The following is a 56,975-nucleotide window of genomic DNA, read 5'->3' on the forward strand; positions in this document are numbered from 1 at the left end:
GATGGCTCCGGCTGGGCAGTCCTCGCCGACCCCGAAGACAACGAATTCTGCGTTCTTCGCAGCGACTCCGACCGGGCCGCGATGAATTCCTGAAGCTCTCGCGCCCTTCTGGCCGATATCGCCTGACAACTGGTCACTTCGACTCACTGATGGCCAAGATGCGAACGGTCGCCCGGCCTGCTCCACGTCGGCCGGGTCTGTGATGACGGTCAGCAGGCGGCAGGCAGCGGCCGGGGGCATCGCCCTTAAACACTTCGACATCGGTTGGGTGATCGGGGATGCTTCGCGCGATGACCAGAATCGATGACACACCTCCCGCGTGGGACGAGCGCACTCAGCTCACCACGTTCCTCGACTACACACGTGACACCGCCCGCGCCAAGTGCCAGGGGGTCTCCGCGGAGAACGCACGCAAGGCGCTCCTGCCGGGCTCACCGCTGATGACCATGAGCGGAGTGATCAACCACCTTCGCTGGGTCGAGTACTACTGGTTCCAGGTGGTCTTCCTCGGCGAGGAGGACCAAGGCCCCTGGACCGATGAGGACCCCGACCGCGAAATGCGTATCGCTGTCGACTTCCCACTCGCGCAGTTGCTCGACGAATACGCCGAACAGAGCGCCCGCTACCGCGAACTGGTCGCCGGGAGCGGCCTGAGCGATCAAGCCGAGGGCGCCGTCCGCGACAGCCTCCACGTAGACCTGCGCTGGATCCTCCTTCACCTCACCGAGGAGACGGCCCGCCACAACGGCCACCTGGACATTCTGCGCGAGATGCTCGACGGCACGACCGGCGACTAATGCTCTGACCACATGGGTCCACCGGGGTACTTGGGCCGGCGGGAACTGGCTCTGTGTAGCGATCTTCGGTGGGCAGTGGTTTCCGAATTCGGATGCATGGGGGCCCCTCCGTCTGCGATCGTCGCGGACTGTGAACAGTGATGACCTGGTCCTTCGGCGTGCGGACGACTCCGACGCGATCGAGATGGCCGGTGTGTGGTTGCGTTCCTTCACCGCCGCTCTGCCGACCGTGCGCCGCGCGCATGACGACGACACGGTGCGGGACTGGTTCTCCTTCGTGGTCGTGCGGCAGCACGAGACCTGGGTGGCGGTCGCCGAGGGCGCCGTGGTGGGGTTGTTGGTGCTCGATGGCGGCGATCTGGAGCAGCTCTACCTCGACCCGCCGTGGCGTGGCCGGGGGCTGGGTGACCGGTTCATGGACCTGGCCAAGCGGCAGCGGCCGAACGGGCTGGCATTGTGGACGTTCCAGGTCAACGGAGCAGCACAACGGTTCTACGAGCGGCACGGCTTCATTGCGGTTGAGCGAACTGACGGGCTGCGGAATGAGGAACATGAGCCGGACGTTCGCTACATCTGGCGGCCTCAGAAGTAACGCTGGATGAGGAGGAAGACAGTCAGCGACCTGGGAGCGGCTGTCCACCGCGATCTTGGCCGAGGCCGAGGCGGCCGGAGCGGTCGAGTGGATCGTGGTTCTGTCGCCCGGAACGCGGGGCTCGGCTGTGGCGTAGCGGAAGCCCGAGCGTGGGGGCTCGCCTGGGCCGGAGTTCCCCGCCGTACCGGCTGGGAAAACCGCTGTCGGGCAAATAGATCAAGATGATAGAACTACCGCCGTGCCCAAGACTCTGGAGTTTCCCGCTCTGCTGCGGCTGATCGACGAACGTGCAACCGCCTTCCGCGCCGCGATCGCCGCCGCGCCCCGGGTGGCCGCTGTCCGACCTGGTGCAGCACATCGGTGAGGGCCGCCGCCGCTGGGCGGCCACCGTCGCCGCCGGGCCGGACGCCACGTCCAGGACCCCGGCCCAGGGTGACGCGGTCGCGCCGCAGGAGCACGACGCCGTGCCGGCCTGGCTGGCCGCCTCAACCGAGCTGTTGCTGGCGGCCCTGCGGGAGGCCGGTCCGGACCAGGGCTGCTTCACCGGCTGGGGTAACACGCAGACGCCGCACACCGCCGGTGGCGTCGCCCGGCACCAGGTCCAGGAGATCGCGGTGCACACCTACGACGCCCAGCTCACCGTGGGCGAGTCGGCCTCACTGCCTGTCGAGGTGGCGCTCGACGGTGTCGAGGAGAACCTGTTCATCGCCAGCTTCACGACGAGCGCCTGGCCGCACAAGCCCACCGCCTTCGACCTTCACGCCGCCGAGGGCCGCTCCTGGCGCCTCACGGTCGACGGCGACGGTGCACGGACCACCCGGCTGCCCGCTACCGGCGAGGACCCGGACGCGGCAGGCCTCTCCATTCGCGGCACGGCCAGTGATCTGGTCCTCTGGCTGTACAACCGCATTTCGGTGGACTCCCTGCAACTCGACGGGGACCCGGAGCTGCTCGACCTGCTCCTCGCCTGGGAACCGGAGGACTGGGCGTGACGACACGCCCCCGCGTACACGCCGGCGGCTCGAATCGCGAACGGTCTCGTACCGAACGGTGGCGGTCTCGCTTCCAGCGGTGGCCGGCCCTCTCTGGCAAAGATCGTGCCGCCTGGGAAGGCGACGCCATCCACCACGAACTCGCGTCACGCGGAAGACGCGGATCCACGATCGTGCTGATCAACCGATCAACTGCGTGCGGCCACCGAGGACTGATCGCGTGCCTCTCAGCGGCGCTGCCGTGAGCCGCGGATGTTCCCGCGCCTCACGGCAGGGACGTTCGCCGGGCCCGTCCGGTTACCGGCGGGCGGCGCCGGTGGCGATGTGCAGCCGTGCGTCGGCCCAGTCGGCGTGGTCCGAGTCGTTGCCGTCGCCGCCGTCCGTCACTCGCAGGGTCAGCTGCTGCACGCCGGTGACGTCGATGTCGAAGGCATGGGCGGCGTCATTCGGGCCCATGACCTCGCTCTTGCCCAGTACCTTCCCGTCGCCGATGACTTCGAAGGCTACGGAACCCTTTTCCGGCTTCTCCTCGTCGATGCCGACGTCGGCGCTGAAACGGTCATAGGTACCGCCCAGGTCGACCGTCACCTCGGAGGGCGCGTGCGCGCCGAGCCCCTTGTCGTAGGTCCGGTCGCCGATGCGCAGCGGGCCCCCGTCGCCCTTGGCCGACTCGCCGTTGGACGTGTCCCGTTCGACCGGGCCCCAGCCGTTGCTCTCCGCCGAGAAGGGGAGATCGCTGACGTAGTCGATGCCGGGTGGTGACACGAAGACACGGACTTGCCGCTGCAGACTCAGCTTCGGGGCTGTCGCGCTCGCGGCCGGGTCCCGATAGGTGACGGTGACCGGAATTTCCGTCCAGCCGTAGTCGGGCTGCTCCGGCACAGTGATCCGCCAGTCCGCGGTCAGCGGCTGACCGGTGGCCAGCTCGGCTGCGGTCGCCCCCGGCCCCTCGACGCTCCAGCCCTCCGGGGCCTTCGCGTTGAGCGTGACATCGGTGACCGGACCGAACTCGTCGATCGCGAAGCTGCCGTCGAGGTCCACCTCCGTGCCCGGATCCGCCGCGGTCTGCCGCGGATCCACCGTCAGCGTGCCCGAGGGGACATGGCGTACGGGCTCGTCGCAACTGGTCCGGCCGGGCACAGCGCGGCAGACGATCGCGGCGAATCCGCCGTTCTCGACACCCGGCACCTGCAGGGTGTCGTGGCGCGTGAGGACTCGGCTCTCCCGGACCAGGCCGTCCGAACTGTCGCGGACCACATCGACTCGCCACTTCCCGCCGCTCAGGAAGTCCAGCGGCACCCGGTGGGTACGAGCCGCTCCTGCGGCCATCTCACCCAGGAACCATCGCGCGCCACTGCGTCGTGCGAAGCCGGCGCTCAGACCGGGCGCGCTGCCCTTCAGCAGCTTCGTCTCGTCCCAGACCGTCGGTACCTGTTCCAGGAAGCGAGCCAGTTCGGGACGGGCTCGATACTCCTCGATGCTGCCCGCGAAGTTCTGCAACCCCGACTCGAATATGACGGACAGAGCCAGTTCCGCAGCATCGGACGTGTTGCGCTGACCGAACTGGAAACCCATCGGGGTGAAGTCCATCGACCCGACGACGTTACGGGTGAATGGCAGCGTCGCGATGTTGTCGGCCCGGACGTCGCCCTGCTCGGCGCCGTGCACTGCCTCCATCGACATCACCTGCGGCCAGGTGCGCTGGATGCCGTTCGGGATCGTGGAGCCGTGGAAGTCGACGAGGAGTTTGCGCTCGGCAGTGGCCTTGAGTATCTCGTCGTACCACTGATAACGCTCACGGGTGTCGCTGTTCATGAAGTCGATCTTCAGGCCGGCGGCGCCCCACTTCTTGACCTTGTCCAGCTGCGCGTTCCGCTTGGCAGCGGTGTCGAGGTCCGTCCAGGCCATCCACAGCAGGATCTTCACTCCGCGCCGTTTCGCGTAGTCCATGAGCTGCGGCATCCAGTCCGTGGTCTTCCAGCCGTCGTCGACGAGGGCATACTGCCACCCGTGCGCCGCGGCGTAGTCCACGAACTTCTCCTGCGTCTCCAGGCTGCGCTGAGCCTCGTTGAACCCGGCCAGCCATGACCAGGCGACCTTCCCGGGTTTGATCCAGGAGGTGTCGCGGATCCGGGACGGCGGCGCCAGGTCGTCGATGAGGGTCGACTCGGCGACGGTCGCGAGATCACCGATGACGGCGGTGCGCCACGGGGTGGCGAGCGGCCCGTCCGAGTGGACCTCCTTGTCCGCCAGCGCCACCGTGTAGCGCCCGGTGCCCTTTTCGTGCACCAGACGGCTGCCGGAGTACCGGCCGTCGAGGTCGGACTCGGCGAGTACGACGTTCTGGTCGCCCACCTGGAAGAGCGCCGGGTAGCCGTACTCGCCGCTGCCCGCGGAGGCCGCGGTGGTCCGGTCGTAAGGCTGCTCGTGAGGGGTGGAGTAGGTGCTGAGCCAGGCCGGCGAGGAGGCCGGGGGCTGGAAGGCGGAGGCCTCGTGCTCGATGGTCACCCCGTCCTTGCCGGGTAGCACATAGCGGTACGCCACACCGTCGTCGGCGGCCCGGACCACCAGATCGAGGCGTGCGCCGCCCTTCCCCTCGAAGGCGAACCGCGACTCGGTCATGTGGACGGACCGCCGGAGCTCCTTGCCGACGGTCGTCGTGTACTTCTCGTTGACCGCCCGGCTGCCACGGTGCAGCAGGTGCAGCCCCGAGGTCAGGTCCGCCTGATCGGTGACCACACCGACGGGTGCAGGTTCGAGGACCGTGCTCCCGTTCCGCCGGACGGAGAAGTCGAGCGAGCCGTCGGTCCGGTCGAGGGTTACGACTGCGGTGGGCCCGCCGCGCTGCACGGTCCATGACGTGGCCGCGGGACCGGAATGTGGACTGACAACGTTGTCAGTCCGTGCGCTTGCCGGGCCGGCCGAACTCAGGGCCAGTGCGGTGCTGACTGCCGCAGCCATCAGCGCCATGGGGCCGGCACGTAGGTTTCGCAGTCTCATCCAGTCCTCCGTATCGGAACCAACCAACTACCAACAGCACCAGACGACTTCGAACAGTGCTGGTGCTTGCTTACCGGTCGGAACGAAGCCTGTAAACAGACTGCACCGGAATCGTTTCGCTGCACACGAGCCGTTATGACCACCTGGAAGGTCTCCGGGGCCGCAGCCTCCCGCCCGTGCCGATCCGCGCCCGTCCGCACCATCGGTGCGAAGGAAAGATTGAAACGTTCAACCACACCACACATGGCCGAGTGAGGTTGCATGATGAGGGACGGCGCGGGTGAGGCGCAGGTGACCTGGTTCCCTTTGTATTGCGTGAATCGAGACAACTGGTTTAGCCTGTCGCGCAGTTTGAATCGAATCAACGACATGTCTCCGTGAGCTGGCGAGTGTCCGTTGCCAGTGAAGGAGCACGACGAGCACTGGTCGGCTGACTGGCCGACCAGTCCCTTTGCCGAGCGCGTGAGGTGCGGGCCGGGACACTCCACCCGTCCATAGATGTCGCATCAGGCCCCGTGACGAGTACAGAGACAACCGCCGGCACCTCGCCCACATGGCCGAGACGGTGGCCATTCCATTTCTCAGTCAGGGAGCACCGTATGGTCACTCGTAGAACGTTCCTGTCCGGCTCGGCCGCCGCGGCGGTGGTCGGCGTCACTTCGGATCCCGCTGCCGCGGCTCAACCACCGGCCGATGCCGCATCGGTGCGTCCGTTCGACCGCCAGGCCGTCGTGGCCCGCCATCGCGTGGTGCGCGGGAAGCTCGACACGCAGAGCCCCTTGCAGGTCGGCAACGGCGGGTTCGCATTCGGTGTCGACGTCACCGGCCTGCAGACGTTCGTCCCCTTCAACACCATGTCCGACTGGGGATGGCACAGCTTCCCGCTGCCGCCCGGTCAGGAGCCGTCGGACTTCCGCGGCCAGACCTGGGACACTCACGGCCGACCCGTCGCCTACCCCATCCCGAATCCGGACCAGCCCGACCTCTCGTCGTGGCTCTACGCCAACCCTGCTCGTATCAACCTCGGACGTATCGGTCTGAAGTTGACCATGCCCGACGGCCGCGCCGCCGTCGCCGGTGACATCGCGGCAATCCACCAGGAACTGGACCTGTGGACCGGCATAGTCGACAGCCGGTTCGAGATCGCCGGCGAACCGGTACACGTCCGAACCTGCTGCCATCCCGACCACGACACGATCGCTGTGGAAATCGACTCGCCGCTCGTCGCTGCCGAGCGGTTGGCGGTCTTTCTCGACTTCCCGTATGCCGATGGGCAGGAGTTCGCCGCGTATGTCGGCACGTACGGCGCCCCCGGCGCCCACGAGACGACGGCGACGACCCGCGGGCACAACCGCGCCGACATCACGCACCGCCTGGACTCCACCGAGTACCACGCCAGCCTCGCCTGGCAAGGCCACGGGGTCTTCACCGGCCTGGCCTCCACCGCCGGAAAACTCGTCATCCGCAGTGCGCAGTACGGAACCGACGGCCATTGGGCCGACGTCACCGGCAAGCTCGCGCAACTGGTCGCGGACAACTCGCTCATCCTCCTCGTCAACTACCTGAACCTCGGCGACCCGGCGCCCGGCCTGGGGAAGCGTCTGGTGCTCAGCTACACGTACGCGGGCCAGGACCACGACATCGTCGTCCCCGACGACCAGACCCTGGCGATCGGAACAGCGGCCAACCGGCATCGCTACCGTCTCTCCGCCGATGGCCGCACCGATCAGCTGCGGTTCACCTGCACGTTCGCGCCCACGCCGGCCGGATCGGTGCCGACGTCGAGCGCGACCCTCGCGGCGAGCACCCGGGCCTGGCGGCAGTACTGGCTCTCCGGCGGAGCGATCGACCTCTCCGCGAGCACCGACCCGCGCTGGAGGGAACTGGAACGGCGTGTCGTGCTCTCCCAGTACCTGATGCGCGCGAACGAGGCGGGTTCGCTGCCGCCGCAGGAGTCCGGGCTCGTCAACAACGGCTGGAACGGCAAGTTCCACATGGAGATGTACTGGTGGCACGGTGCGCACTGGGCGCTGTGGAACCGATGGCCGATGCTCGATCGCAGCCTGGACGTCTATGAACGCTTCCACCAGTCGGCGCGCGAACGCGCGGAGTCCCAGGGCTTCCGCGGAGCACGCTGGCCGAAGTGCACGGCAGCTGACGGGCGCGAGTCACCGCACGCCATCCACGCCCTGCTGGTGTGGCAGCAGCCGCACCCGATCTTCCTCGCCGAGATGGACTACCGGGCGCATCCCGACGAGAGCACGTTGCGGAAATGGCGCGACATCGTCTTCGACACCGCCGACTTCCTCTCCTCCTGGGCCTTCTGGGACGAAGACACACGCCGCTACATCCTCGGCCCGCCCATGTACATCGTCTCGGAAAACACCGATCCGAAGACCACGCAGAACCCGACGTTCGAGCTGGCCTACTGGCGCTTCGGCCTGCGGGTCGCGCAGCAGTGGCGTGAACGCCTCGGCCTGCACAGCGATCCTGGGTGGCAGCGTGTCCACGACGGGCTCGCGCCGCTGCCGGTGCAGGACGGAACGTACGTCCTGCATGAAGACGTCCAGGACATGTGGACACGGATGAACTACGAGCACCCGGCCCTGATCGGCCCGTACGGCTGGCTGCCTGGTGACGGCGTCGACATACCCACGATGGCCCGCACCGCCGAGAAGGTCTTCACCGGCTGGCAGTTCGACCGAACGTGGGGATGGGACTTCCCGATGCTCGCCATGTGCGCCGCGCGGCTCGGACGCCCCGACGACGCCGTGGACTTCCTGCTGCACCCGGCCGCCGGCTTCCAGTTCGACGACGCCGGCCTGGCGACCGGCGGGCCGTTCCCCTACTTCCCGAGCAATGCCGGGCTGCTGTACGCCATCGCGTTCATGGCAGCCGGCTGGAACGGCGCACCCGACCGGCACGCGCCGGGCTTCCCGGCAGACCAGCGCTGGGTGGTGCGCTTCGAAGGGCTACAGCCGGCCCTATGAGCAGCTCAGGAGTCGCTTGCGGATGGCTTCTGCGCCGGTGAGGCCCCAGTGGACGCCGGCATGTCGAGCCGGTCTCCGGGCCACACTTCGGACGCCCCCACGACGGGAGCCGGTCCACCGATAGAGTCCCTGCGCCGGGACCACCACCCGGCTGACGTTCCAGAGGGAAGCAGGCAGCCGTGTCCGAATTCGATCAGGCCGAGCGGCAGATGTGGGCCGACCGAGCCGAGGCCTTCCGGGACAGCTTCGCCAAACTCTGCGCCCACACAGCTCCCGCCCTGCTCGACGCGGCCGGCGTCGCACCCGGCTGCTCGACGTCGGCACCGGCGGCGGCACCGTGGCCGCGGCCGCCTGCGCCCGCGGCGCCCAGGTGTCCGCTGTCGACGCCGAACCCGGGATGGTCGCCCTGGCCCGGCGCGCCGCACCTGAGGCGGAGGTGACCATCGGGGTGCTGCCCGACCTGCCCTTCGCCCCGGAGACCTTTGATTCGGCGGCCGCGAACTTCGTGATCAATCACGTCGGCGGCCCGGCCGAAGCCGTGGCCGCGCTGCGCGTCGTGACCCGGGCCGGCGGACGTGTCGCCGCGACGATCTGGTGCAGCCCGGCCGGTGCAGGACACGAACTGCTCGGCCGCGCAGTCGCCGAGGCCGGTGCCCCGACGCCCGCCGACCTGCCCCGACTTGCCCCGGCCGACGACTTCCCACGCACCGCCGAAGGCTTCGCCACGTTGTTCAAGGGCGCCGGGCTGACCGACGTGACCTGCACACCGGTCGACTGGGACCACCTCGCGGACCCCGAGGAATGGTGGGGCGGCGTGGAGGCGGGAGTCGGCACGATCGGTCAGACGGTCAGCCGCCAGGAACCCGGGACGATCCGTCGGATCAAGTCCGCCTACGACCGTCTGGTGCCGGAGTACCTCGGTGCGGACGGACGGCTGGTGCTGCGGTATCACGCACTGCTGGCCACCGGCCGCGCCTGACTCGGTACGGCCGGCACGGGCCAAGACGGAGGGGCCCCGGGTCCGGATCCGTGAGTCGCTCAGTGCTCGTTGCCCGCGCGCAGCCAGGCGATGTAGTCGGCGGCGGCGCGTTCGGTGTCGTAGTCGGGCTGGTACCCGGTGTCGTAGTCGGGCTGGTACCCGGTGTCCTGCTGGATACGGGTGATGTCGAGGTAGGTTCGCCGGCCGGCTCCGCCGGTCGGCAGGTCGATGCGGGCGTCGGGGACAACCTCTTGATCGCGGCGATGACCTCGACGTTGTCTGTCGCCCGGCCGGACGCGACGTTGTAGGTGCGGTGGTTGAGCCGGTCTGCGAGCTGGAGGAGCGCGATGGCTCGGCCCGTGTCCTTCACATAGCACAGGTTCCGTTTTGTCAACGCCCTCTGACGGCCGCCCCGATCGGCCCGCGTGCTGTCGGGGGAGCGGACCCACCGCCGGGCCGGCAGGTGGTGCGGCGCGTCGGCCCCCGGTTCGAGGAGGCCGGGCCAACCCCGCACCGCCGTCCTCCGGTGCAGTGGCAGCGCGCCGGGTGGGGGCCGGAGTTCCGCCTGCTGATCCGACGTTTCCGTCACCCGGTGCAGAAGGCACTTCGGCTCAATCGGACACAGGCGCTTCGATACGGAAGCAACTGCCGTTGCGCGAGCCGAGTTGGACATCGACAGAGACCCGCCGGCTGCCGTTCCCGACTGCGAAATCGCTACTGCTCTCAGCGAGTCGGGTGTTGTTCTGCCACCGGTACCGGAAGTACACGTTGAGACGATGACCACCCGACACAAGCGGGATTTCCGTGGTGCCCCACCTTGCTGCATGCTCGCTGCCATCGATTTCGACAACGGGCCTGGTGAAGAGGTGATGGAACCATGCCGCGATGGGCGATGCCGCGACGTTGACGACGAGATGTGCCGCTGGGCCAATCATATTTTCGATTTTAGGACGATGCCCAGCGGACGGTCCCGCCCGCTGCCCGGGTGGGCGAGACGGACATCAGGTTCGGCACCTGCAACGGCATGTGCTCCGTGCTAGTGCTCGTCGACGGGAAGCTCGACCATCTCACCTCCGTCGAAGTCCGCGACGAGGCCGTCCCCGCGGTTCCTGCGTCCGCAACCCGAAATGCTCACGGCCGTGAAAATCCAGCGGCGCTTCGCGCCTCGTCGGGGATGAGACTGGCCTCGGCCTCCCCGGTGCGGATCAGCTCGAGGACCGCACCGGCGACGTCTTCGGCGCTGTGGACGGGGAAGTCCGCTGCCGCGGGAACGATCTGTCCGGCTCCGAGCGTCTGGTGGAACTCGGTGGCGGTGATGAAGGGGTGGATGGTGGACACGACGATGCCATCGGCGGCCAGTTCTCGGCGGGCTACTGCGGAGAGCATGTTCAGGGCGGATTTGCTGGCGGCGTAGGCGCCGAGGCCGGGCAGGACCATGTGGGTGGTGGTGGAACTGACGTTGACGATGCTGCCGGATCCCTGTGCCCGCATGAGGGGGAGTACGGCTTGCATGGCTACCAGCGGGGCGACCACGTTGATCTCCAGGACGGTGCGAAAGTCTCCGGGGTCGACGTCTTCCAGGGGAAGGTGCAGGCCCCGGCCGGCGTTGTTGACCAGGATGTCGATGCGGCCGTAGTGGTCGATGCCTGCCTGAACCGCGGCGTTGACCTGGGCGGCGTCGGTCACGTCGCAGGTCACGGCGATGGCTTGGGGCAGGTCTCGGGCGAGGGCCTCGATCCGCTCGGTCCGGCGGGCGGCCAGTACCAGCCGGGCGCCGACGTCGGCGGCTGCGCGGGCTGTTGCCGCGCCGATGCCGGAGGAGGCGCCGGTGATCAGGATCACCTTGTCGGTGATGTTCATGTGGTGGCTCCTTGTTGTGTTCAGCGGTCGGTGTGTGTGCGCAGGAAGTCGCCTGCGCGGGTGAGGGCGGCGTCGCCTTCGTCGAGGATGGCGGCGAAGGCCTGGAAGACGTGCAGCACGCGGGGCGTGACGTCGAGGACGACCGGGACGTGGTCTGCGGCGGCGCGAGCAGCGAGCCGGACGGCGTCGTCGAGCAGATACTCGTGCGAGCCTGCCTGGATGAGCAGGGGCGGGAGGCCGCTCAGTTCCGCGTGGACGGGGCTGAGCAGCCCGTTGCGCGGGTCGGCACCCTGGAGGTAGTCCCGGGCGCGTGTCCGCAGCGCGGCGGCGTTGATCACCGGGTCGAGACCCGCCTCGGCGGGCAGGTCGGGCACGGTGAGGTCGGCCCAGGGCGAAAGCAGGACCGCGCAGGCGGGCTGCGGCAGGTCCGGGTCCTCACGGACGGCGAGCATGAGGGCGGTGGCCAGGTTGCCGCCTGCCGACTCGCCGAAGACAGCGATCCGTGCGGCGTCCGGCTCGCTTTCCACCAGGGCCCGGTAGGCGGCCAGGGCGTCGTCGAGCGCCGCGGGGTAGGGGTGTTCGGGGGCGAGACGGTAGTCGACCGTCAGGACACGCACGCCTGCCTTGCGGGCCAGGTTGGCCGCCAGGCCCGCCGAGGCTTCCGCCGATCCGACAACGAAGCAGCCGCCGTGGAAGTAGAGGACGACGCCGTTCGCTGTCGCGCCTGGCACCTCAATGGACAGCGCGGGGACACCGCCGAGCGAAGTGGGCTCGATGGTGACGTCGTCGGGGACGGGGTTCGCGGCGACCATCTGGCGGAACCGCTCGCGCTGCTCGGCGACTTCGCCGCCTAGGTCGACGGGGGAGTTGCGCAGGATCTGGGCAACGGTTTCACGCTGTTGCTGGCTCATGGTTGCTTGCCTTCCGACACGGCCGTCACGAGGGTCGTGTGTCTGTGGAACGAGAAGTGCATTAGTGCTAATCGAATTAGAGCTAATGGATATGGCAAGAGGAGACTCCGTGGACCTTCGGCAGGTGTTTGACGACCTGGTGCGTTTCGAGACGGACCTGTGGAACGAGATCGACGCCCGGTTGCGGCGCGATGGCAAGGTGCCGCTGGGCAGCCTGAACGTGATGCTCGTCGTGGAGCGCACGCCGAACTGCCGGGTCAACGACATCGCCGCGGCCCTGTCCATCACGATCGGCGGCGCGAGCCAGGCCGTCGACCGCCTGCAGACGCGGGGCCTGTGCGCGCGGCAGCCCAATCCGAGCGACCGCCGTTCCTCGATCGTGCAACTCACCAGTGCGGGCGCGGAACTGACGCAGTCGGCCGGCCGGCTCTTCGACCAGGAACTCGCCGCGCGACTGGCCGCCCCCTTGTCCCAGTCCGAGCTGGGCCACCTCGCCGCCGCGCTCACCACACTCCGCGCCGCCGGACCCCACCGGGCCGAATCCCAGGACACGCTCTGACGACCGACCACCCCCAGACGACCGACCGCACCCAAGGGAGAACTGGTATGCCTGCCCCGGAGCAACAAGCACGGGCCGTGCGCTTCGACCGCTACGGCGACCGCAGCGTCCTGTACGTCGCCGACGTCCCCACGCCCCGCCCCGCTGCCGGCGAAGTCCTCGTCGAAGTCCGGGCTGCGGGAATCAACCCCGGAGAAACCGCCATTCGCACCGGAGAGTTGCATGACCGGTTCCCCGCGATCTTCCCGTCCGGGCAGGGCAGCGACCTCGCCGGCATCGTGATCGCTGCCGGTGAGGGCGTCACCGATTTCGTGCCCGGAGAGGTGCTGGGCTACTCCTGGCGGCGCTCCAGCCACGCCACCCACGTCGCCGTCCCGGTGGCCCAGTTGATTCGCAAGCCGGAAGCGCTCGGCTGGGCCGCCGCCGGAAGCCTCTACGTCGCGGCCTGCACGGCCTGGGCCGCCGTCGACGCGGTAGCCCCGCAGCCCGGCGAGACCGTCGCCGTTTCAGCCGCGGCCGGGGGAGTGGGCAGCATCGTCGTCCAACTTCTCCGGGTGCGTGGCGCTCACGTCCTGGGCATCGCTTCCACGGCCAATGCGTCCTGGTTGACCGCGCACGGGGCCACCGCCGTCCCCTACGGCGACCGGCTCGCTGCCGACCTCACCGCGGCAGCGCCCCAGGGGATCGACGCCTTCATCGACCTGTTCGGACCCGAGTACTCCACCTCGCCATCGATCTGGGAATCCCGCCGGACCGGATCGAAACGATCATCTCCTTCGAGCAGGCGGCGCGGTTCGGTACCAAGAGCGCGGGCAGCGTGGACGGTTCCAGCCGCGAGGTTCTCACCGCGATGGCCGAACTCGTGGCGAGCGACCGTATCGAGATCCCGATCGCCGCCACCTACCCCCTAGACCGTGCCCGCGACGCCTTCGCCGCCCTCGAAGAGCGGCACACTCGCGGCAAGATCACTCTCATTCCCTGATGCGATCGTTTGGGCGTCACCCGCATCACTGCCGCAGTGCTACCGGACCAGCAGGGCCAGCGCTTCCTTCGCGTTGTGGTCGGCGATTTCCTGCATCAGTGTGCGGTTCGGGAAGTCGCCGTCGAGGAGACGCAGGGGGCCGGCCACCAGTGAGAGACGCATCGCGAGCATGAAGAGTTCGAGCCGCGCCGGATCGAGTCCGGGGCGGGACAAGGCCGAGTACTGCTCGCCGAAACGAAGCTGCAGGAAGACGTGCTCCCACTCGACATCGAAGAACAGCAGGCCCTCGATGTCGATGAGAACGGGGTGCCCGGAGGCATCGATCAGCACGTGGTCGGGTCCGAGTTCGCCGTGGATCAGTCCGTGTTCCGTGCGTGGAGGGACCCGTGCCGCCAGCTCCTGCAGGCGATCCTGCAGGGGGGCCGCGGCTGATCCGATTCCGGGGTCGCGTTCGGCCGCCTCCGCGAGATCCCTGATGGCGCGCTCAAGCACCAGTTGCTCGCACGAAACGCCACTGGCTCTGTCGCCCCGTTCAAGCACGTCCACCCTGCCGTACTGCTGGCTGTGCTGCTGGTGCATCACGTCGAGCATTGCTGCCAGCTCACCCAAGGCATCTGACGCGCGTGCAGGAGCCGCACTCAGGACGGCTTCCAGAGTGCCGCCGGCAACGTCCTCGACCACCGCCACGTCTGCCGGGTAGCGGCGCCGGCTGTCGTCAGCCAGGAGTACCCCCGGAACCCGGACCCCGAGACGGTCCAGTCTGCGCTGAGCAGCCAGAAAGGGGACCAGCCCGGAAGCGGGAGCGAACGGGTGAGCCGCGTCGATGACTTCCGCAGCCGGCCAGAAGTTCTCGGCCTCGGCCCAGCTGTAGACGATCACACTCGCTGATCGTGATCCGTCCATATGAACCCGGTAGACGCCCTTCTTGCTCCCGCCTCGCAACCGTTCCACTCCGACAACCGCGGCTCCCGCCGCCAGCGCCTCGTGCACGATCCCCGACAAGTTTTCGGTCTCCGTGGGCCTACGCATCCGCCGACCCTATCCGCGGCCCGTCAGCGCGCCGCCGGGCCGAGCCCCTTCCAGCGAACTACGGCGCTCTGTGACCACCGAGTGGGCATGGGCCTGCTGATCACGGGCCGCATCGACCCGCCCCGCGTCGGGGCTGCCACAGAAACTGGCCGGCGCGACGTCCCCTACGCTCTCGTCGATCAGGGCGGCGCGTCCATCGACGCCGTCGCGGCCGGGGTGTGCGACCTCGTACTCGGCGGTGTGGTGCAGTGCCGGGCGACGGCGACGGCGAAGTCCCGCGCCAGGGGTGAGAGGAAGTCCCAGCGGCGTACCGCCCAGCCGGCGGTGAGGACCGGCAGAGCGGGGATCGGGATGAGGCGCAGGTCCGGATGTCCGCTGCTGTGCCAGCCGGGTTCATCCTCAGCGTGCGCAGCCTGATCCGAGCCTGTTCCGACGGGCGTGGACCACCCACCGCTCAGGCGACTGACAGACCCGACGACCCTGATCGCAGGCCTGTCCGCGCGGCCTTCTACTATCGAATGCCGCGTTCTCCGACGGAAGCCGGCGCCCGCCTGGTCGTGCCCGCCGCCCAACGCCCGACACGACACCACGACGTCCACCGCATGGCGATGGAGTCGAGCACCGAGGAGAGGAACGTTCATGCGTGCCCGGAGCATCGCAGCGGCCACCGCGACAGCATTGGCGCTGGTGGCAGCCCGCGACCTCGTTCAGAAGAAGCACGCATTGCTCCGGAACTTCCCGGTGATCGGGCACGCACGGTACCTGTTGGAGACGATCGGGCCTGAGCTGCGGCAGTACATCGTGACCTCCAACGACGAGGAGCGCCCGTTCAGTCGCGACCAGCGCACCTGGATCTATGCGTCATCGAAGGAGGAGAACAACTACTTCGGGTTCGGTACCGACAATGACGTCGAGCACATACAGGGGCACGCGTACCTGAAGCAGCGCACCTTCGCCGGCACGCTGCCCGACACGCACGACCCGCAGGCCCCACTGCCGTCAGCCAAGGTGCTTGGCGGGCCACGCGGGCGCGCCAAGGCGTTCCGGCCGGCGAGCGTGGTGAACATCTCGGCGATGAGTTTCGGATCGCTCTCCGGCGCGGCGATCACGGCGCTCAACAAGGGGGCGGCGCTGGCGGGCACGATGCAGAACACGGGAGAGGGCGGCCTCTCGCCGTACCACCGCAACGGCGGGGACCTCATCCTTCAGCTCGGTACGGCGTACTTCGGCTGCCGCGACGCGGACGGCAGCTTCAGCATCGACAAGCTCAAGGATGTGGTCGCCGGCGCCCCGGTCAAGGCGATAGAGATAAAGCTCTCCCAGGGCGCCAAGCCTGGGCTGGGCGGGATGCTGCCGGGCGAGAAGGTGACCCCGGAGATCGCCGAGATCCGCGGCATCCCGGTCGGCAAGGACTGCGCCTCCCCGTCACGGCACACCGCGTTCAACGACGTCGACTCGATGCTCGACTTCGTCGAACTGCTCGCCACCGAGACCGGTCTGCCGGTCGGGGTCAAGAGCGCGGTGGGAGAGATGGGCTTCTGGCAGGAGCTGGCCACGCTGATGGCGCGTGGTGACCGTGGTGTCGACTTCGTGACCATCGACGGCGGCGAGGGCGGCACCGGGGCGGCGCCGCTGACCTTCGCCGACTCGGTATCCCTGCCGTTCCGGATGGGCTTCTCCCGGGTCTACGGCACCTTCGCCGAGCTTGGACTGACCGACGACCTGACCTTCATCTGCTCCGGCAAGCTCGGCCTGCCCGAGAACGCCGCGGTCGCCTTCGCACTGGGCGCAGACATGATCAACGTGGCTCGTGAGGCGATGCTGTCGATCGGCTGCATCCAGGCGCAGAAATGCCACACCGACAAGTGCCCCACCGGCATTGCCACCCAGAACCCGCGGCTGGCCCGCGGCATCGACCCGACCTCGAAGGCCGCCCGGGCCGCTGTCTACCTGCGCACCCTGCGCAAGGAGCTGCTGAGGATCTCGGGTGCCGTCGGCGTCGCCCACCCGGCACTCATCACAGCGTCCGACATCGAGATCATGAACGGCGACTACGACGCCCGCACCCTGCGCGGCGTCTACGGCTACAAGGACGGCTGGGGCGAGCTCGGCCCGCACCTCGCCGATGAGATCACCACCCTGCTCGCCACCAAGCCGGCCTCTGCGCAGGAGCCGGCCGCCTGACGCGCCGACAGAGATGAGCACGGCGCGCACTGTGGGCATGGCTGGTCTCTTTCGGTTCGGAACCCGCACCTCCTTGATGCGGATAGACCGTCATTCTTGCCAGCGTGGGCGGTCCAGGACGATTACTTCCCAGGTAAGCGTGCGGCCCGCTTATCGAGCAGGGGGCGAACGCCCCGGCGTGGTGTGCGGGAACTCACTCGCAATTGGTGTAGCCGGCGTTTTCGCACTGGCCGCGCCGCCAGTCGTCCAGGGTGGACTGCTCACTGCCCGGTGTGGACGTTCTCGTCCCTTCCCGGCCGGTCAGCGACGGCGCCGGACTGGTCGGCGTATCGGTCGGCGCCGGGCGGGTCGTGCGGCTCGGCGTCGGTGCGGCCGTCAGGGTCGGTGCCGGTGTCCGCTCGGTCTTCCGCTTCGCCTTGGAAGGTGTCTGCTCAGGACTGGACGGCTTCTGCTCCGTCGGGGCTGATGTGGTGCTGCCGGGCGGCGAACGCCGCGGCGTCCGGTGCTCGCCGCCGCCGCAGGCGGCCCCTCCCAGGACCAGCGCTGCGACCAGAACCGAGGCAGCGACTGCGTTTCGCATGACTCAGCTCCTCGCGTGTGACGCCGAACATTGTCCCCAGCGTCACACGCGAGGACTCGACATGCGACCGCAGCGTGCGCATACGGCGAGCCATCTGACTTCGCGATCTCGCCCCGGGCCTGGGCAGGGGACGACTGCGGTCGCCTGCCCGACGCGGCCGGCGTCGCCCCGGCACGGTCCACCTCGTAGGCCCCGAGGAAGGGTGGGGCGGCGTGACGGCGGGAGACGGCCTTGATCGGTCGGACCGTCAGCCCGCCGGAAACGGGGGACGATTCGTCGGATCAGTCTGCCTACGACCCCCTTGTGCCGGAGTACCTCTGCGCGGACGGCGGACGGCGGATGGCGCCGCGCTGCGCCGCCTGGGCGCCGACGACGCCCCTGAACCGGCGCGCCGCGCCTTTGCTGTCCTTCACCGGCGCCGACAATGGGCAGCGGGCCGCGCAACCGGCAGGCCCCGGACACGCGCGACCGGACCGGTGGGCCGGAGCCCGGCGCGAAACCATCGACGAAGGAGCCGTATGAAGTTCGGGATCTCCACCTTTATCACCGACCTGAGCATCAGGCCGGCTCCCCTCGGGCGAGCTATCGAGGAGCGCGGTTTCGACTCGCTGTTCATCGCTGAGCACAGCCACATCCCGGTCGACCGCCGCTCGCCCTACCCTGGCGGTGGTGACCTGCCGGACATTTACTACCGCACGCTCGACCCCTTCGTGGCGCTGAGCGCCGTCGCCACCGTCACCGAGCGTCTGCTGGTGGGCACCGGTATCGCCCTGATCCCGCAGCGCGACCCGATTCACACCGCCAAAGGGATCGCCTCGCTCGACCTTGTCTCCGAAGGCCGGGCCGTCTTCGGTGTGGGCGTCGGCTGGAACCGGGAGGAAATGGCCAACCACGGTACTGACGCCTCCACCCGGGGCCGGCTCGCCGACGAGCGGCTGCGCGCGATCGTCGAGCTGTGGACCAAGGAGAAGGCCGAGTTCCACGGCGAGTTCGTCGATTTCGACCCCGTCTACTCCTGGCCCAAGCCCGTACAGCAGCCGCACCCACCGATTTACGTCGGCGGCGGCAGGGGTTCCTTCCCCAGGGTCGCCGAACTCGGCGACGCCTGGCTGGCGAACAGCGTCCCGCCCGAGAAACTGCGACCGCAGATCGAAGAGGTACGTGCCGCAGCGGGCCGCGACGTCCCGGTGACCGTCTACGCGGTGCTCGACACTCCGGAAACGATCGAGGGGTACGCGAAACTCGACGTGGAACGGGTGCTGTTCTACCTGCCGTCCGATCCGGAGCCCGCCGCCCTGGCACAGCTCGACCGGCTCGCCGAGGTCGCGGCGCGCTTCCGCTGATGCCCCGCCTGTCCTCGGCCGAGGCGCGTGAGCGGTTCGCGGCTTCCAGGGTGGCCCGCCTGGCGACCGCCGACGCCGCGGGACGCCCGCACCTGGTGCCGGTGGTCTTCGCGGTGACGGGCACCACACTGGTCATGGCCGTCGACCACAAGCCCAAGCGCTCGACCCGTCTCAAACGGCTGGCCAACATCCGCGTCAACCCCGAGGTCTGCCTGCTCACCGACTGCTACCGGGAGGACTGGGACCAGCTGTGGTGGGCCCGCGCGGACGGGCAGGCCCGTGTACTGGCACCCGCCGGACGGTCCACCGATGCGGGGCGCTACGCGGCACTGCTCACCGAGAAGTACCCACAGCAGTACGCGGAGCGGCCACCGGCCGGCGAGGTCGTGGAGGTCCACGTCGCGCGCTGGACGGGATGGCGGGCGACGTAGCCGGTAACACAGGTGAGCGGGCGGGCCGGACTGCAGTACACCAGCCCCCGACCGTCGTGCGACGGCCACCTCGCCGCGCACGTTCTCCGGGCCGGGGAGCAGGATGCGGGCGAAACGCCGGCGGACGCTCGCCGGTATCGGCGTTGCTGATCACCGTGGGCCTGACCGGGGCCGGTACCGCGGAGGCAAGCCTCCTGCCCTGGGGCACGGTGCTGGAAGATTTCCCGTAGGCCGACGCCCACGCCGAGCCCTGGAGCTGGCACGCACGCACGAATCCGCGCCTTCCAAAAGCTTGCCCGCAGACACTTGCCGTGCCGCCGGCTGCCGCCTAAGGTGCACGCGTCTCCGATAGAAGGACGGCGTCATGAATAGTGTGACAGGCGGGAACGCCTTCTCCAGATCGAGCGCCGTGCCGCAGCCGGGAAGGTCGGACACCGTCGGCCCGACCACGGACCCCGGTCCCGTCACGTGCCCAGGTCCGACCGCGGGTACCGAAGCACGGCGGGGTACCGTCGGGTCCGATCGGCCCGCCACCCGCCCGCTGGGCACGGTACTCAAGGCACTCGCCCTGCTCGACAGTCTCGCGGACACCAACGAGCCCGTCCGCAGCGCCGTTCTCGCCCGGGCCCTCGGCACCACCCGCGCCGAGGCACACCGTCACCTCATCACCCTGGAGGCGGCGGGCTGGATGGAGCGACTCCCCGACGGCGCCTACCGGCTCACCCTGCGTCCCGCACGCCTCGGCCATGCCGCGCTGCGCCAGGCCGGCGTGGGAGAGCGCACCGCGCCCCTCCTGGAACGAGCAGCTCACGCCGCGGGCGAGGTCGTCAGCATCGCCGTACTCGACAGCGACACGAGCCGCGTCGTGCAGCGGGCCGAACCCGGGCGCTCGCTGCACGCCACGCTGTTCCTCGGCGACCGGTTGAGCCTGCACAGCAGCGCGTCAGGCCGTCTGCTCATGGCGTTCGCGACGGCGGACGTCATCGAGCCGCTGCGCCTGGACGGGGTCCCGCTGCCGGCCGAGGAGGACCTGTCCACCGTCCGGGCCACCGGCTGGGCGACCTCTACCGACGACGATGACGACGGCATCGCGGCTCTCGCCATCCCTTTGCGCCGGTACGACGGCCCGGTGGTGGCCGCGCTCAGCGTCCACGGTCCGCGGGAACGGTTCGCTGTCACCGAGGCGCTCGCGGCCCTGCGTCCGGCGGCCCACGGCATCGAGCAGCTCCTGCGGCTCGACACCGGCGCGGGGCTCAGGCTCCGAGCCTGACACTGCCGAGAACCATCCGGCTGCCGCAACCGGGCCCCGGCGACGGCTGGACCTCCACCGCACCCTCATCCCCTGGCTCCCAGGGGTTCCTTCGGGATACCCGGAAACGCCACGGCCCTGCCCGTGCACTCGCCAGTACCGCCGGACGCGACGGAGACAGTCGCTGCGGAGACAGTCGCTCGGGGACGGACGAGGTCCCGCAGCGAAACAAACGAAAACGGACACACGCACTACGTCGACAGGACGGCACATGAACACATCGACTTCCCCCGCCGGGCCCGCTCGCGCCCTCACGGGCCGCACCCCCGAGCGCCTTCTGCGCCCCGAGCGGCTCGCGGTGCTGCCTCCGACCCGGCTCAGCGCCGGCCGGGCCCTGGTGAACCGCATGATCGGTGAGGGGTGGACCATCTCCTGCCCGGAATTCGACGTCGACGCCCGGGCACGGGGCCGGGTGCGCTACCGGGTTCACACGCCGAAGGGCCCCCTCGACTTCGTCGCGTTCTCCTTCGAGCCCAAGCTGACGGGCCGCACCAGCCGCATCGTCGGCACCGACTGGGACATGACGGGCGCCCTCTTCGACGGCACGGCCAGCGAAGCGGTCCTCGAACGCACCCGCCACGAGATACCCAAGCTGTACGGCGGGCGCGCCACCCCCGACGCCCTCATCTGGTGCCGCTCCAACCGCAGTCTGCGCCTGTTCGAGCACGTCGTGGACGCCCTTGCCGACGGCCGGGCCCCGGACGCGGACCGGCTCTGGGACGTCGGCTACCTCATGCGCAATACCGGGCTCGACGGCAACGGGACCTTCGGTACCCGCTCCTTCCTCGCGCTGCCCGATGACCACCCGCTGAGCGCCCCCCTGCACGCGCAGATGCTGGCCGCCTACCTCATGCGGGAGTTCGCCGTCGACCTCGCCGAACACCTGGCCCGCCACCGCGCCGCCGAGCGCGGCACGCCCGGGCGTGCCGCGCGGCTCGACCCGCGCTTGCGCCGCAGCCTCGGTCTCGGCAACGCGTCTGCCCTCGGTCTCGTCTTCTTCGCCAACAACCATCCCCGGCTGATCGACCGCTGGCTCTGCCTCCGGGAAGAGGCGCTCGCCGCGGCCCTCACCGCCCGGCGGGGTGCGGGCCACCTCGCCGCCATCGGCGAACTCATCGCGCGCACAGCCCGGTTCCACGAGCAGGACACCACCGTCTACGGGGTCTTCGAGGCACCGGACAAGCTCGCTTCCGCTCTGCGCACCGCGCTCTCCCTGCTGGAGGAACTGCCGGACCCCACCGCACCGGACGCGTTGGCGCACCTTTGGCAGCGGTGGAACGAAACGCTCGACGAACCGGCGGTGGAAAGCCTCGCCGGCATCCTCATCGACAGCGTCCCCGACCTCACCGACGCACTGGTCGACCGTCAGCGCGTCGACGAAAATCTGCGCGGGCGGCCCGAGGAGCCCGTGGCCCGACTGCTGGCCACCCTGGAGGAGGAGTATTCCTGGGCGCTGGAAATGGACCTCACCACGGAAGCCTCCCGGCGTCATGTCTGGTACAAGTCGGCGGCAGCGGAGGAACCGCGCCGCGGCCCGCGCACGGAGGTGCCCGACGGGGCCGACTGGGGACTCAACGTTCCCCGGGCCGTGCAATCCCTCGCCGCCGCACTGCGCGAGACGCGACCGCAGGATACGGTCGGCGTCTTCTGCGCGCGCCGGCCCGAGCACCGCGACACTGTGGTGCGGGTCCAGGCGCTGGCCGGAACCCTGCTGCACAGCCCGCACATGAACATCTCCGACGCGGCCTTCATGCCCGTGCACCTCGTGCGTTTCGTCAACTCCGCGGTGCACGGCCTCGACAAGACCGCGGACTCCGCCGACCGCAACGTGCTCGGTCTCCTTTTCCACGGGGCTCCCGGCCGTGAGGAACTCGGCACCGGGGTGCACGCGGACTGGACCCTGCCCGTCCGGCCGGTACCCGAGGCACCCGCCCGGCTGGAGACCGGGAACGAGGACACCGGAGAGCTGCGCGTCTCGGTCCGGGAACTGCGGCTCATGACGGAACGCGTCCTCATGACCACCACGCTGCCCGCCGGTTCGGTGGGCGCCGCCCGCGAGATCGTCGCCGACGCGCAGATCCACCACAGCGACGGGCTCGCCGGCCTCCTCGCAGACCTCCCGGCCCTGCGCGACCCGGCCGCCCGCCCGCATCTCGCGCTCGCCCCCGACCTGTTGGACCTCGCCGTCGCACGCGCCCTGGGCGGGGAGACCCACTCCGTCGGCGTGCCCGGGCCCCGGCCCTCCTGGGCCCTCGCCGCGCTGCCGATCGCCGCCCGACGCCGCGGAGTACGTCTCACGATCACCGACGAGGCCCTCACGGCTGACGCGGACCCGGACCCGGCACCCGGGCCCGAGGCAACCGGGCTCGAGGCACCCGGGCTCGAGGCACCCGAAGAGCACGCGCTGCGCGAAGGGCTCCCGGTGCCACTCGACCTCTGGCAACGAGTGGTGGCCGAGGCGGACTCCGCCCTGACCCCGGACAGCCCTCTGTCCCGTACGCACGCCGGTGATTCCGTCTTCGGGCCCGACGGCGAGATCCTGGCCGAAGTCGGTGAGGACGAGATCGAGTTCCCCACCGCCTTGGAGGTCACCGCATGAGCGCGCCGACACCTCTGCTGATCGACGGCCTCCAATGCGGACCGTACGATCGTACGGTCTTCGAGCAGCTCCGGGCCGGCGGGGTGACCTGCGCGACCGCGACCATAGCGTTCTGGGAGGACGCCGTGGAGTCGATGGACGCGCTGGTGCGCTGGCACGATCTGATCGACGCCAACTCCGACCTCGTGGTGCAGGCCACGACCGCTGCCGATATCGAACAGGCCCGCGCCGACGGGCGCACCGCCATCCTGCTCGGCGCCCAGAACGCCAGCCCGCTCCAGAGCCGGCTCGGCTTCGTCCGCCTTTTCCACAACATGGGCCTGCGGGTCATGCAGCTGACGTACAACAACAACAACGAGTTCGGCGGCTCCTGCTACGAGGAGACCGACCCCGGCCTGGGGCGCTTCGGCCGCGAGATCGTCACGGAGATGAACGCCGTGGGCATCCTCGTCGATCTCTCCCACTGCGGGGAGCGGACCCGGCGCGAGGCGATCGAGCACGCCACGCTGCCTGTCGCCGTCACGCACGCAAACCCGCGTTCGCTCTACGACCACCCCCGCAATGTCGGCGACGACACCCTGCGGGCACTGGCCGAACGGGGCGGGGTCCTCGGCCTCGCCACATACCACTCCATCTCGGGTAAGTACGCAGCCACACTGGACGACTGGTGCCGCATGGTCACCGAGACCGTCGAGTTGATGGGCGTGGACCACGTCGCGATCGGCACTGACCTCAGCCCCAAGGCGGGCCCGGCGGAGTTCGACTGGATGCGGCGCGGACGGTGGACGCGGGCAGAACAGCGTGGAGCCGACCTGGGTGCCGGCGCCCCGCCCGAGGTGACGGGCCCCACCGAGTGGCTCGCCGACGCCTCGGGACTCGCCGCCGTCGCCGGACACCTGACAGCCCGTTTCGGTTTCGCACCGGAGGAGGCGGAAGCCGTCACCGGCGGCAACTGGCTGCGGCTCTACCGCACGGTGTTCGCCGGCACGTGATCGATCCGTCCGGGCGGTCCGTGGCCACGGACCGCCCGGTGTCCTGCCCGACCCGACAGGCCGGCCCGCCTCCTTGCAGGGAAACACGGACCGCCCTTCCCAAGGGAGATCGAACAGCAAATGCCATATGACCAGAAGGCCGAAGCGCCGGGCAAGCCGGCGCCGCAGGCGCCGGGGCCCTCCGCCCCCGCGAGCCGACCCGACTCCCGGGGCGAGCGCGCCGTCAAAGTAACCGCCCGCCTCGACCGGCTGCCCATGACCCGCGTCCAGGGCCGCATCCTCGCCCAGGGCGGCGTCAGTACCACCCTGGACGGCCTGGACCTGGGCATCATGTCCTTCCTCCTGCCACTGCTCACCACCGCCTTCGCTCTGACCGGCGGTGAACAAGGACTTGTCGCGAGCGCCACCCTGGCCGGTGCTTTCGTGGGCGACCTGCTGCTCGCCCTGCTCGGCAACCGCTGCGGACGCCGGCCACTGCTGCTGTGGTCCCTCGTGCTCTACAGCGGCTGCACCCTCCTCTCGGCGGCGGCCCCCGGCTACTCCGTGCTGCTCGTGCTGCGCTTCCTCGCGGGCATCGGGGTCGGGATCAACGTCAACGTGGTGATCCCCTACCTTGCCGAGTTCGCCCCTGCGCGGCTCCGGAGCACCTACGTCGGCGCACTCGCCGGCTTCTTCGGCCTCGGCTACGTTCTCGCGGCGCTCATCGGTACCTTCGTCGTCGCGCGGGTCGAGGACGGCTGGCGCTGGGGGCTGGTGCTCGTCGGACTGCCCGTGGTGCTCGCTCTGTGGTGGCGCCGCAGCCTGCCGGAGTCACCGCGCTACCTCCTGCTGAAAGGCAGGACCGATGAGGCCGAGCACGTCGTGGCGGCACTGGAATCGGCCGTCCGCCGGGCCGGCCGCGCACCGCTGCCCGAACCCGAAGAGCTGCCCGTGCTGGAGCCGGAGACGGAGCTGGGGGCCGGGAAACAGTTCCTCGCCTTGTGGCAGGGGGCCTTCGCTCGGCAGACGGTCGTCACCTGGGGCATGTTCTTCGTGGCCAGCTTCGCCTACTACGGCTTCCTGACTTTCCTGCCCAGCATGCTCATGGACCGGGGCATGAGCATCACGGACAGCTTCTCCTACACCCTCCTCGTCGAGGTCGCGCAGGTCGCCGGCTACTACCCGGCGGCCTGGCTGGCCGACCGTACCGACCGAAAGTGGTCCATCGTCACCTGCCTCGGCGCCTCGGCCGTCTGCGCCTTTCTGCTCTCGCAGGCCGACAGCAACGGCATGGTCCTGGGCCTGAGCATCGCGCTGGGCTTCTTCCTCAACGGCCTTTACGCGCCCCTGTACACGTACCTGCCCGAGGTCTATCCGACCGGGCTGCGCTCGATGGCGGCAGCCACCTCCGACGCCTTCAGCCGCGTCGGCGGAATCGTCGCGCCGCTCATCATCGGCACCACCTACACCTCGCTGCACTTCGCCGGGGTGTTCACGCTGATCTGTGCAGTGCTGGCAGCCGGGTGCGTGATGACGCTGGCGCTGGCGACGGCTACCAGCGGCCGCTCTCTGGAGTCGATCACGCGGTGACGGACGACGCCGGCCCCGAGTCCCCGGGCACAGGCTTCCTGCGGCCTCAGTGCGACGCGCCTCCCGCGACGCCCCAGCGCCCAAGGCCCGTATGTTCCGCCGAACCCGGGCAAGGTGCTGCCGAAACGGCACGGGTTCGAAGCCAGGGCAATTTCGAGGTCGCCCGTCTGAGGTGATCGTCACCTGTTGTCCGGATGGCTCGCCGTTACCTGGCGCGATGCCGGAACGAAGATGACCTTCTGTCCTTGATCACGGGAGTTCCGCGCTTCCGGACCACGCGGAACGGCTGCATTGGAAGGTGGTGTTGGGTCTACCCCTGTGGTGGTGCTGGACCGCTGGCGGGCCGAGTGGGCCTCTCATAGCGTCGTGCTCATGATGAATGCGACGAACGAAGAACGATCAGGTGCCACCCGGCGGACGGCATTGCGTGGGCTGGGACTCGCGGTGGGGGGCGTGGCATTGGCCACCGGGCTGGGAAGCTCGCCGGCCGCAGCGGACCCGCGTCGCGGGCTCACCACTTATGTGCTGGTGCACGGTACCCACAGCGCCGGCGCGTTCTGGATGCCGATCGCGCGTGAGCTGACGCTGCGCGGTCACCGCGTCGTCATGGTGGACCAGCCGCGGCATGGCGCGGAGGCTTTCGTGCCGGAGTCGTATCAGCGGCAGGACCTGAAAGCGATGGCGGCCGAGCTTTCCCCGCTGAAGGGCCTCGGGCTGGAGGACTATGAGGCGCGCGTCACGGGCATCGTGCGGCGGGCGGCACGGAACGGCCCGGTGGTGCTGGTCGGGCACAGCCTGGGTGGCGTATCCGTCAGCCGTGTCGGCGATGCCGTCCCGCATCTGCTGCACCACATTTGCTACATGGCGGCCTTCTGTCCCAGCCGTGTCCTGCCCACAGCGGACGCCTGCACGGCGGCGCCCGAGAACGCGAACGCCGTCAGCCCGGTCGAGCTGACGGTGGGTGACCCGGACCGGCTCGGTGTACTACGACTGAACTTCCGGACAGGTGACAGCCGTGAGCTGGCCCTCCTGAAGGAGATGATCTGCGCGGACTACCCCGACGCCGAATTCCGCCGGGTACTGGCCGGCCTGCAGACCGACGAGCCCGTCGCCGCTTATGCGGGCCGAGCGGTCGGCCGGGCCGGCAGCTGGGGACGCCTTCCCCGCACCTATCTGCGTTTCGGCAGGGACCGGACGATCGCCACCGCACTCCAGGACAGAATGATCGCGGAAGCCGACGCGTTCACGCCCGGCAACAGCTTCCGCGTGCACGATTTTCCCGGGGCGTCACACATCGGCCCTATGGATCCCATCCCGGTCGCGGAGATCCTGGACACGCTCGCGGCGTAGGGGGATCAGGCGCTCGAAGAAGTCGCAAGCCAAGAGTGTCCAGGCCCGGGAGCGCCGGAAGCCGGACGGGTCGTGGACCAGCGGCCGGGGAGTGGGGGCGGATCCCCAGTGGGTGGCGGCCCAGGTGCTCCGATGGCTCCTGGGTGGCGATCACCAAGGTGTCCGCGTTCTTCAGGGGCGGTTCGTCGTGGTCGACGACGATCCGGAAGCTTTCGGCCGTACGAACCGGCCCTCGTTCTCCGACAGGCCGGCTCGGACGAGGTGGGAAATACTCACAGTCTGCGACTGCCCTCGTACGGTGGGGACCACCCTTACGGAAGGACGATCACATGCCTACGGTTGCCACACGCGACGGTGTCGAGATCTTCTACAAGGACTGGGGACAGGGCCGCCCCGTGGTCTTCCTCCACGGCTGGCCGCTCAACGGCGACGCCTGGCAGGACCAGCTCAAGGCCGTCGCCGATGCCGGTTTCCGCGGCATCGCGCACGACCGACGCGGCCACGGACGCTCCACGCCGGTGTACAACGGCTACGACTTCGACACCTTCGCCGACGACCTCAACGATCTCCTCACCGAACTCGACCTGCGCGACGTCACCTTGGTCGCCCACTCGATGGGCGGCGGCGAACTGGCCCGCTACATCGGCCGCCATGGCACCGGCCGGCTCCGGTCCGCCGTACTGCTCTCCGCCATCACGCCCCTGATGCTCCAGGGCCCCGGCAACCCTGAGGGCGTGCCACAGAGCGTCTTCGACGACATCAAGAGCGGCATCCTCGCGGAGCGCTCGCAGTTCTGGAAGGACATGGCCGTCGGCTTCTTCGGTGCGAACCGGGACGGCCACCAGGTCACCCAGGGTAACAAGGACGCCTTCTGGTCCATGGGAATGGCCCAGACCATCGAGGGAGGAGTCGACTGCGTGGACGCCTTCGCCTCGACGGACTTTTACCACGACCTCAAGAAGTTCGACATCCCCACGCTCGTCGTCCACGGCGACGACGATCAGATCGTTCCCATCGACGCCACCGCCCGCAAGAGTGCGGAGATCATCCCGAACGCGATGCTCAAGGTGTACGAGGGCGGCTCCCACGGCATCGCGCTCGTCCCCGGTGACAAGGAGAGGTTCAACCAGGACCTCCTGGAGTTTCTCCATAGCTGAACGAGCCGGACGGCCCTCACCTGCCCGAACCACCGCACCATCCGCGGCCTGGAGAGCGCTTCTTTCCGGGGCGCGGACAGCGTGGCTGAGGTCACCGGGAAACGTGTCCATCTGGTGTTGGGTCAGACGCCCCGTCAGGCGATGTGCGCGAACCTACCGATGGCCCCTACAAGCGCGATGACGGCACGCCTGGTTACAGCCGCCACTCCGAGGTGAGCAAGCCGAGCAGCTCGGACTGCCGCTTCTCAAGCAGTACAGGTGTCCAGGTGTCCTGTCCCAGTACCTGGGTCGTCAGGGGAAAAGTGACAACGCCCCGCTTGAGGTACTTCTCTTTCTTGACGGCGAAGTCGAGGTTCTGGGCCTGCGAGTTCTTTGTCCGGCTGAGCAGAACCAGATTGGCCAGCCTGTGTGTCCACTGAGCGCGCTCGTTCACGGTGAAGTCGGCCAGCCACTGTGACCCAGGCCCCGGATTCTGCGGAAGTACATGCTCGACCGTGATGCGCGGAGCGTCGTACGTAGCCATGACATCCTTCTCGGCCACCAACTCGTCAAGCCGCAACAGGATGTACCGACGCGTTCTGGTCTCGTAGTAGACGTCACCGTCAAGGCGATGAAGGGTCTCGGCCCGTTCGCGCTCGGTCAGTTGGAGAGAAGGGGAGCCAAGGCCCGTGGAGGCCGACAGTTCCTTGAGGAGTTCGGCGAAGCGTTGTACGCGAGGAGTGGTGTACACGCGACGGATGAACATGCTCGCAGCCAGGCGCTCGAGCGAACCGAAGAAGGAACACAGCCATTCCGGATCGTCCCCATGGTGACGCAGTGCCCACAGGGCAGCGGGCCACCAGTCGTTGTTGTCCAGTTGCAGGAGCCGCCGAAACCACAGGTTGACCTCATCCGAGCCATCGCCGGCCGAGTATCTCTGATCGCGGATCACAGCGAAACCCTCGGCGTACGGGACGAGGACGTCGTCGACGAAATCCTTCCCCCGTCCGCGCTTGTAGTGGTCCAGGACCTGCGTCTGGAACTCCTTGAGCAACTCCTGCCGGGCGCGCTCGCCGGAGAAGATCATGCGGATATGGAGAAACAAGTCCGAAAAGTCATCACGGCCGAGGCTTTCCTCTGCATCCTCCCACCGAGTGGCGTAGGTCTCCGATGCGTCGTCGTCGATGTCTCCGATGACGTGCGCCTTGAAAATGTCCGCAGGTGACAGATCCAGGCCCCTGGAGTTCATCACGCTGAAGATCCGGTGGGCACTGTCCAGGTCAGGGGTACTGACCGCGACGAGGAACGTCTGGACACCCATCAGAGTGCACAGCGCGAGGCGTTGCTCGTCCGTGCGGGTTGTCAGCTTTGCATGCAGCACCCTTGCATTGGCCTGGAGCGCCCTTTGTGCGTCAGTCTTCAGCGTGTGCGGATTGAGGTCCAAGAGCTTCTCGATGGATCCCAGGGTCTGAATGTACTGGCGGAAGAAGTCGGCGTCCCGGGGACGCAGAGTCAGCCGGGGTTTGGCTTTCAGCCCCAGGACAGTGTTCCCCGGTTCGGCGATCATCGCCACCAGGTTGGTCACCACGTCGGGCTGCTGTGCCAGGTCGCGTAACACGGCCAGCAGGATGGTCAAAGTCGTCAACCGCTGCTGACCGTCGATGACGTCCGCATCAGCGGTACGGCTGTCCTTGACGAGCACCAGGGAACCGAGGAAGTAAGGCTCCCCGTTGCCACGAAAAAGGGCTTCTTCCAGGTCGGCAAGCAACTGCTCCGCCTGCTCGGTCTCCCACGCGTAGGGGCGCTGGTAGTCAGGGATCCGGAAGTCGTAGTCGCTGCAGAAGACCTTGTGGAGCGGAACTTCGCGTGCTTCGAGCTGAGCCATGAACAGCATGATTCCTCAAGGTCGGCCGACTTCGCAGGGGAGTGCGCAAGCTGCCGTCCGGCATGATTGCCGTGATATGGACGACCGGCACGAAGCTCGTAGGCGTCGCTCGCCAGCGAAGTCGTCAGCCGGCCTGCCACCGTGGTCAGCGGCGGTCTTCGGGAACCAACGGACAGCGTCCGCTGTGAAGACCGATGCCCAGAACGGTACGTCCGAGGAACTCGCAGCGATGCGGTGGGGCTCTCCCAGCGCTGGGTCTGTTTTCACACGCTCGACAACTGTCCCCGTGAGGCGCGGTCGAGGCGGGAGCCAACCCGGACGACCCCTTCGTCGTCACGTTGGGTGGCACGACAGAAGGGCCGGCAGGCTGAGGCCGGGGGCCGGCGCCCGGTGACGGTCGGGCCGTCTTCGGGAGACTTCAGACCCCGGCCTCCACCAGGAACTCACTCGGCTGGCCCGACCACGACACGTACAGCCCGTCCCGTGCCCGCGTACAAGCGACGAACAGCAGGCAGCGTTCCGCAAGGAGATCCGTCTCGTGCTGGAGGCGGTCGACATCGGCCGGGGTAACGGCTCTCGCGTACGGCAGGGCGCCGTCGCTCACCCCGATGACCGCGACGCACCGGTACTCCAGCCCCTTGAACGAGTGCATCGTACCGACCTGCACGGCTTCCCCGTCCGACGGGGCGTCACCCCGCAGGCGGATCGCGGGGACGCCCGCTGCCCTGAGCCGCTCCGCCGCGTGGTCGCAGTTCTTGTTGAACCGGGCACTCACCCCGATCTCGCCCGGGGCGATTCCGCTGTCGAGCCAGCCGCGGACCCGCTGTACCAGCGCGTCCAGTTCAGCGTCCTCGGTGTCCGCGCCGTACGCTTCGGGCCCGCTGCCGTGCAGGGACGAGCGGTAGCCGAGCAAGGTTTCGTTTCGGGCGTCGTCGGCGAGTTGCTCGAAGGGGCGGCCGACGAGGAGTGCGGTGGACCAGCTGAGGATCTCGTGCGTCGAGCGGTAGTTCCTGCGCATCTTCGTCGAGCGGCCCGCGACCCTGATCCCGACCGCCTTCAGGGACACCTTCGAGTCGTAGATGCGCTGGTGCGGGTCGCCCGCGATGAACAGGTCATCTGGACTGACCGGGGCGGCCGTGCGCAACAGCCGCCACTGCGCTGGGTGCAGGTCCTGTGCCTCGTCGACGACGACGTGCCGGTAACGCGCCCCGCCGTACTCCAGTAGATCCGCTGCCTCGGCGCAGGTACCGAGGTAGGTACGGAGCCCGTCGACGGTGAGCCGGCCGGTGAACTCCTCGATCGTGCGCCACGCCAACTCGCGGGCCGATGTGGGCAGTGCGCTGCCGCGTCCGCGCCGCTCGCACTCCTTGTACGCGTCCAGAGTCCGCAGATTCTGCGCGAGGACGACGTGCTTGTACTCCTGGCCGAGGAACTGCGGGGTGCCGGTGAACCCGGTGGCCTTCGCGGCCTGCACCCAGCGTGCCTCCTCCTCGCCCCCGCGCAGCGGCCGCCGCGAGGTCGACACGACGCGGGCGGCGAACGCATCGACGGTCATGATGTCCACCCGGTCGCGCAGCGACTCGTCCTCGACCAGTGCGGCAAGTCCGGCGCGCAGAGCGGCGACGAGAGCGTTGGTGTACGTGGTCAGCAGGATGCGTTCACCATCGCGCAGGTACCGCAGCAGATGGCGTACGCGGTGCAGGGCCACGACTGTCTTGCCCGTGCCCGGCCCTCCCGTGACCTGGGCGGGCCCGGAGTACGAGGCCCGGTAGGCGACCTTGTGCTGCGAGGGATGGAGGAACACCCGCCAGGCAGCGAACGGCTTGTCGAGGATGTCCCGCAGTTCCTCGGATGCCGTGACGAGCGCGATCCGGGTACGGGTGCGCTGGATGGCGGTCGCGAAGTCGGTGGTGTCCACCGGGGCGTCCTCGGCGGGCGCGCTGGCGAGACTGACGGACACCACGTCCCGCCACACCTCCTCCACGCCGAAGCCCGCCGCCAGGTACTCCAGGACTTCCCGCTGGTCCTGCGGGAAGTACGGCGCGAAGACCTCCAACTGCTCCAGGTCCGTGAGGACGCGGGCCTGGAGCAGAGTGGTCCCGTCGATGCCGAGCGCGGACAGGTCACCGTCGGAGACGTGCGCGAACAGCCGCTGGTCGGGGGCCGGCGCGATGCGCTCGTACGCCGGGGTGAGCTCGTCGAGCATCGCGATGTCCCGGATCTCCACCGCCCGGGTGACCGCGTTGATACTGGCCTTCTGTTTGATCGCCCAGTCGATCGCCTTGTCGTGCGGCATCACCCGCAGCAGTACGTAGGTGTCCCCGCTGTCCGGCGCGAGGACGACGCCCCGCGTCCCCTGGTCGACACGGATGGTGCGGATATGCGGATCGCGGGCGCGCTTCAGCGACTCCAGCTTCAGCCCAGGGTCCTTGAACAGCTGGTCAAGGGTGAGCCGTTCGAACTTCTCCCACGCGTCGAACACCCCCTGCTTCACGGTGCCTTGGAGCTTGCCGAGCTGCGCGCAGAAACCGATGTCGAACGCGAGGTGGGGCATGAGGGGCCTCTCCGGAAGAGCGGGCGAAGGGGATATGGCGGTTCAGGCGGTCGGCCCGTCGAGGTCGAGGCGGATCAGGGCCAGCGCCTCGGCGACCTCTTCGGTCATCTCGTCATCCGGCCCGAACACCAGACGCAGATCGTCGTGGAGCGGTTCGAGGATCGCGTGGACCTCGGCAGCCTGTCCCTGCGCGAGCAGCAGCATCCCGATGTCCCGCCGCAACTCGACGGCCTCCTCGCTCACATCACCGTCGACCGCCCGCACGACGTCGAGGACGTTCCGCAGCGTGGCCAGCGCGTCGGTGACCTGGCCGAGCTCGGCGCGGCAGCGGGCAGCCTGGGCGCGGCAGGCGCGCGCTCGCTCGCTGGTGGGGCCGCCGGTGCGCGCGTACGCGTCGGCGAGGGCGTCGAACTCGGGCAGCGCGGCCCGGTAGTCCGCGCCGAGCAGCCGGATTGCGGCCCGCTGCATGCGCAGCTCAAGTACCTTGCGGTTCTCCGATCCGAGAGCGCGGGCTGCGGGTTCGATGATCTCGCCCAGCACCTCGGCGGCCTGCGCAAACCGCTCCTCCGCCAGCAGCGCGTCGGAGTGCGCGTACGCCTCGTTGATCTCCTCCCGCAGCTGCGCGGGTACGGGCGCGGGCGCGGCAGGCACGGCATCGGGACCGCCCGGAGTGGCCGCGACTCTGCCCGCCCCCGCACGGGCACGCGGTGCGTACGGGTTGCGGAAGATTCCCGTCGGGTCGGGCGCCCCCTCCGGCCCCGTCTCGCCCGGCACGGCCTTCTCCCCGGGCGGCGGCAGGAAAGGCCGCAACCGCTCATACACCTCCTGCACATCGGCGGGCCGTGCCTCCGGCGCCTTGAGCAGCAGGTGCAGGACGAGGTCCTCCAGCGCCGCCGGCACGTCGGGGCGCAGTTCGCGCAGCGGGATGGGGGCGGCGTTGACGTGCTGGTGCATCACCATGTACTCGCTGTCGGCCGTGAACAGCAGCCGTCCGCTGAGCAGTTCGTGCAGCACACAGCCGAGTGCGTACAGATCGGTCTGCGGGGTGGTCCGTCCGCCGCGTACCTGCTCCGGCGCCATGTACTGGTAGGTCCCGATGGGGCTGCCGGTCGCCGTCAGCTTGGTGACGTCGGTCCGCAGGATCGCCGCGATGCCGAAGTCGAGGACCTTCACCGTCCCGTCGCGGGCGACCAGGATGTTGCTGGGCTTGAGATCTCGGTGGATCACCGGCACCTCGTGCGCGTACGACAGCACGGTGGCCACCTGCGCCGCCACGGCAACCGCCCAGCTCACCGGTAGCGGGTGCTCCGGGTGGATGTACGAGGACAGCGGAACGCCGTCGACCAGCTCCATGACGAGGAACAGCCGCTCGTAGGCGGTGTCCGTGTCGTCGAGCACCGCGTCGTACACCTGCGGCACCCCGGGGTGCTGGATCCGCGCGGTGATCCGCGCCTCCCGCTTGAACCGCTTGGCGAACTCCGCTGCCAGCTGCGGGGAGCCCGCGACGGCCTGCTGGCGGATCACCTTCACGGCGACGGGCCGGTCGAGCACCGCATCGTAGCCGCGCCACACGTCCCCCATGCCGCCGCTGTTGATCTCCTCCAGGAGTTCGTAACGACCGGCGATCGGCTGCGGCTGCTGTGGCACATTGCCCCCGTGCGTGCGTGTACGGGCCGACGCGTATTGCGGCGCGTCGACCCGATTTGACTGGGGGCAAGTCTCTCCGGTCCGGCGATCTCCAGTCCAGCGGCAGCGTGCTGGACTTGCCGGGTGCGTCACTTTCCAGTCACGCCGGGTGTCGCGCCCGCCGGGGAAATCGTGGTGCGTAGACGCACTCCTGAGCGGTCTATACGCTGAGTAGCGCTGATATCACGCATGGGCAGGGGGATGTTTGAACAAGCCATGGGACGCGGATCCCCAGGCGACGCTCGTTCGACGCCTGGGCGCGTCACTGCACCGCAACCTCAATGTGCTCGGCCGCTACAGCTTCACCGCCTCCACCCCGGCCGGCGGCGGCCTGCGGCCCCTGCGGGACCCGGACGCCGCTGGACTCGACGAGGACGACGAGGAGTAGGGCGCCGGGTCTCCGCTGCCCTGGCTACAGCCTGCAGTCGGGAGCGGCTGCTGCGGCCGCAGACTCATCCGTGCGCCGACGGCAGGTACCGGTCCCGGGGGTCGTGCGTCAGCAGCAGTCGTCGCCGCGCCAGGCGCGGCGGCCGTCGAAGACAGCGATGGTCGCGACGGCGAGTCCGGCGATGGGGTCGAGCCACCACCAGCCGAGCGTCGTGTTGGCCAGCAGACCTGCCAGGACACCGGCCGCGAGGTAAGCGCACAGGAGGTTCTGGGCGCCTTCGCCGGCGGTCGCCCCGGAGTCCAGGTGCTTGCCGAGCCTCCGTTTGGCGATACCGAGCGCAGGCATGAGGACGATGCTGGAGATCGTCAGGGCGATGCCCAGCGAGGTGGTCGACGGGTGACTGCCGCCCATGAGATCGACGACGGACTGAGCCCCGACGTAGGGGGCCAGCAGCCAGAAGCTGACCGCCACCGCGCGCTGTGCCGTTGCTTCGGCATGGGCGGAGTGGGTGCGCGCTCCGGTGAAACGCCAGATGACGATGACGCTCGCCAGTCCCTCGACGACCGACGACAACGCCCACCCGACCAGTCCGATGGACCCTGCCCGGATACCGGTGAACAGGCCGAGCGCGCCTTCGAGCGTCATCCAGGTCAGGCTCGCCCAGGCCAGCACCTTCGCACGGCGGGCGCTGCGCAGCCATGCGGCGCCGCGGACAGGCTCCGGCGCACCGCACTCGTCCGTTTCTCCGGCGTGACCGGCCGGGCCGCAGCAGTCGTCGATTGCGGTCGGCACGCTCTCGGGCGGCGAAGGCGTGCAGCAGTCGTCTGTGCAGGTGTCGGGCGACTGAGTCCTGACGCGGGCTGGAGTCAGGGACAGCATGCCGGGGGTGGTGCTCTGCTCAGCCACGTGTCGCTTCCTTGTCGGGTTCGGTGGTGTCCAGCGCTGGCGGGCAGCAGCCCGAATCGATGACGCAGTCGCCCGCGAGCTCGGCTGCGGGAGCGGCCGGCTCCGTGGCGGTGCCGTGTTCCACCAGCAAGGTCAGGGCAGCGAGTTCGGCCAGTGCGTGGGCGAGGCGGGGATCGGAGATCCGGTACAGAGCCCGGCGTCCGACCGCTTCACTGCGCACCAGGCCGCATCCGCGCAAGCACCCCAGGTGGTTGGAGACGTTGCCCCGGGTCAGTCCCAGCTGGTCGGCGAGATCGGCCGGATAGGCCGGGCCTTCCAGAAGCCTCAGCAGCAGCCGCCTGCGGGTGCCGTCAGCCAGCGCCAGTCCGATGCGTTCAAGGGCAGCCACGTCGATCGCGACCGCCGGCGAGGAGATATCCATCCATAGATAGTAAAGCCTCTGCTGTATTCACCCCCAGGTTGATACAGTCAAGACTTAACCGTGGTGAACTGCGGATGCGGTGGATCGGTCACCAACTGCGGGCCGAGGTCGCCATCGTCGTGGCCGGGGACCTCAGTGTCCGCGACGCCCACCAGATCGCCGTCGACGCCGAACACTCCTGCACGCCATGCCCCGACTGACCGCTGCTCTCGTACACGCTGGCCCGGACACCGGCCACGACGACACCGACCCGCACTCGGCTCTGGCCCACCACCACGCCCACGCCTGCACGGCTGCCGGCGGCCGCCGGCAGCGCCGGACTGATCCGGACGGTGTCAGGCTTCGGTTTCGGCGGCGGCTACGCCTGCGGTGGCGCAGTCGGTGCAGTGGATGCGACGGGTGCGGCCGTGGGCGGAGCCGGTCGGGGGGGTGTGGTCGGTCCGGGCGTGGTCTTGGCAGATGGCGGCGCCGCAGTGGTGGCAGCCGGCGACGGCGGTTGCGGTGCGGCCCTGGGTGGCGCAGGGCAGGCGGTTCATGGCCGGACTCCTGCGTGGTGGCGTTCGGTGATCCAGCGGGCGGCGAGCAGGCCGGAGCCGGCGGTGAGCGCGGCGGCGGCGATGACGGCGGCGTTCAGCCCGGCGGTTTCGGCGACGATGCCGGCGACCAGGGCGCCAAGGGCGTAGCCGAGGTCGCGCCAGAAGCGGTAGGCGCCCAGGGCCTTGGCGCGCCAGGCCGGGTGGGCGTGGTCGCTGACGGCGGCGATCAGGGCCGGGTAGACCATGGCGGTGCCGATTCCCAGGGCGATGGCGGAGGCGATGCCGGCCAGGAGCGGGTGGCTGATCAGGGCGAGGGCGAGGACGAAGCCGGCGGCCTGGATGAGCATGCCGGCGACGATGAGGGGTTTGCGGCCGTAGCGGTCGGCGAGTTGTCCCGTGCCGATCTGGCCGATTCCCCACAGCAGCGGGTAGATGCCCTTGATCAGGCCGACCGCGGCGATGCTCAGGCCGTGCTGGGTGAACAGCAAAGGGAAGACGCCCCAGGTCAGGCCGTCGTTGAGGTTGTTGACCAGTCCTGCTTGGCTGCCGCCGCGCAGGCTGCGGTCGCGCCAGGAGGTACGGGCGAACACCTCTCGGAAGCCCGGGGTCTCCTCGGGCCGGCCGCTGGGGTTGGGGTGCTGGGCACTCTCCAGGGCGACGTGGTCGGCGGTGTCGCGTACCAGGAGTACGGACAGGACGAGACCGGCGGCGACGAAGATGACGCCGATGAGTTCGGGGGCGGGGCGCAGTCCGTAGGCGGTGGCCAGGTAGCCGGTGATCAGGGCGGTGGCGCCGACCGCGGTGTAGCCGGCGGCCTCGTTGAGTCCGGTGGCCAGGCCGCGGCGGGCCGGGCCGACGAGGTCGATCTTCATGTTGACGGTCATCGACCAGGTCAGGCCCTGGTTGATGCCGAGCAGTACGTTGGCGGCGACGATCCAGTCCCACCCCGGGGCGTAGGCCAGGGCGAACGGGACGGGGGTGCCGATCAGCCAGCCGGCGACCAGCAGTTGCTTGCGGCGGAAGCGGGCGGTCAGGGCGCCCGCAGCGAGGTTGGTGAGAGCTTTGGTGACGCCGAAGGCGATGATGAAGGCGAAGACTGCCAGGTCGTTGGTCAGGTGGAAGACGCGGGTGCCGATCAGCGGGGTGGTGGTGCGTTCCAGGCCGACGACGCCGCCGACGCAGGCGTTGACGATGACCAGCAGGGTGAACTGGGGCCAGTTCTCGCGCAGTCCCAGCCGCACCGGCCGCCGGCGCGGCTGGTGCGGGGCCGACATGCTGGTCACCGCTGCTCCTGGGGGCTGGGGCCGGCGGTCAGCGGCTTGCCGTGCGCGGCGGCCCAGTCGGTGGGGCCGCCGTCGAGGACGGCCAGGTCATGTTGCCCGGCTCGTTGCAGGAGGCTGGCGGCGGTCATGGCGCGCTCACCGTGCCCGCAGGCGACCACGGCGCCGGCCGGGGCCTGGTCGGCGCGGGCGGTCAGGTCACCGAGTTCGATGTGGACCGCGCCGGGGATGTGCCCGGCGGTGTGCTCGGCCGTCTGACGGACGTCCAGAACGGGCCTGTGGGCGATCCGGCCGGGGGCGAGCAGGTCGATGCGCTGCTGTCGTTCGCCGTCGGCTGCCCAGGCGGCCATGCCGCCGGCCAGGTGCCCGGCGAGGCGCTCGTAGCCGATCTTGGCCGCCTGCCAGGTGATCTCGGCGAGGTCCTGGCCGGGGCCGGCCACGAACACCAAGGGCGCATCGTCGGGCAGGATCCAGCCGAGCCAGGTGGCGAACTGGTCGCGCAGCGCGATGGAGATCGCGCCGGGGATGTGGCCGGCGGCGAAGGCGGCCACGGGCCGGACATCGATGACCCAGGCGCCCTCGCGGATCAGGGCGCGCACCTGCTCGGGAGAAAGGGCCGGCAGGACGGGTTCGGCGGTGATGGGCGCGGGGCCGTGCCGGTTGATCACTCCGAGGCGGGAGAAGTAGGCGGGGTAGGAGCCCAGGCTGCCCAGCAGCGCCGCCACGAACGCGTCCTCGTCGGGCGCGGCGAGGAGGGCGTTTGATGTCTTCTGGGCGCCGATGGTGGTGGTGCGTTCCGCGCCGGGCGGGGCGGAGCAGAACGACCCCGCGCCGTGGGTGGGCCATACCGCGGTGGCGTCCGGGAGGGTGGCCAGGCGGTGCAGGGAGCGGTACTGGGCACGGGCCAGTTCCTCGGCCCGCTCGTGCCCGAGCAGGTCGGTGCGGGCGGCCGAGCCCACGATCAACGAGCCGCCGGTGAACACCCCCAGCTCGCGGCGTCCGTCCAGCAGCAGGTAGGACAGGTGCTCGTCGGTGTGGCCCGGGGTCGCCAGCGCCCGCAGGGTGAGTCCGCCCAGGTCCACCTCCTGCCCGTCGGCCAGCGGTGTGTGGGGGAAGGTGCGGTCGCCGGCGGCGGAGGCCAGCACGGTGGCGCCGTCGTCGTGCGCGAGCTGGAGGGCGCCGGTGAGGAAGTCGGCGTGCAGGTGCGTGTCGGCTGCGAACACCACCGTCAGCCGGCGCTTGGCCGCGGCGCCGCGCAGGGCTCGTACGTCTCGCGTGGCGTCGACCGCCAGCGCCCGGCTATCTCCGAGGTCCGCCAGGTAGGCGCTGTTGCCCAGCCCCTCATCGACCAGGGGTATCAGGTTCTCGTCGTTGAAGCCCACCGTGCCCTCCAAAAGGGGCAGCGCCGGGGTGGCACCCACCACCCCCCGTATACTCACTATATTCCATGGATTTATGGAGGATGTCATGTCGGAGACCATCACGGTGAGCAGCAAGGCGCGGCTGTATGACGCGTTCGCGGCGAGCGGCAAGGCGCTGGCCAGCGGAAAGAGGCTGGAACTGCTCGATCTGCTCGCGCAGGGCGAACGGACCGTCGACGCCCTGGCGAAGGCGGCCGGGCTGAACCTGACGACCGCCTCGGCTCATCTGCAGACGCTCAAGCAGGCCGGGTTCGTCGTCACCCGCCGCGAGGGCGTGCGGATTCACTACCGGCTGGCCGGCGACGATGTGGCGCAGTTGTTCGCGCTGCTGCGCAAGGTCGCCGAGGCCCATCAGGCGGCCGTGGGTCCGGCGCGTGCCGCCTACCTCGGCGACGAGGAAGGGCCGGAGGTCACCCGCGAGCAACTGCGTGCGCGCGTAGAGGCCGGCGAAGTGGCACTGCTCGATGTGCGGCCGGTGGAGGAGTATCTGGCCGGGCACATACCCGGGGCGGTCTCCATCCCGGCCGAAGAGCTCGCCGGGCGGATCAACGAACTCCCGGAGGGGGCGGAAATCGTCGTGTACTGCCGGGGCGAGTACTGCGTGCTGGCCTATGACGCGGTGCGGCTGCTGACCGAGCGGGGCCGCAAGGCGATCCGGCTCAACGACGGCATGCTGGAGTGGCGTCTGGCCGAGATGCCGGTGACCGCCGGAGACCTGGCATGACGAGCAGCCCGCCACCGGCCCACCCGGCCCTGGCCGACGGGCCCGTCTACCTCGACTACAACGCCACCACGCCGGTCGACCCCCGCGTCGCGGCAGCCACGGCGCCCTACGTGACCGGCTGGTTCGGCACCCCCCGGCACGGCCTTGCACCCGCAGCGTGCACGCGGGCGAGACCCGTGACCCGCAAGGGGCGATCCACGCCCCGCTCTACGGGCACTCGTCGTTCGTTTTCGACGCCACCGCCGGCCTCCTCGACGTGGTGGAAGGCCGCAAGGCGGGCAACCTCTACACCCGCTACGGACTCAACCCCACCATCCGCTCACTGGAGGCGAAACTCGCGGACCTCGAAGAAGGCGAGCAGGCCCTGGCGTTCTCCTCCGGCATGGCCGCCGGCGCGCTCATCGGCCACGCCGAACTGCTGGCGCCGGTGACGGTGTGGCGCAAGAGCCTCGGCCAGATGATCGCCCCCGAGACAGCCTCCTGCTGGCCCGCAGCATCCGCAGCCTCCCCGTACGCGTACGGGCCGAGAACGCCACCGCCGCAGCGCTCGCCTCGTTCCTGGCCGCCCACGTCCCGGTGCACGGGCACCGTGTGTGTTGTCACGAGGACCTATGCCGGTCCCACGTCCAGCACGGCCCAGATGGTCTTGCCCGGCCCGTCCTCGCACGGATACCAGCCCCAGCGGTCCGTGAGTGCGGCCACCAGGAGCAGGCCGCGGCCTCCCTCCAGCTCGTCCGAGGGTTCGGCGAGGGCGGGGATGCTCTCGCCGCGGGTGTCGGTGACCTCGACGCGTACGGTCCTGCCTTCGGCGGACAGCCGGAGGCGGAAGTCGCGTCCGGGGACCAGACCGTGGCGCACGGCGTTGGCGCCGAGTTCGGAGACGACCAGCGTCAACGCGTCGTGGGCGTCGCTGCCGTAGGGGATGCCCCAGGTGTCGAGACGTTCCGCTGCCAGGCGTCGGGCGAGGCGGGCGCCGCGTGGGGTGGCGGTGAAGCACATCGTGAAGTGGTGCCAGGGGGAGCGGGGTTGGGTGGTGCGGATGGGGCGTACGGGGAGTGGTGGCTTGCTGGTCATGGCTCCACGGTGACGTCTGGTGGCGTAGCGTGACCAGGGGTGACGCGCCGTCGCGGGCTGCTTGTACGTGGCGGGCGTTCGGCGTGTACGTACGTGGGACAGGCGGGTGGCGATGGCGCAGGACGAAGCGGGTACGGGTACGGAATCGGGGGCGGGCTCCGAGTCCGGGAAGCGACCGGAGGACGGGGCGGGATCCGGCGTGATGGTCGCGTTCGGGCGGCAGTTGAAGCTGTTGCGAACGCGGGCCGGGCTCGATCGGGTGGAATTCGGGAAACGGGTGGGATACGCGGCGCAGTCGGTCGCGTCGTTCGAGCAGGCGCGGCGGATTCCTCAGCCGGGGTTCATTGACAAGGCGGATCAGGTGCTGGACGCCGGGGGACTGTTGCTGGCGCTTAAGGAGGAGGTCGCGCGGTCCCAGTATCCGGCGTTCTTCCGTGACATGGCGCGCCTGGAGGCGGAGGCTGTAAGCCTTCACGTCTACGCTGCGCTGGCTGTGCCAGGCCTGCTGCAGACAGAGGCGTACGCACGCGCTGTGTTCACAATGCGCCGTCCGCTTCTTGACGAGGAGACGATCGAGCAGCGTGTATCGGCTCGTATGGCTCGTCAAGCGATCTTCGCTCGCAAACCCATGCCGACTCTCAGTTTCGTCATCGAGGAGTCGGTGCTGCGACGGCCTATTGGAGGGCCGGCTGTGCTCCAGGGCCAGCTGGAACAGATCATGCTTCATGGGCATCGACGTAACGTGGAAGTCCAGTTAATGCCGACTGACCGGATGGAGCACTGCGGTCTAGCCGGGCCGTTTACCTTGATCGAGAAACACGACGGGCGGAGGATGGCATACGTTGAGGTTCAGCGAGACAGCCGTCTGCATACCGACCGGGCGGTGGTACGGGATGTCGAGGAGCAGTATGGGATCATCCGAGCTCAGGCCCTGACCCCGCGTGAATCGCTGGACGTCGTCGAGGGACTCCTGGGAGAAGAATGATGAGCCGGATGGATGTGCCGAGCGTGCCTGAATCGGCTTGGTTCAAAAGCAGCTATAGCAGCGGCGAAGGCGGCGAGTGTGTCGAGGTCGCTTGGCGTAAGAGCAGCTACAGCACTGGCAACGGCGGCGAGTGCGTGGAGTTCGCTGCCGCTGTCACTCACGTACACATCCGGGACTCGAAGATGGTCAGTGGTCCCGTGCTGACCGTTAGCCCTGGCGCGTGGGCTGGGTTTGTCGGCCACGTAGCCTGCTGAGCAACGTAGGCGGGAGGGTCACGCCGCGTGCCGTACCGGCGTTGCGGCGGGGCCCTCCCGTCCGTACGGGGACTACTCGTCCACGCCCTCGTCGCGGCGGATCATCCGCCACGCCGCCCGACGCGCGCTGCGGTCCAGGTTGGACCGGAAGCTCTTGTCGGGGCCGAAGTACTGGCGCCCTATGCCGGCTGTCGTCTCGATGTGGTCGGCCATGTTGTCGGCGAAGGCCCGGTCGAAGACCTTGCCGAAGTTGGCCTCGTCGTTGACGACGGCCGCCGCCCGGACCTTCGGGTCGTCCGTGGTCTTCTTGAACGGCTTCCGGACGTCTTCCTCGGTGAAGTCCGTACCGAACTTGGCGTTGAACTGCTCGATCAGCTCCGACAGCAGCGACTTCTCCGCCTCCACCGCGCCGCCCGCACCCTCGCCGAAGCCGGGGAGTTCGGTCGCGCCCTCGGGGGAGAGGGAGATGTCCACCTCGCCGGTCTTCTCCACCCGCAAGTGGCTGAGGTCGATCTCCCCTATGTCGACGCCACCGTCAGCGCGGCGGGGGAGCCGGTTGAGGAGGTAGCGGCCGTAGAGGTGGAGCCGTTCCAGCTCGGCGTCGCGGTACGGGACGATCTGCGCGAGGAAGCCGTACTTGCGTACGTAGTCGTTGAGGTTCGAGCGGAACTCCTCCGCCGTCTCCACATCGTCGTCCTCCTCGCTCTGCAGGAGGGGCGTGAAGCGGGCGACGGCGGGGGAGAGGAGCCGGTACAGCTCGGCGTGCAACTTTTCCCACTTGGCCTGCGAACCGGCTGCCTTGTCCTTCGCCGCGAAGTACGCGGCGGCGAACTCGTCCATCTCCGATTCGGAGATGATCGGCGCCGACATGACCGCGCTCTGCGCGGTGTAGAGCAGGTTCGGGTCGGAGGGGAGGGTGTTGGCCTCCTCGAAGTACGGGCGGAACGCGTCCCGGATGTCCTCGGCCTCGTTCGCGAAGTCCAGGACCGCGAGGTCGGCCTGGTTCTTGCGGTCGGCGGTGCGGTTGAGACGGGAGAGGGTCTGCACGGCGGAGATACCGGTCAGCTTCTTGTTGACGTACATGGTGGTCAGGAGTGGCTGGTCGAAGCCGGTCTGGTACTTCTCCGCGACGACCAGGATCTTGAACTCCTGCTGCCCCCGTCCGCCCGCGCTCACCGCCTTGTCGTCGGCACGGGTGTACGCGAACGCTTTCGGCAGCGCGCTCTCCGTGATCCCACCGTTCTCCTTCGGCTCGGTCGTCTCCTCGTCGTCGATGGTGAGCGAGCCGGAGAACGCGACCAGGACACCGAGGTCCGGGTACTTCGTGTCGTACTCCCGGTCCTTGATGTAGCTCTTGATCGCCCGCGCCATCTGCACGGCGGAGTGCCGCGAGGCCGTCACCACCATGGACTTGGCGCGCCCGCCGAGCCTGCCCCGGGAGTGGGCGAGGAAGTGCTCGACGATCACCTGGGCGTGCTGGGAGACGGTGTACTCGTGGGTGAGCGCGTACCGGGCGAGCAGGCTGTTGCCCTTGGAGGGGTCCACCTCGCGCTCGTCCGGGTTCTGGTTCACCAGCTTCCAGTACGTGTTGTACGTGACGTAGTTGCGGAGCGGGTCGAGGATGAAGCCTTCCTCGATGGCCTGCCGCATGGAGTACGTGTGGAAGGGGCGGTAGGCCGCCTTGCCTTCCACGGTGTCTTCGGTGCCGAAGAGTTCGAGGGTCTTGGCCTTCGGGGTGGCGGTGAACGCGAAGTAGGAAAGGTTCGCGGCCTGTGAGCGCTCCGCGGCCTTCTTCTTCAGCTTCTCGTAGACGGTGACAGCGCTCGCGCCCTGGTCCTCCGAGTCAGCGTCCAGACCGAGGTCCCGCAGCGCAGCCTTGACGGCGGTGGAGGCGTCACCGGACTGAGAGGAATGTGCCTCGTCGATGACTATGGCGAAGTTGGTGCCCTTGATCTCCGTCGGGTTGCGCTCGATGTAGTCGATGAGCGCCGGGAACGAGTGAAGGGTGACCGTGACGATCTTGCCGGTGTCGCGGGACAGCGCGCGGGCGAGCTGCTCGCTCTTCGAACCGTGCTTCTCGTCCACTTTCACGACCAGGCCCTCGGTCAGCGAGAAGCTGCCGACCGTTTCCCGGAGCTGCGCGTCGAGGTTACGGCGGTCCGTGATGACGATGACCTTGTCGAAGACCGGTACGCCGGGCTTGATCCGTCTGGCCGACAGGGCTTCGGCGTCCAGGGCGCGGGGGTCGATGTCGGCGTGGAGGTCGCTCAGGCGGTGAGCGAGCCAGCCGATCGTGTTCGACTTGCCGGAACCGGCGGAGGCCATGACGAGGTAGTTCTGGCCGACGCCGTGGGTTGCGGCGTGGGTGGTCAGCTTCTTGACCACGTCCCACTGGTGAAAGCGCGGGAAGATCGTCGACTTCCTGGTGCCGCCGCCGGGGGTCTTGGTCTTCTGCTGGTGCACGTAACGCTGGAGCAGGTCGAGCCAGTTGTCCCGCGCCCAGACCTGTTCCCACAGGTAGGAGGTGGCGTACGTGCCGTACGCGGTCGGGGCGGGGTTTCCAGCCCCGCCGGGCAGGCCGGCGCCGTTGGAGCCGGTGTTGAAGGGGAGGAAGCGGGTGTTCTTGCCCCGGAGTTGCGTCGCGACGAAGACGAGGTCCGGGTCGACCGCGAAGTTCGCGATGACGCGACGGGTGAAGATCAGCTCGGTGGGGTCGCGGTCGGTGCGGTACTGCTCCTTGGCGTGCTCGACGCCCTGCCGGGTGAGCGGGTTCTTCAACTCGGCGGTGGCAACGGGGACTCCGTTGAGGAACAGGGTCAGGTCGAGGCGGTTGTTCCAGTCGGCCTGCTTGGTGGCGTAGGCGAGTTCGCGTACGACGGTGAGGCGGTTGGCCCGGTAGCCGTCGAGGACGGATTCGTCGGCGACCAGATTCGGCTTGAAGTAGGCCACGCGGAGACGGACGCCCCGGTCCTTGACGCCGTTACGGAGGACGTTGAGGAGGCCGTCGTCGCTGATCGCCTTGTCGAGTCGCTGTGCGAAGCCGCGCTGGGCGGCGTTGACGTCGTTGCCGTAGACGGCGAGGAGTTCGTTCCACTCGTGGATCTGGCTCTCGCCGAGGAAGGTGAACAGCTCGTTGGTGTCCAGGCCGAGGTCTGCCTGGTAGTCCTCGGGGCGTGCTTCGCGCCAGCCGCGCTCGGTCATGGACGCGACGATGGACCCGCCGAAGGCGGACTCGTCGTGGATGGGGCTCATGACTGCACTCCGTCCGTTACGTTGCGGCCGCTGGCGGTGGAGACGTCGAACTGGCCGGTTACGGCGGCGGTGATGAGGGCTTGGCGGCGCTCCTCGAGCAAGGCTTCGGCGCGTTTGATCCGTTGTCGAGTCGATTCCGCTACGGCTGCATCGGTGTCCAACTGCGTTACAACGCGTGTCTGAAGGTCCCGGGGTAGGAGCGCGATTTTCTGGCGGTGTAGGTCGTTTCGATTTACCCCAGGGACGGCTGCGCGAGCTTGTTCCATTTCATACGGCAACGATCGGAGCACGTGATAGCAGTAACGAGGACCGTTCCCATTGAAGTTCTTCACGTACAAAGTGGTGTTGTGTGGCCAGTAGGAATTTTCGACCCAATGCACATTACCCACTGACCCGTATCGGCCGATGACGACGCCTGGCCCTTTGACAAGAGCTACTTCGTGCCAGCCTGCGTGGCCGGCTGTCGTGATGACAGGTACGTTTCCCTCCCGGCGCTGATCTTCAGAAAGGTCGGCGCCTCGTTGCAGCTGTAGGAGCCTGAGGAGCGGCACTAGTTGCGCGCTGGGATGCATTGCCGGCAGCCACGCCAGGCCAGTGGCAGTGTTGCCGTCCCCGAGCCGGGCTCCTGCGACGGTGAGAGGGAGCGCGGTTCGTTCCCGTTCGTTCAGGAGTGTCCGTTGGCGGGTGAACTTACTGCGAAGGTGGTCGATGCGGGCGGTCTCAACGTCGAGGAAGTCGGCGATACGGCGCTGTACCCCCAACGGGGGAATGATCAACGGCATCGGATGAAAGTTTTCTTTCGATACCCTGCGGTCGAATGTCGTGTCCGCTCGGGTGTACAGCCGGTACTGATCTCGATAAGGCGCGCTCCGCAGGAGGTGGTGTACGTAAGGGGCGTATAGCTCAGGCCCGAGATCGTAGACGCGGTAGTCTGGGCTCACGGCGCCATTCACCGCAGATACTCCAACGCCGCCGCCGATGAGCCACATTGGGTTAACGACCAAGTTGCCCGGCTGGGTGACCCAGTATCGCTCTATTGTGGCCTCTGAAGGAGCTTGTTTTCCCAGGCCGCCATCCTCAGTGCGTGGCGCAACGACACCGGTGGAAGCCAGGGAGAGCAGGGGTAGTGGCCGGTCGGATCTCATATCAGCGACGAGAGTGGCGTGACGGCGGAATGGTTCCAGTCGCCAGGTTCGTGGGAGGGTACGAGTAGCAGATTCGATGGCCAGGTCGAAGGTCATTCGGTCACCTCGCCCAGCAGCCCTTGGATCTCAGCCTCAAGTGCCTTCAGTTCCGCATCAATCTCCGCCAGTGGCCGCGGCGGCTCGTACACGTAGAAGTGCCGCGTGAACGGAATCTCGTACCCCACCTTCGTCTTCGAGTGGTCGATCCACGCATCCGGCACGTGTGGGTGTACCTCCCGCTTCAGGTACTCCTCGACGTCCTCGCCCAGCGGCACGTTCTCGTAGTCCCGCAGTTCGCCGTCCGGCTCCGACTCGCCCTTGATCTTCTGGACCTCGCCCTCCGGGTCCCGTACACCCACCGTGTCCCGCAGCGCCTTCGCGAACGGTGCTCCGGTCGGCCCCTGCAGCCCGGCTTCGGCGATCGCGTCCCGCACGGCCACCTGCGCCTCGGACTTGGTTGCCCAGGTCGAGTCCTTCAGCGGATGCAGCGCGTCCGCGAGCAGTGCGGTCTCGGCCTCCGCCAACTCCCGGAACCGCGCGTCCTCCTCGTCCGTCAGTTTCCGGCGGGCCTTCGCCTTCGCCGCCAGTTCCGGCTCGCGCGGCAGGAACCGCTCCTCCGCCCACTTCTGCACGGATTTCGAGGAGATCAGCGCCGCAAGCGTCTCCTCCGTCAGCTCGAACCGCAGCTTCAACGGTCGATCCACCGTGATCCGCTGATACCCGAACGCCGAGTTGTCGAAGACCTTCACCTTGCCGTGCAGCGGGTGTTCCGCGTCCGCCGCAGCCGCCACCGCGTCCCCGTACAGGCGCGTGATGTCGGCGATGTGGTTGGGCTTGCCATTCGTACCGTCGCCCAGTTCCTTGCGCTTGTCACCCAGCGACTTGCGCATCTTCACCCACTGGTCGCGCGCGTCCAGCAACACCACCTTGCCCTTGTGCTGAGCATCCTTGCGGTTCGTCAGGATCCAGAAGTACGTCGAGATACCGGTGTTGTAGAAGAGCTGGTCCGGCAGCGCGACGATCGCCTCCAGCCAGTCGTTCTCCAGGATCCACCGACGGATCTCCGACTCACCCGAGCCGGCCGCCCCCGAGAAGAGCGGGGAGCCGTTGAAGACGATGGCGATACGCGAGCCGCCCCCGCCGTGCACGTCCACCGGCTTCATCTTCGAGATCATGTGCTGGAGGAAGAGCAGCGAGCCGTCGTTGATGCGGGGCAGGCCCGCGCCGAAGCGGCCGGATTCGCCGAGGTTCTTGTACTCGTACTCGACGTCCTCCTTGACCTTCTTCCACTCCACGCCGAACGGCGGGTTCGCCAGCAGGTAGTCGAACTTCTCCCGCGTGTGGCCGTCGTCCGAGAAGGAGTTGCCGAAGGCGATGTTCTCCGGGTCCTGCTCCTTGATCATCAGGTCGGACCGGCAGATCGCCCAGGACTCCGGGTTGAGCTCCTGCCCGTACACCTCCACCGTGGCGTCCGGGTTCAGCGCCTTGATGTGCTCCTCGGCCGCGCTGAGCATGCCGCCCGTACCGCAGGCCGGGTCCATGACCGTGCGTACGACGCCCGGCACGCTGAGCGCGTCGCCGTCCGGGGCGATCAGCAGGTTGACCATCAGCTTGATGACTTCGCGCGGGGTGAAGTGCTCACCCGCCGTCTCGTTGGACTGCTCGGCGAAGCGCCGGATCAGTTCCTCGAAGATGTAACCCATGTTGTGGTTGGGCACGGTCTCGGGGCGCAGGTCCAGGTCGGTGAACTTGCCGATGACCTGGTAGAGCAGGTTCGCACTGGCGAGCTTGCGGATCTGCTGCGCGAACTCGTACTTGTCGAGGACCTCGCGGGCGTTGTCCGAGAAGGAACCGACGTACACCTGAAGGTTCTGCGCCGCGTTCTGCGGATCGGCGGCGATCATCTTCAGGGTCAGCGGACTCGTGTTGTAGAACGAGTGGCCCGACGCCCGGCGCAGGAAGTGGTCCGTGTCGATGTCCTGGCCCTCGAAGCGGGCGGCCGTCTCGGCGACCTTGTCGTGGGTCGGCTCCAGGACGCATTCCAGGCGGCGCAGCACGGTGAACGGAAGAATCACCTTTCCGTAGTCGGACTGCTTGTAGTCGCCGCGCAGAAGGTCGGCGACGGACCAGGCGTGATTCGCCAGCTCCGTGTGCTTGCTGCTGTTCAACACGTTCCCTTCGATGAACCGCCCGGACCGGGGCGCTGGGTTCCATTGTGGTCGATGTGTGAAGGCCGGGGCAGCCGTTCAGGCCGATACGGGCTGGTTGTCGAGCCGTGCCGGCGCCAGGTCGGTCAACAGCCCTGGCTCAGGGACACGTTGGCGTGGCGGCCTGCTCGGCACGACTTCCTCGGTGCGGACAACGACCACATTAGCGCTGAGGTTGCAGACGTCAAGGCGATTGACAGTGCTTTCACGCTCATGCTTATCTGTTGTTGCTTCCGAGGGAAGGCTGCCGCTCCGGCAGCACCCTTTCGGCCTGTTCGATCTGCCGCCGCGCCTGTCGGCTCCACACGTGGAACCGGGCACCGCCGCCGCACTCGCTTCATCGATCCCATGGGGGAATCGTCATGCGCATCACCATGCCGACCGCGGTCATCGAAGGAACCCAGCTCACCGTCATGCCGTTCCGGGCGGACGCCGTGATCGGGACGATGTCCGTACCGACGCTGGTACAGCTTGTTCCCTCTCCTCGACGCGAGGAGGACACCAGGACGCTCAAAGCCGCGTCCGGCGCCGTGCGGCGGCACGCCGAGCTGCGGTCGCTGGTGCAGCGGGCGCTGAAGTCCACGCAGAAGGGGAAGAACGTCGGCTCGTACGCCGAGTACATCGCCGACGGCGTCCAGGGCGAGCTCGGGGCCGGCTGGTCCACCCCGCCAATCACCTTCTGGCACGAGGGACCGCTTGCCGCGCTCAGCGACGAACTGCTCCCCGGGACCGGTCTGCGCACCCTGACCATCACGCCGGGCACCTCGGTGGTCGCCATCGACGGCGAGACGCAGACGACGGCCTGGCACGAGCTGTATGACGATCCCGAGCGGTTCGGGCTCAGCTACGCCGAACTCGCCCAGGTGCGGGTGCCGTTCGAGCTGTACGTGGACCTCTCCGTGGCCGACGCGCGGCAGATCTTCTACGACCGCAACGTGCAGGGCGTCGTCGTCGCCAAGAACCTGGCCATGTCCATGGACCAGCGGGACTTCGCCACCCGGCTCGCCCACCGCGTCGCCGACGCCGTGAAGGTGGACATCGACGACAAGCTCGTCCCGTTCACCAAACTCGTCAACGCCAGCAAGCGGCAGGTCGGCAAGACCGACCCCGAGGTCATCACCCTCTCCGCACTGCGGGCCCTCGTCATCACGACGATCTATGGGCGGAACGGTCTGTCCCGCTCGGCGGAGACCGTCCACGAGGACGAGCTGCCGGCCGGCACCAGCCCCGAGCAGGTCGAGCAGAACGTGGTTCCGCTGCTGGCGCGCCTCATCTCCGACCGCAGCGCGGATTTCGTCTCGCGCAGCGCCATCACCGCACCGGCCGTGCTCGCGGGGCTGGGCATCGCCGTGCACCACACCATGCCGTGGGACGCATCCGTGAACGCGCTGAGCTCCGACGAACTGCGCCGGCTCCTCACGGGCATCCGGTGGGAGCGCGAGGCCCGGTACTGGGACGGCGTGGCGGCGAAGGCGAGCGCCTCCGGGCGCCTCAACTTCAGCGGCGGCGTCAAGGACTCCGGCGGCCGCGTCGCCGACGCGATCCTCGGCTCGGGCACCGAGGCGGGACGCAAGATCCGCGGTCAGTAGCCGCACCCGCGTACGCACCACTTCCGGAGCCGCATCGGCTCCGCCACCCCGAACTCATTCAGCCGCACCACTCCTTGGAGCACACCATGAGCGACACCCCGCAGTACCAGTACCCCGGCCCTTACCACCAGCCGCAGCCCGGTTTCCCCACCCCGCCGCCCGCTTCGCCGACACGGAAACCCTCGCGCAAGAAGGCGTTGCTCACCCACGGCGCTGTTGCCTGCGTCGCCCTGCTCATCGGTACGGGAATCGGCTCCAGCGGCAACGCCGACGCCGACACCAAGGCCGCCGGCAGCACCGGGCCGCAGCCGAAGGTCACCGTCACGGAAACCGCGAAGGCCCATCCCGCGCCGACCGTGACGAAGACGGCGAAGCCGAAGGCGCCGAAGAAGAAGGCGGAGACCGGCCCGGCCGACAGCTTCAGCGGGGACGGCGAGTATCTGGTCGGCGAGGACATCAAGGCCGGAACGTACAAGTCCGCCGGCTCGGACGACGGCTTCGGGTGCTACTGGGCCCGGCTCAAGAACGCCAGCGGCGAGTTCGACGCGATCATCGCCAACGACAACCTGCAGGGCCCGGGCCGGGTGACGCTCAACAAGGGCGAGTACTTCAAAACGCAGCGCTGCCAGGACTGGAAGCGCGTCGGCTGACCGGCCGGTGCACGCGCACATCCCGGACTTCACTTGGGTCACCAATGTCGCCACACTCGTCCGGTTGGGTGGCAAGGGCGGGATCGACGGAGTCCGGCGCACAACCGTCACAAAGTAGCGTTCGACCTGGCGAGCCGGCTTGCCTCCCGACCGAGTGCTCCTTGGTCCGAATCGCGAGCTCGGTGCCCGAGGGTGACGTCGGTGATGCCGAGTTCCTCGCGGAGTCTCCTATGCTCGCGAGGCAGTTTGTGTGAACAGTCCATTTAGGGGGCGCGGAGCCGCATGGCCGACGAGATCAAGTACGAGTACAAGGCTGTGAAGACAGTTCGTGGCACCGACGGCTTGGTGATCTCGAAGATGCAGAAGGATGGCTGGGAGCTCGTGGAGCAGGCCCAGGGTACGTTTCGCTCCACCCTCAACTTCCGTCGGCCGAAGAAGCCGCAGCCGTGGCTCCTGATCGGCACGGGGGCCGCCGTCCCCGTGATCCTGACCATCGTCATCGGCGCTGCCGCTGCACTCAGCGACGGAGGCGAAAAGAAGGACCAGTCAGGCAAGTCGACGGCCGCTGCGAGCGAAAAGCCTTCCGCTGCGCCGACTCCGACCGCGGCCGAGTCGGCTGCCACTGAGGTGATCACACCTCAGAACAACCCGGAGTTCGCGGCGCTGCTGAAGGCGGACTCGTGCGACGACGCGAACCTGGACTTATCAACCAGGCACGAGGGCCAGACGGTCGCGTTCAACGGCTCAATTGTGAAATGGCGCACCACGGTGACTACGACACCCGCTACGACTTTCTCCTGGGCCCGGGCGACGAGGGACCGAACACGACGGTTGGCCCGGACTTCAAGTACGAGGACGTCAACGTCTTTGACCTGAGACTGACCGGCAAGAAGATCCCTGCCACCGTCGGCGCAGGCGATAAGTTTCGCTTCGTCGCCGAGGTGGGTGAATTCCAGGCGGACCAGTGCCTCTTCTTCCTCAATCCGGTCTCGACGGAAATCCGGTAGTCAAGATGAGCAGCCGCGCCATCACGGACCAGCGTGCCCGGCCATTTTCTCAGCGGTGATCATTTCCTGATTCCGTTGAAGACGAGGGCGACACGGTGCCGTTGGCGGCGGCCTTGTACAGCGCGGGGAGAGGGTGGACACGGGCGGCGGTGATGTCGGGGGACACTGCCGGCCGTGCGCAACGCTGATCGTCAGATGGTTCGGATGCCCGCGTACGCCAGCATGCTCAGGGGGCTTTCATCAGGTCGCGGAGGCCTTTGACCCGTGCGTGGATGTCGCGTTCGACGGGCGGCGGGTCGGCGATGGGTGCGGGGTCCGCTCCCGGCACGGTCGGCCGGCAGGGGCGGCAGAGGCCGTCGGGGAGTGCTTCGGGTGGGCCGGGTATGCCGCATGCGGTGCACTCGACCATCACGCGGCGAGCGGGAGTGCCGGGGGTGGTTGGTGCGGGAGCCGCGGGCAGGTGGGGTGGGACCTTGTCATGGAGGCGCCGGCGTACGAAGCCGACGGGGGAGCCGACTTGGGCGGGGAGCCCCGAGGTGAGTGCATGGGTGAGGTAGTCGGTGCTCACGCCCCGTTCAAACCACTCGGCGGCCAGTGCTTCCAGGAATGCGCAGTCGGCGGCGGAGAGAGCGAGGCGGGGTTCGATGCGGCCGAGCCGGGCCAGGGCGAGGTAGGCGGGTGAGGGCTCGTCCGGGGGTGGTTGCGGGGTTCGCTGCTGCGGTACGAAAGGTACGGGGGTGGGCGCGGCCCTGGGTGCGGGTCCGGGCGATCCGGCGGGGACTACCTGCTCGGCGGCCATCGCGGCGGGTGCTTCCGTGCGGGTCCAGGACGGCGGGGGCGCGGTCCCGGCGGCCGTGGCGCCCAGCTCGGACCGGTTGTTCTCGGCTTCGGCGAAGGCGTTCCACCATTCGTTGTCGTGGGCGGTGCGGGACCAGTAGGTGAGGGTGACCCAGCGGGTTTCGGTCTCGCCGATCCGGCAGCGGGCGCGCCGGAGATACCCGGCGACGGTGAGGGCCTTGAGGGCGGAGCCGACGGCCATCTGCCCGTAGAGGGGGTTGCTCCTGGCCAGCGTCTTGATGTCCATGGCCGCGCCGTCGGGCAGGCGGTCGACGTATCCGGCGATGTAACGCTCCCGCTCGGGCAGCAGCATGAAGGTGCCGGGGGACGGCGGGTGTTGGTCGGGTACGGATTGTTTGCCGTAGCCGCGTTGGGCCTTCGGGTGCGGTGGCGGGGATGCGGGTGTGTGCAGGGCAGGGCTAAGGTTCTCGGTAGCCACGAGATCGCCTACTTCGATCTTGGGGTGAGACCCCGGCTTGGTGCTTCCAACACCGCGTCGGGGTCGTTTCGTTGGTGGCACCGTAAGCAGCCGCGATGCCGCGCCGCAAGCTGTCACGATTAGTCATACTTGCTGGCCGTGACGGGTGGGGGAGGGCTGGGAAGGTTTTCCCCAACCCTGTTTTACCTGCCGGTTGACCGAGAGCGCTCGAATCCCGGGGCCCGAAGCCCGGCGCCGGAATCCCGAAGCTCAAGCACCGGGCCCGGCCCCCTCCGCGTTCCCACGGAAGGGTGAACCAACCGGTCCCGGAACTCGGTCCTCGGGTCTCGGGACCGTGCGGCGCTCAGAGTTCGGCATGGTCGAGGCGTGAGATCGTCGGAGCGCCCGGCCTCGATGCGGGACCACTGGGGGACGGGGCGTCGCGACCTGGGTGGTGACCCAGGTGCAGACCTCACACTGCCCGGCCGCGTCGTGGCAGTCGTGCCACATGAGGCAGTAGGCGGATAAGCTGCTGGCGCTCATCGCACGCGCCGAGCAGGGTGACCGGCCCGTCCAGCCCGGTCAGTTCGAGGACGGCGGCCACATCGACTCCGTCAGTCGGAGCCCTCCGGGGCAGCCGGGCCTGGGCGCTCCGCCAGTTCCTTGATGCGCAAGAGACGGGTCTCCCAGGAGCGGCCGATCCGGTCCAGTTCCCGGGCCAGCGCGCCGAGCCGGGCGCCGACGGCGAGGTAGACGACCTCGCGCCCACGCTGCTCGGACTCGACCAGACCGACCTCGCGCAGTACCTCCAGGTGCTTGCCGATCGCTTGACGGCTCACCGGCAGCACCCTGGCCAGAGCAGACGCCGACATCGGGCCCTTGCCGAGCCGGGTGAGGATCTCCCATCGCATCGGATCGCCGAGCGCGGCGCACACGACGGGGAGGGCGACGGTCACGGTTGCATCGTCGAGGCCGGCGCGGACTTCTCGGTGAACGCCTTCGCGGCCTTCAGCTCGGCGAACCACCCCTTGTCATTGCCCTCACGTTCCTTCAACCACGTGGCCGGGTCGTCGTGGAGGCCGGAGAAGCCGCTCTCGACGACGCGCAACGTCACTCCGCCGCCGTCCCGTTCGTCGACCCAGAATTCGACGAGGGTCGAGGGAGTCGACTCATTGCGGGACGGGGTGCCGATCCAGCGGAACGCTGCGTAGCGCGGCTTGTCCAGCTCTACCGTCCGGAACCGGAACTCGCCCAGCGTCGGATGGCGTACCACGGTCACCTCGCCCTCGTAGCGCAGGTCCGGGTCGGCCTCGACGGCGCCGTCGTTGACGTACCAGCCGGGGCGCGAGATCAGCTCCCAGACCCGCTCGACCGGGGCGTCGATGTCGATCTGCCGGGCGATCCGGTCGAGCTCGGCGAGTTCGGTGTCGGTGTAGGTGGTGTCGTTCATGGCTACCTCCCTGGTATTTCCCACGTAACGATCTGCAACCCAATCATTGCATGTCAGAGACACTACTGCAACTTATCGGTTGCAGTAGTGTTGTATCGCAGGCCGAGCGAACTGCCCTGCGCCCAGCCTCGGCGGGCGGCTTCCCGCCGGCGGACGCACTCATCGCTGTGTCGCGTCGGGTGCGGGCCGGAGAGCAGCTCGGGCGGCGTTAATGGGCGAAGCGAGTCGGGGGTGAGGGTGACATCCCGGGTACGGCGGCTTGACGGAAGCTGAGCCAGACAGCTCGAGTCCGGAGCCTCGCCGAGGCCGATCCGCAGGCCATGTGACTGCGGATCTGCCATCAGCCCGCCTCGCCCGTCAGGCGAGACGCCGGCACCTCCACAAGCGGTCTGTGGCAGCCCTGAGCCGAGGCCTACGTCCTCGCCTGGAACCGGCTCACCGCCCTTGGGTCGAGGCGGGGTCGAAGTCACCGCATCAGAGGGTCAGCGACCCGCTGAATGATCAAGGTAAATGCTAGATTCCCTTCCGGAACATCCGAACCGAGTCCTGGGAAGTGCATTGAACAAGTTGAAGAGGGGCGCCATAGCGACGGTCGTCGCCGGCGCGGCAGCGTTCGGCGGTGTGATCGCCATCGCACCTACCGCGAGTGCCGCAGGGTCCTCTAGCTGCACCGTCGACATCACCAACGCGACGTACAAGGCGACCACTTCGGTCAACCTGCGCACCGGCCCGGGAAGCGGGTACACCTCGCAGGGCATTCTCGGCACTGGGACCCATTTCTACGGTACCTGCAAGTACGACGCGTCCTACGGCGTCGGCGTCCCTTACAACGTCTGGACCTACGGGAAGGTGACGAGCGGCGCCAACTCCGGCAAGTGGGGCTGGGTCAGCGCCGATTACCTGAAGAAGGCCTGATCCTCGCCATCCTGTGAAGGGGCCCGACAGCCGGTGGCGGTTTCCAGCGGTCGTGACAACACGTGGTCGGCTGTCAGGTCTTGAGCAGTTTATGTAGGCGCTCGGCTGGGGGTTCCCAGTCGAGTGTTTTGCGTGACGGTGGTTGAGCCGGCCCGGATGGACACCCCGGCCGCGGCTCCGCGCCTACTGAAAGCCGAGGTGCGGGTCGGTGCCGGCCAGTTCGCCGGAGGCGGCCCACAGGCGAGCGGCGACGGCTGGGTCGGCCATGTGGGAGGGGACGGGCCCACACCGTGGTGTGCCACGCAGGCCGAAGACCCTCGGCCCCCACAGCTGTCCCCCCTGTACCTCCGGATCGAGGACGGCACGGACGACGGGCCATGCTCCGGCGTCCTTGCCCTGCACCAGGAGCCCGGCGGGCAGGGCTCGCAGCCGCTCGCCGGCCGTTGTCACGCGTACCGGCGGGCGGGACGGGGTGAGGGAGTCCAGTGCGCCGCCGGGGTGGGCCACCACACTGAGCACCGTGCTGCCGAGGGCCCGCAGTCGGCGATCGAGTTCGAAGCCGAAACACATCTGCGCCAGCTTGGATCGGCCGTAGGTGCGCTTGGGTTGGTAGTCCCGGGTCGACTGCAGATCGTCCAGGTCCAGTCGCTCGGACCGGGCTGCGAAGCTTCCCACCGTCACGATGCGGCCCGCCGGCGCCGCGGACAGCAGGGGAGCCAGCCACTGGGTGAGCGCGAAGTGGCCGAGGTGGTTGGTGCCGAACATCAGCTCGTGGCCGTCCACGGTCTCTCGACGCGGCGGGTCGTCGAGCGCGACCCCCGCGTTGTGGACCACCGCGTCGAGATGATCGAGGTCCAGTCTGTCCACGGCGCTCTTCAGGGACGACAGGTCAGCGAGGTCCAGCTGAAGTTGCCGGACCTGAGCGCCGGGGACGCGCGAACGGATCGAGGTCATGGCGGCCTCGGCCTTCGCCGCGTCCCGGCTGCCGAGTACGACGACGGCGCCGGTGGCGGCGAGTTGTTCCGCGGCGAAGTAGCCGATCCCGGCGTTACCCCCGGTGACCAGGAAGGTCCTGCCCCGGGCAGACGGCAGCCGGTGAACGTCCCACGGGCGGCTCTCGGGTGCGGAAGACACGATGACGGGCTCCTTGTGCTTGGGGGCAGTGTGC

Annotated in this window: 48 protein-coding genes and 4 pseudogenes (1 of these 52 running past the window's edge); 28 read left to right on the top strand and 24 right to left on the bottom strand. The window is 68.7% G+C overall.

The window, feature by feature from the left end; all coding sequences use genetic code 11:
- The 4 genes from AB0M87_RS20975 to AB0M87_RS20990 form a co-directional block, all read left to right on the top strand.
- A protein-coding gene (locus AB0M87_RS20975) for a VOC family protein (RefSeq protein ID WP_365855024.1) crosses the window boundary here: on the top strand, positions 1–93 show its final stretch. 291 nt of this gene lie to the left of the window's left edge; 93 of the gene's 384 nt are visible here — the last part of the coding sequence; its start codon lies off the left edge, out of view; it ends in the stop codon at positions 91–93.
- Between the two features lie 197 nt (positions 94–290).
- On the top strand, positions 291–797 hold the full coding sequence (locus AB0M87_RS20980) for a DinB family protein (RefSeq protein WP_365855026.1): 507 nt from the start codon (positions 291–293) through the stop codon (positions 795–797).
- Between the two features lie 130 nt (positions 798–927).
- A complete protein-coding gene (locus tag AB0M87_RS20985) occupies positions 928–1,389 on the top strand; it encodes a GNAT family N-acetyltransferase (protein WP_365855028.1) in 462 nt (153 codons plus the stop codon).
- Positions 1,390–1,676: 287 nt separating this feature from the next.
- On the top strand, positions 1,677–2,381 hold the full coding sequence (locus AB0M87_RS20990; RefSeq protein WP_365855030.1) for a maleylpyruvate isomerase N-terminal domain-containing protein: 705 nt from the start codon (positions 1,677–1,679) through the stop codon (positions 2,379–2,381).
- 297 nt (positions 2,382–2,678) lie between these two features.
- On the opposite strand, the gene AB0M87_RS20995 is transcribed toward AB0M87_RS20990, so the two are convergent.
- Positions 2,679–5,231: a glycoside hydrolase family 97 catalytic domain-containing protein gene (locus tag AB0M87_RS20995; RefSeq protein ID WP_365855032.1), complete on the bottom strand. Its 2,553-nt coding sequence runs from the start codon at positions 5,229–5,231 to the stop codon at positions 2,679–2,681.
- A gap of 749 nt (positions 5,232–5,980) precedes the next feature.
- Here AB0M87_RS20995 and AB0M87_RS21000 point away from each other — a divergent pair.
- On the top strand, positions 5,981–8,371 hold the full coding sequence (locus AB0M87_RS21000; RefSeq protein WP_365855034.1) for a DUF3395 domain-containing protein: 2,391 nt from the start codon (positions 5,981–5,983) through the stop codon (positions 8,369–8,371).
- Positions 8,372–8,708: 337 nt separating this feature from the next.
- Positions 8,709–9,350, top strand: coding sequence for a methyltransferase domain-containing protein (locus AB0M87_RS21005; protein WP_365855036.1), 642 nt, complete (start codon positions 8,709–8,711; stop codon positions 9,348–9,350).
- 59 nt (positions 9,351–9,409) lie between these two features.
- Here AB0M87_RS21005 and AB0M87_RS21010 read toward each other — a convergent pair whose 3' ends face one another.
- From AB0M87_RS21010 to AB0M87_RS21025, 4 genes are all read right to left on the bottom strand, one after another.
- The gene (locus tag AB0M87_RS21010) at positions 9,410–9,727 is read right to left on the bottom strand and encodes a hypothetical protein (protein ID WP_365855038.1); all 318 of its coding nucleotides are present in this window, start codon (positions 9,725–9,727) and stop codon (positions 9,410–9,412) included.
- Positions 9,728–9,961: 234 nt separating this feature from the next.
- Positions 9,962–10,285, bottom strand: a complete 324-nt coding sequence (locus AB0M87_RS21015; protein WP_365855040.1) for a hypothetical protein — start codon at positions 10,283–10,285, stop codon at positions 9,962–9,964.
- 196 nt (positions 10,286–10,481) lie between these two features.
- Positions 10,482–11,210, bottom strand: coding sequence for an SDR family oxidoreductase (locus AB0M87_RS21020; protein WP_365855042.1), 729 nt, complete (start codon positions 11,208–11,210; stop codon positions 10,482–10,484).
- Positions 11,211–11,230: 20 nt separating this feature from the next.
- Positions 11,231–12,121 carry an alpha/beta hydrolase gene (locus AB0M87_RS21025; RefSeq protein ID WP_365855044.1) on the bottom strand — a complete coding sequence of 297 codons (891 nt, stop codon included), beginning with the start codon at positions 12,119–12,121 and terminating at the stop codon, positions 11,231–11,233.
- 109 nt (positions 12,122–12,230) lie between these two features.
- Here AB0M87_RS21025 and AB0M87_RS21030 point away from each other — a divergent pair, with 109 nt between their 5' ends.
- The 3 genes from AB0M87_RS21030 to AB0M87_RS21040 are packed head-to-tail and all read left to right on the top strand — an operon-like array spanning position 12,231 to position 13,662.
- Positions 12,231–12,680, top strand: a complete 450-nt coding sequence (locus AB0M87_RS21030; protein WP_365855046.1) for a MarR family transcriptional regulator — start codon at positions 12,231–12,233, stop codon at positions 12,678–12,680.
- 47 nt (positions 12,681–12,727) lie between these two features.
- A complete protein-coding gene (locus AB0M87_RS21035) occupies positions 12,728–13,591 on the top strand; it encodes an NADP-dependent oxidoreductase (RefSeq protein ID WP_365855048.1) in 864 nt (287 codons plus the stop codon).
- Entirely contained in the window at positions 13,531–13,662 is a 132-nt protein-coding gene (locus tag AB0M87_RS21040; RefSeq protein WP_365855050.1) for a zinc-binding dehydrogenase, read from the top strand. Before AB0M87_RS21035 ends, AB0M87_RS21040 begins: the two co-directional genes overlap by 61 nt.
- 39 nt (positions 13,663–13,701) lie before the next feature.
- On the opposite strand, the gene AB0M87_RS21045 is transcribed toward AB0M87_RS21040, so the two are convergent.
- Both AB0M87_RS21045 and AB0M87_RS21050 read right to left on the bottom strand, forming a co-directional pair.
- On the bottom strand, positions 13,702–14,691 hold the full coding sequence (locus tag AB0M87_RS21045; protein ID WP_365855053.1) for a phosphotransferase: 990 nt from the start codon (positions 14,689–14,691) through the stop codon (positions 13,702–13,704).
- A 179-nt stretch (positions 14,692–14,870) separates the two neighbouring features.
- Positions 14,871–15,083 (bottom strand): annotated as a pseudogene (locus tag AB0M87_RS21050) (hypothetical protein); the annotation flags it as partial.
- Positions 15,084–15,330: 247 nt separating this feature from the next.
- Between AB0M87_RS21050 and AB0M87_RS21055 the strand changes: the two are divergent.
- A complete protein-coding gene (locus AB0M87_RS21055; protein WP_365855055.1) occupies positions 15,331–16,875 on the top strand; it encodes an FMN-binding glutamate synthase family protein in 1,545 nt (514 codons plus the stop codon).
- A 193-nt stretch (positions 16,876–17,068) separates the two neighbouring features.
- Here the strand turns inward: AB0M87_RS21055 and AB0M87_RS21060 are convergent, their stop codons facing one another.
- Entirely contained in the window at positions 17,069–17,455 is a 387-nt protein-coding gene (locus AB0M87_RS21060; protein ID WP_365855057.1) for a hypothetical protein, read from the bottom strand.
- A gap of 518 nt (positions 17,456–17,973) precedes the next feature.
- On the opposite strand from AB0M87_RS21060, the gene AB0M87_RS21065 reads away from it, so the two are divergent.
- The 8 genes from AB0M87_RS21065 (at position 17,974) to AB0M87_RS21100 (ending at position 28,205) form a co-directional block, all read left to right on the top strand.
- Positions 17,974–18,798, top strand: a complete 825-nt coding sequence (locus AB0M87_RS21065; RefSeq protein ID WP_365855059.1) for an LLM class F420-dependent oxidoreductase — start codon at positions 17,974–17,976, stop codon at positions 18,796–18,798.
- A complete protein-coding gene (locus AB0M87_RS21070) occupies positions 18,798–19,229 on the top strand; it encodes a TIGR03668 family PPOX class F420-dependent oxidoreductase (RefSeq protein ID WP_365855061.1) in 432 nt (143 codons plus the stop codon). The genes AB0M87_RS21065 and AB0M87_RS21070 overlap by 1 nt, the downstream gene beginning before the upstream one ends.
- Positions 19,230–19,593: 364 nt before the next feature.
- Positions 19,594–20,499 carry an IclR family transcriptional regulator gene (locus AB0M87_RS21075; protein WP_365855063.1) on the top strand — a complete coding sequence of 302 codons (906 nt, stop codon included), beginning with the start codon at positions 19,594–19,596 and terminating at the stop codon, positions 20,497–20,499.
- Between the two features lie 250 nt (positions 20,500–20,749).
- Positions 20,750–23,137 carry a hypothetical protein gene (locus tag AB0M87_RS21080; RefSeq protein ID WP_365855065.1) on the top strand — a complete coding sequence of 796 codons (2,388 nt, stop codon included), beginning with the start codon at positions 20,750–20,752 and terminating at the stop codon, positions 23,135–23,137.
- Positions 23,134–24,129 (top strand): membrane dipeptidase, encoded by a 996-nt coding sequence (locus AB0M87_RS21085; protein WP_365855067.1) that lies wholly within the window; start codon positions 23,134–23,136, stop codon positions 24,127–24,129. The genes AB0M87_RS21080 and AB0M87_RS21085 overlap by 4 nt, the downstream gene beginning before the upstream one ends.
- Positions 24,130–24,249: 120 nt before the next feature.
- The gene (locus AB0M87_RS21090; RefSeq protein ID WP_365855069.1) at positions 24,250–25,698 is read left to right on the top strand and encodes an MFS transporter; all 1,449 of its coding nucleotides are present in this window, start codon (positions 24,250–24,252) and stop codon (positions 25,696–25,698) included.
- Positions 25,699–26,142: 444 nt separating this feature from the next.
- The gene (locus AB0M87_RS21095) at positions 26,143–27,048 is read left to right on the top strand and encodes an alpha/beta hydrolase (RefSeq protein WP_365855410.1); all 906 of its coding nucleotides are present in this window, start codon (positions 26,143–26,145) and stop codon (positions 27,046–27,048) included.
- A 329-nt stretch (positions 27,049–27,377) separates the two neighbouring features.
- The gene (locus AB0M87_RS21100; protein ID WP_365855072.1) at positions 27,378–28,205 is read left to right on the top strand and encodes an alpha/beta hydrolase; all 828 of its coding nucleotides are present in this window, start codon (positions 27,378–27,380) and stop codon (positions 28,203–28,205) included.
- A gap of 193 nt (positions 28,206–28,398) precedes the next feature.
- Here the strand turns inward: AB0M87_RS21100 and AB0M87_RS21105 are convergent, their stop codons facing one another.
- From AB0M87_RS21105 to AB0M87_RS21115, 3 genes are all read right to left on the bottom strand, one after another.
- Positions 28,399–30,069 carry a DUF262 domain-containing protein gene (locus AB0M87_RS21105; protein ID WP_365855074.1) on the bottom strand — a complete coding sequence of 557 codons (1,671 nt, stop codon included), beginning with the start codon at positions 30,067–30,069 and terminating at the stop codon, positions 28,399–28,401.
- 418 nt (positions 30,070–30,487) lie between these two features.
- Positions 30,488–32,623, bottom strand: coding sequence for a UvrD-helicase domain-containing protein (locus AB0M87_RS21110; RefSeq protein ID WP_365855076.1), 2,136 nt, complete (start codon positions 32,621–32,623; stop codon positions 30,488–30,490).
- A gap of 42 nt (positions 32,624–32,665) precedes the next feature.
- Positions 32,666–34,270, bottom strand: a complete 1,605-nt coding sequence (locus AB0M87_RS21115) for a serine/threonine-protein kinase (RefSeq protein WP_365855078.1) — start codon at positions 34,268–34,270, stop codon at positions 32,666–32,668.
- 244 nt (positions 34,271–34,514) lie between these two features.
- On the opposite strand from AB0M87_RS21115, the gene AB0M87_RS21120 reads away from it, so the two are divergent.
- A complete protein-coding gene (locus tag AB0M87_RS21120) occupies positions 34,515–34,697 on the top strand; it encodes a hypothetical protein (RefSeq protein ID WP_365855081.1) in 183 nt (60 codons plus the stop codon).
- A gap of 108 nt (positions 34,698–34,805) precedes the next feature.
- Here the strand turns inward: AB0M87_RS21120 and AB0M87_RS21125 are convergent, their stop codons facing one another.
- Both AB0M87_RS21125 and AB0M87_RS21130 read right to left on the bottom strand, forming a co-directional pair.
- On the bottom strand, positions 34,806–35,603 hold the full coding sequence (locus AB0M87_RS21125; protein ID WP_365855083.1) for a cation transporter: 798 nt from the start codon (positions 35,601–35,603) through the stop codon (positions 34,806–34,808).
- Positions 35,596–36,024, bottom strand: coding sequence for a metalloregulator ArsR/SmtB family transcription factor (locus AB0M87_RS21130; protein ID WP_365855085.1), 429 nt, complete (start codon positions 36,022–36,024; stop codon positions 35,596–35,598). The genes AB0M87_RS21125 and AB0M87_RS21130 overlap by 8 nt, the downstream gene beginning before the upstream one ends.
- A gap of 62 nt (positions 36,025–36,086) precedes the next feature.
- Between AB0M87_RS21130 and AB0M87_RS21135 the strand changes: the two are divergent.
- Positions 36,087–36,298 (top strand): annotated as a pseudogene (locus AB0M87_RS21135) (cation transporter dimerization domain-containing protein); the annotation flags it as partial.
- Between the two features lie 61 nt (positions 36,299–36,359).
- On the opposite strand, the gene AB0M87_RS21140 reads toward AB0M87_RS21135, so the two are convergent.
- Genes AB0M87_RS21140 through AB0M87_RS21150 form a run of 3 tightly spaced genes read right to left on the bottom strand, consistent with a single transcriptional unit; the run spans position 36,360 to position 39,261 of the window.
- Positions 36,360–36,560 carry a hypothetical protein gene (locus tag AB0M87_RS21140; RefSeq protein ID WP_365855087.1) on the bottom strand — a complete coding sequence of 67 codons (201 nt, stop codon included), beginning with the start codon at positions 36,558–36,560 and terminating at the stop codon, positions 36,360–36,362.
- Entirely contained in the window at positions 36,557–37,834 is a 1,278-nt protein-coding gene (locus tag AB0M87_RS21145) for an MFS transporter (protein WP_365855412.1), read from the bottom strand. The genes AB0M87_RS21140 and AB0M87_RS21145 overlap by 4 nt, the downstream gene beginning before the upstream one ends.
- A 5-nt stretch (positions 37,835–37,839) precedes the next feature.
- A complete protein-coding gene (locus AB0M87_RS21150) occupies positions 37,840–39,261 on the bottom strand; it encodes an MBL fold metallo-hydrolase (protein WP_365855089.1) in 1,422 nt (473 codons plus the stop codon).
- A 46-nt stretch (positions 39,262–39,307) separates the two neighbouring features.
- On the opposite strand from AB0M87_RS21150, the gene AB0M87_RS21155 reads away from it, so the two are divergent.
- Together AB0M87_RS21155 and AB0M87_RS21160 are read left to right on the top strand one after the other, a co-directional pair.
- Entirely contained in the window at positions 39,308–39,985 is a 678-nt protein-coding gene (locus AB0M87_RS21155) for a metalloregulator ArsR/SmtB family transcription factor (RefSeq protein WP_365855091.1), read from the top strand.
- Positions 39,986–40,142: 157 nt separating this feature from the next.
- Positions 40,143–40,319: pseudogene (locus AB0M87_RS21160) on the top strand (bifunctional O-acetylhomoserine aminocarboxypropyltransferase/cysteine synthase); the annotation flags it as partial.
- Between the two features lie 275 nt (positions 40,320–40,594).
- Here the strand turns inward: AB0M87_RS21160 and AB0M87_RS21165 are convergent.
- Positions 40,595–41,059: an ATP-binding protein gene (locus AB0M87_RS21165; RefSeq protein ID WP_365855093.1), complete on the bottom strand. Its 465-nt coding sequence runs from the start codon at positions 41,057–41,059 to the stop codon at positions 40,595–40,597.
- A gap of 112 nt (positions 41,060–41,171) precedes the next feature.
- On the opposite strand from AB0M87_RS21165, the gene AB0M87_RS21170 reads away from it, so the two are divergent.
- Both AB0M87_RS21170 and AB0M87_RS21175 read left to right on the top strand, forming a co-directional pair.
- Positions 41,172–42,044 (top strand): helix-turn-helix transcriptional regulator, encoded by an 873-nt coding sequence (locus tag AB0M87_RS21170; RefSeq protein WP_365855095.1) that lies wholly within the window; start codon positions 41,172–41,174, stop codon positions 42,042–42,044.
- Between the two features lie 8 nt (positions 42,045–42,052).
- A complete protein-coding gene (locus AB0M87_RS21175) occupies positions 42,053–42,298 on the top strand; it encodes a DUF397 domain-containing protein (RefSeq protein WP_365855097.1) in 246 nt (81 codons plus the stop codon).
- Positions 42,299–42,370: 72 nt separating this feature from the next.
- On the opposite strand, the gene AB0M87_RS21180 is transcribed toward AB0M87_RS21175, so the two are convergent.
- The 3 genes from AB0M87_RS21180 to AB0M87_RS21190 are packed head-to-tail and all read right to left on the bottom strand — an operon-like array spanning position 42,371 to position 48,902.
- Positions 42,371–45,550, bottom strand: a complete 3,180-nt coding sequence (locus AB0M87_RS21180; RefSeq protein ID WP_365855099.1) for a type I restriction endonuclease — start codon at positions 45,548–45,550, stop codon at positions 42,371–42,373.
- A complete protein-coding gene (locus AB0M87_RS21185) occupies positions 45,547–46,791 on the bottom strand; it encodes a hypothetical protein (RefSeq protein ID WP_365855101.1) in 1,245 nt (414 codons plus the stop codon). The genes AB0M87_RS21180 and AB0M87_RS21185 overlap by 4 nt, the downstream gene beginning before the upstream one ends.
- Positions 46,788–48,902, bottom strand: a complete 2,115-nt coding sequence (locus tag AB0M87_RS21190) for a class I SAM-dependent DNA methyltransferase (RefSeq protein ID WP_365855103.1) — start codon at positions 48,900–48,902, stop codon at positions 46,788–46,790. The genes AB0M87_RS21185 and AB0M87_RS21190 overlap by 4 nt, the downstream gene beginning before the upstream one ends.
- A gap of 401 nt (positions 48,903–49,303) precedes the next feature.
- Between AB0M87_RS21190 and AB0M87_RS21195 the strand changes: the two genes are divergently transcribed.
- The 3 genes and pseudogenes from AB0M87_RS21195 (at position 49,304) to AB0M87_RS21205 (ending at position 52,187) form a co-directional block, all read left to right on the top strand.
- Positions 49,304–50,530 (top strand): DNA sulfur modification protein DndB, encoded by a 1,227-nt coding sequence (locus tag AB0M87_RS21195; protein ID WP_365855105.1) that lies wholly within the window; start codon positions 49,304–49,306, stop codon positions 50,528–50,530.
- 86 nt (positions 50,531–50,616) lie between these two features.
- The gene (locus AB0M87_RS21200; protein WP_365855107.1) at positions 50,617–51,180 is read left to right on the top strand and encodes a hypothetical protein; all 564 of its coding nucleotides are present in this window, start codon (positions 50,617–50,619) and stop codon (positions 51,178–51,180) included.
- A 357-nt stretch (positions 51,181–51,537) separates the two neighbouring features.
- Positions 51,538–52,187: pseudogene (locus tag AB0M87_RS21205) on the top strand (DUF4839 domain-containing protein).
- 226 nt (positions 52,188–52,413) lie between these two features.
- On the opposite strand, the gene AB0M87_RS21210 reads toward AB0M87_RS21205, so the two are convergent.
- From AB0M87_RS21210 to AB0M87_RS21220, 3 genes are all read right to left on the bottom strand, one after another.
- Positions 52,414–53,463, bottom strand: coding sequence for a MarR family transcriptional regulator (locus AB0M87_RS21210; protein WP_365855109.1), 1,050 nt, complete (start codon positions 53,461–53,463; stop codon positions 52,414–52,416).
- A 593-nt stretch (positions 53,464–54,056) separates the two neighbouring features.
- Entirely contained in the window at positions 54,057–54,398 is a 342-nt protein-coding gene (locus AB0M87_RS21215; protein WP_365855111.1) for a metalloregulator ArsR/SmtB family transcription factor, read from the bottom strand.
- Positions 54,395–54,892 carry an SRPBCC domain-containing protein gene (locus AB0M87_RS21220; protein WP_365855113.1) on the bottom strand — a complete coding sequence of 166 codons (498 nt, stop codon included), beginning with the start codon at positions 54,890–54,892 and terminating at the stop codon, positions 54,395–54,397. Before AB0M87_RS21220 ends, AB0M87_RS21215 begins: the two co-directional genes overlap by 4 nt.
- A 558-nt stretch (positions 54,893–55,450) precedes the next feature.
- On the opposite strand from AB0M87_RS21220, the gene AB0M87_RS21225 reads away from it, so the two are divergent.
- A complete protein-coding gene (locus AB0M87_RS21225) occupies positions 55,451–55,807 on the top strand; it encodes an SH3 domain-containing protein (RefSeq protein ID WP_365855115.1) in 357 nt (118 codons plus the stop codon).
- Positions 55,808–55,990: 183 nt separating this feature from the next.
- Here the strand turns inward: AB0M87_RS21225 and AB0M87_RS21230 are convergent, their stop codons facing one another.
- Positions 55,991–56,941 (bottom strand): SDR family NAD(P)-dependent oxidoreductase, encoded by a 951-nt coding sequence (locus tag AB0M87_RS21230; protein ID WP_365855117.1) that lies wholly within the window; start codon positions 56,939–56,941, stop codon positions 55,991–55,993.
- Between the last annotated feature and the right edge of the window lie 34 nt (positions 56,942–56,975).

The sequence above is a fragment of the Streptomyces sp. NPDC051320 genome (assembly GCF_040682175.1).
Taxonomy (GTDB): Bacteria; Actinomycetota; Actinomycetes; order Streptomycetales; family Streptomycetaceae; genus Streptomyces.

Bases quoted from the DNA above. Each gene is read 5' to 3' on its own strand.
- AB0M87_RS20980 (WP_365855026.1), top strand. From the start codon at position 291: ATGACCAGAATCGATGACACACCTCCCGCGTGGGACGAGCGCACTCAG.
- AB0M87_RS21000 (WP_365855034.1), top strand. From the start codon at position 5,981: ATGGTCACTCGTAGAACGTTCCTGTCCGGCTCGGCCGCCGCGGCGGTG.
- AB0M87_RS21015 (WP_365855040.1), bottom strand. From the start codon at position 10,285: ATGATTGGCCCAGCGGCACATCTCGTCGTCAACGTCGCGGCATCGCCC.
- AB0M87_RS21020 (WP_365855042.1), bottom strand. From the start codon at position 11,210: ATGAACATCACCGACAAGGTGATCCTGATCACCGGCGCCTCCTCCGGC.
- AB0M87_RS21025 (WP_365855044.1), bottom strand. From the start codon at position 12,121: ATGAGCCAGCAACAGCGTGAAACCGTTGCCCAGATCCTGCGCAACTCC.
- AB0M87_RS21035 (WP_365855048.1), top strand. From the start codon at position 12,728: ATGCCTGCCCCGGAGCAACAAGCACGGGCCGTGCGCTTCGACCGCTAC.
- AB0M87_RS21040 (WP_365855050.1), top strand. From the start codon at position 13,531: ATGGCCGAACTCGTGGCGAGCGACCGTATCGAGATCCCGATCGCCGCC.
- AB0M87_RS21045 (WP_365855053.1), bottom strand. From the start codon at position 14,691: ATGCGTAGGCCCACGGAGACCGAAAACTTGTCGGGGATCGTGCACGAG.
- AB0M87_RS21055 (WP_365855055.1), top strand. From the start codon at position 15,331: ATGCGTGCCCGGAGCATCGCAGCGGCCACCGCGACAGCATTGGCGCTG.
- AB0M87_RS21060 (WP_365855057.1), bottom strand. From the start codon at position 17,455: ATGCGAAACGCAGTCGCTGCCTCGGTTCTGGTCGCAGCGCTGGTCCTG.
- AB0M87_RS21065 (WP_365855059.1), top strand. From the start codon at position 17,974: ATGAAGTTCGGGATCTCCACCTTTATCACCGACCTGAGCATCAGGCCG.
- AB0M87_RS21070 (WP_365855061.1), top strand. From the start codon at position 18,798: ATGCCCCGCCTGTCCTCGGCCGAGGCGCGTGAGCGGTTCGCGGCTTCC.
- AB0M87_RS21075 (WP_365855063.1), top strand. From the start codon at position 19,594: ATGAATAGTGTGACAGGCGGGAACGCCTTCTCCAGATCGAGCGCCGTG.
- AB0M87_RS21080 (WP_365855065.1), top strand. From the start codon at position 20,750: ATGAACACATCGACTTCCCCCGCCGGGCCCGCTCGCGCCCTCACGGGC.
- AB0M87_RS21085 (WP_365855067.1), top strand. From the start codon at position 23,134: ATGAGCGCGCCGACACCTCTGCTGATCGACGGCCTCCAATGCGGACCG.
- AB0M87_RS21090 (WP_365855069.1), top strand. From the start codon at position 24,250: ATGCCATATGACCAGAAGGCCGAAGCGCCGGGCAAGCCGGCGCCGCAG.
- AB0M87_RS21100 (WP_365855072.1), top strand. From the start codon at position 27,378: ATGCCTACGGTTGCCACACGCGACGGTGTCGAGATCTTCTACAAGGAC.
- AB0M87_RS21105 (WP_365855074.1), bottom strand. From the start codon at position 30,069: ATGGCTCAGCTCGAAGCACGCGAAGTTCCGCTCCACAAGGTCTTCTGC.
- AB0M87_RS21110 (WP_365855076.1), bottom strand. From the start codon at position 32,623: ATGCCCCACCTCGCGTTCGACATCGGTTTCTGCGCGCAGCTCGGCAAG.
- AB0M87_RS21130 (WP_365855085.1), bottom strand. From the start codon at position 36,024: ATGGATATCTCCTCGCCGGCGGTCGCGATCGACGTGGCTGCCCTTGAA.
- AB0M87_RS21140 (WP_365855087.1), bottom strand. From the start codon at position 36,560: ATGAACCGCCTGCCCTGCGCCACCCAGGGCCGCACCGCAACCGCCGTC.
- AB0M87_RS21145 (WP_365855412.1), bottom strand. From the start codon at position 37,834: ATGTCGGCCCCGCACCAGCCGCGCCGGCGGCCGGTGCGGCTGGGACTG.
- AB0M87_RS21155 (WP_365855091.1), top strand. From the start codon at position 39,308: ATGTCGGAGACCATCACGGTGAGCAGCAAGGCGCGGCTGTATGACGCG.
- AB0M87_RS21165 (WP_365855093.1), bottom strand. From the start codon at position 41,059: ATGACCAGCAAGCCACCACTCCCCGTACGCCCCATCCGCACCACCCAA.
- AB0M87_RS21170 (WP_365855095.1), top strand. From the start codon at position 41,172: ATGGCGCAGGACGAAGCGGGTACGGGTACGGAATCGGGGGCGGGCTCC.
- AB0M87_RS21175 (WP_365855097.1), top strand. From the start codon at position 42,053: ATGGATGTGCCGAGCGTGCCTGAATCGGCTTGGTTCAAAAGCAGCTAT.
- AB0M87_RS21180 (WP_365855099.1), bottom strand. From the start codon at position 45,550: ATGAGCCCCATCCACGACGAGTCCGCCTTCGGCGGGTCCATCGTCGCG.
- AB0M87_RS21185 (WP_365855101.1), bottom strand. From the start codon at position 46,791: ATGACCTTCGACCTGGCCATCGAATCTGCTACTCGTACCCTCCCACGA.
- AB0M87_RS21195 (WP_365855105.1), top strand. From the start codon at position 49,304: ATGCGCATCACCATGCCGACCGCGGTCATCGAAGGAACCCAGCTCACC.
- AB0M87_RS21200 (WP_365855107.1), top strand. From the start codon at position 50,617: ATGAGCGACACCCCGCAGTACCAGTACCCCGGCCCTTACCACCAGCCG.
- AB0M87_RS21220 (WP_365855113.1), bottom strand. From the start codon at position 54,892: ATGAACGACACCACCTACACCGACACCGAACTCGCCGAGCTCGACCGG.